The following is a 57,671-nucleotide window of genomic DNA, read 5'->3' on the forward strand; positions in this document are numbered from 1 at the left end:
TCAGCTGTGGCCTGGCGTTCTGCTGTGGATCTCACCCACCGGCCACTGGTACCTCACCGACCCCAGCCCCTGACCGGCCGCCGGGAACCAACCGCGAAATGCGGCAGGCTCACCGATGCGCATCTGGCCACCGCTCCCCGGTGGCCGGGTCGGGAGATGGCACCTTTGTGAGGGCACGGCGGTGCGGTGTTGGGGGTAGTGGGTCGCGATAGCGAACCGCCACCGCACCGCCGTGCCGGTCTGTGGGCTCACCGCCGGAACGCTGCGCGGCCCTGGGCGATGACGAGTGCCGTGACCTCCGGGCGCTCGGCCGACTGGAGGATGTACCGGCCATCCGCGAACCAGTGGAAGGTGCCTCGACGGCACCAGACCGTCAGCTCCGCGGTCACCGAGAGGACCGAGATGCCACCGTCATGAGCCACGTACAGACGCCGGAACCCGTGGCCGCGAAGCGCCGTGGCCAGCCGATGAATCGCCTCACGAGGGCACAGCGGCACGGCGTCCACCGGAAGGTGCCACGCGATCATGACGGCCGCCGGTGGAAGACCGCGGTGACCGTACGGCTCCGCTCAGTGCCGCACCAGCCCCACCGCGTCGCAAGCGCGTCGACGGTGAGCAGCCCGAAGCCGTGCTCGGCGAACCCACCGTTCCCGATTCGAGGCTCAGCCGGACCACCCTGATCAGTCACGGCGTGAGGGCGTTGGCCACCAGTTCGCGGTGTCGCCATGGCCCGTGTGCGAGCGTGTCGGAGACGAACGCGGCGGCGTCGGATGGCGCCTCACAGTATCTGCAATGGGACCAGCAGGTGCGGTTCGTCGAGCCCGGCTGGCGTCAGCGACACGCCCGTGACTCGTTCCGCCAGGGCGAGCAACCCCGGCGCTCGCCGGTCCCCGTGACCATCCAAGGGAAGCCCCAACTCATCGACATCCTGGCGCAGAGCCTGCGGCTCGGTGCCAGTTGCCTCGTGCGGGGCATGCGCCCGAAAAGCCGTCCGCATACGTCCGTCAGCCGCGTGGTAGAACAGCGTATTGCCTCGGGCCGACCAGGCCGCGCAGACGGCAACCGAGCCGGCCGAAAGCCATTCCAAAGCCTGATATGGCCCTAGGCCGCCCCCGCCGAATTCGATCGCCACCACCCACTCTCCGGCCCGGCGAAGCGCGATCTGCTTGCGGGCCAGTACGGCAGGTCCAGTGGTCGCGCGGTCGATTCGTCCGCCCAATGCGTGTGTCACATCTTCCAGATCCTGTGTGCGGGCGAAGATCACAGTTGCTTCGAGAGCCAGCCAGTGCCGGGTGATCCAGGAGTGCCGCTCCACGGGGTTCGCTTCGGCACGAGCCTGGATCCCGTTGGCTCCTGCTGCGGGTGCGGGGTTGCCCAGAGCGTTCAACACCACCCCGCGGAAGGTGGATAGGTCCTGCCGGGCGCACTGGAGCGCCGACCGGGCCTCGTTGACTGCGCCGTAGGCCGATGCCAGCGGGTCAGGACCGCCCAGTTCCCGCACGGCCTCGACCGCCTTCACCGGCGACCAGGCCGGACCGCCGCCCTGTTCTTTGGCCGCATCGGTTAGTGAACGGACCAGCGTGCCCAGATCTCCGGGGTTTTCCCCGCGCAGTGCGGCGGCGATCTCCGGACGTTCCAGCAGCCCGGCCGCCTCAGTGGCGAACTCGGCAGCCGCCCAGGCCGCGCGGCGCAGGAATCTGGATTCGGCATGCCTCAGCGCATAGCTGACCACCGGTTCCTCGTAGGTCAGGCTCATGTGCGCAGGGTTGAACTGCCGAGGCGAAAGGTCGCGCTCCCATTCCTGGATAGGAACGATCGTGAACTCGCCGTCCAGCCAGCCTTGGGTGACCACCTGGCCGGTCACCCGCTCCGCCAGCCTGAACAGCACGGGCAACCGTGGGACGGACTCCCAGACAAGACCGGCCATCTCGCCTTGCAGCCGATCAGGTTCCACACCGTGCCGCCGCTCTGGCCACAACGCCTCGAACGTCGTCAGCACCCGGCCGTCGGCCGCGTACGCGAAAAGACCACTGTTATTGACCGACCAGTACACATTGACCGCCCGGGTGTGCTCTGCGACGCGGCGCAGCACCTCCCCACGACCGCCCTGATATCCATTGATCTCAACCGCGATCACCCAGTCACCCACCCTCCGCACCGCGACCTGGGGTCGCTCAAAGCAATCCCCCAGTTCCGCTAGCCGCGCTGGTCGTGCCTGGTCCATGCGGCCCCCGTACCCGCGGGCCACGTCCTCGGCGTTCCGGGTCGCGACCAGCGTCACGCACGCCGCCTCACCGAAATACCCACCCAAGTCCACCGCTTCGGTCATAACACCGTGATAACAGCTGACCCTGACGGTGCTCGGTGCCTTCGGCCGGTGAGGTCGACGCCTGAGGCAACCAGCGGGCGGCGGCCGGTCGGCCGAACACCCCCTGCGGAGGGAGGCCGACGGCCCGTACGGGGGAGGTGTCCCGGCCGGGCCAGGCGAGATCTTGAATGACACTCCCCGCCGGGGACACAGGAGGACGGCGATGTCTTCAAGGACCACAAAGCCGCAGATCAAGCTGGCGATGGTCGTCGCGCTCACGGCACTCATCGCCGGGGCGCTACTGGCGACCGGAGCGGACGAGCCCGAGTCGACCGCCGGCCATCAGACCACGGGAGCGTCCGATGACCGCCGTTGAGGTATCGGCCGTCGCCGTCCGTGGGACCAGAGGGCCGGTTCCGCGGTGGGCCGACTGGGCCGCGCAGGCAACAATGTGGTGTGCGCTTCCGTCGGGGATCTGGCGCATTCTTTTCGGATTGGGCCTTCCGGCCGGGTTCACCGGATCGCAGGATCCGCAGAACGGCCCGTGGTTCATGCTGCCCTACGTGATCGCTTTGACCGCCGTGGCCGAGGCGTTGGCGTTTCTCAGCATGGGCCTGGTCCGGCCGTGGGGTGAGGTCTGGCCGCGGTGGGTGCCGTTCCTGCGTGGCAGACCGGTTCGCCCGCCGGCGGCGATCATCCCGGCCGCACTCGGTTCGGTCGTGCTGACGCTGCTCTGGACACCGTTGCTTTTCGGGTTTCGGACGGACGCCGATCCTGAGCTGCCGCACGGGGCCAAAGCTGTGATCCTCTTCCTGTGTTACCTGCCTCTGGTCGCTTGGGGTCCGTTGCTCGCGGCGGTGACGGTGGCGTACGCGGTCCGCCGTCGGCGCCATGGCTGACGGGTGATCACGCTCTTGCGGTCGGCCGGTGGGGACACGTCCCGGCGATGACGGATGCCCGACCGATCTCCGGCCCGCCCGACCACTGGCTGCGACTCCCCCCACGCGACTACTGGCACTGACGTCATGGTCGGTCGGCGGCCTGGGTGGGGACCGACTCCCGTAGCACGGTTGCGAGTCCGGCCCAGGTGTCGATCGCTGTCGCCCAGTCGGGAAACGCTCTCGTCAGGGGCTTGATCGCCGATTCCGCCCAGGAAAGGTAGCGATGCTCGACGGTGTCCAGGTGGGGGCCAGTGCGTCGAGGCGGTCGTCGACGAAGTGGGTGACACCGAGGCGCTCGCTCCGGCGCCTTGTAGCGGCGTTTCCCGGACGCGGGGACCATGGGATCCGGTTCCTCGCGGCGACGCGAACCTGCGCTCACATGCCGGCCCCTTCCATGAGATCGCGCATTGCTCACGCTCAGCGTCGGTCACCAACGCTGTTATGGTGATCGACGCTGAGTAAGGAGCGAAAACGACACATGGCATCGAGCACGTTCCGCATCGGGGGTGAGCGCAACGTGCGGCGGCTCGGGTTCGGGGCCATGCATCTGCCGACCGAACCCGGACCGAATCGGAAGACCTCCATCGCGGTGGCCCGGCGCGCCGTCGACCTCGGCGTCACGCTGATCGACACCGCGCACCTGTACGGCTGGGGCGCCAACGAAGAGCTCCTCGCCGAGGCGCTCCATCCCTATCCGGACGACCTGCTCATCGCAACGATCGCCGCCGAACCCCCCGCACGATGCGGCGCTCAATGGGCGGCCGGACTTCCTGCGCTCGCAGGTCGAGCAGGCCCTCCGCCGGCTCCGGGTCGAACGACTCGAACTGCTCCAGCTGCACCGCATCGATCCGGAGGTGCCGCTCGCCGATCAGCTCGGTGCGCTGCGAGAGCTCCAGATCAAGGGCAAGATCGGCCACATCGGGCTCTCCGAGGTCACCGTCGCCGAGCTCGAGCAGGCGCGGCAGGTCGTCGACGTCGCGAGCGTGCAGAACCGCTACAGCGTGCTCGATCGCGAGCACGAGGCCGTGCTCGACGCCTGCGAGGCGGCGGGGATCGCCTTCCTGCCCTGGCGGCCCGTTCACCCTGCGGTATCGGCTGCGACGGGCGAGATCGCCGCCGTGGCCGCCGAACTCGACGCCACCGCCGCGCAGGTCGCGCTCGCGTGGCTGCTCGACCGGTCGCCGGTCGTGCTGCCGATCCCGGGCACCGGCACGATCGGCCATCTCGAAGAGAACGTCGCCGCGGCCGACGTGCGGCTGAGCAGCGATCAGTGGCGGCGGCTCGATCGGGTCCCGCCGCGCTGAAAGTCGGCCACGGGCCACGGTGGGCTTGCTCCCGCTGCGACGCGACCGCTCAGCTCGGACGTGGGCGCAGTCCGTTCAGGGCGGTCTCGACCACGGTGTCGGCGAACTCGGTCGTGAGCGGGCCATCGCGGTTCAGCCACCGGCTCCGCAGCGGCCCCCACAACATCTCCAGTGCCACGTCGAGGTCCATGTCCGGGGCGAGTTGCCCGGCGCGCTGGGCGCTGCGGAGACGTCGGCGCTTGAGTTCCTTGACCGGCTCGTCCAGCCGCTCGGTGAACTCCGCGGCGAGGTCCGCGTCGACGAGCATCTCGATGGCCAGGGCGCGCATCGGCTCGCTGTAGCGAGGGTCGTTCAGTTCGGCGACGGTGGCCTGGAGGACCACCTTGAGGTCGGCTTCGAGGTCGCCGGTATCGGGCAGTTCGGCGGACTGCTCGTCCTGGCCCTCGTTGAGCATCAACAGCGCGTCGAACAGCACCGCCCCCTTCGACGGCCACCAACGATAGATCGTCTGTTTGCCGGCTCCGGCCCTGGCGGCGATGCCCTCGATACTGAGCCGGGCGTACCCGACCTCTCCGGCCAGTTCCAAGGCGGCGGTGAGGATGGCATGGCGGGTGGCCTGGCTCCGCCGCGCGGACTGTGGGGTTCTGCGCTGCGTCGTCATGTGGGAAGTATACGACGATGCGAGACGAGGCGTTCCGTCTTGCATTGCTCGCCCGCACCCATGTACTGTCCATTCGAGACGAAACGTCTCGTCTTATGTATAGGAGAACAGGACTCACCATGACCATCACCCCAGGCACCCCCGCCACCTCCTCGACGACCTCGTCCGCCGGCCGCGTCTGGTTCATCACCGGAGCCAGCCGGGGTCTGGGCCGGGCCTTCACCGAGGCCGCGCTCGCCGCCGGTGACCGCGTGGTCGCCGTGGCGCGCACCCTGACCGCCCTGGAGCAACTGGCCGCCGAGCATGGCGACTGCCTGCTCGCCCTCCCACTGGACGTCACCGACCGGGCGGCGGTACGCACCACCGTCGACGAGGCGGTGCGGCATTTCGGCCGCCTCGACATCGTCGTCAACAACGCCGGCTTCCTCACCATGGGGATGGTCGAGGAGTTCAGCGAGGCCGAAGCCCGTGCGCAGATGGAGACCAACTTCTTCGGGGCCCTGTGGGTCGGCCAGGCCGTGATGCCCCAACTGCGAGCCCAGGGATCCGGGCACATCGTCCAGGTCTCCAGCATCGGCGCGCTGGGCGGCTTCGCCCTCACCGGGATGTACAGCGCCAGCAAGTTCGCACTGGAAGGGATGAGCGAGGCCCTGGCCGCGGAAGCCTCGCGCTTCGGCATCAAGGTGACCATCGTCGAACCCGGCGGCTACTGGACCGACCTCTACACCACCGGGATGGCCGCCACCGAGCCGATGGACGCCTACGCGCCGCTGCGAGCCGAACTGGAGAAGCAGTTCGCCGACGGATCCGTGGACAGCATGCCGCACCTGGCCGCCGAGGCCGTGATGAAGCTCGTGGACAGCGACGACCCGCCGCTGCGGCTGCTGCTGGGCAGCGCCATCTACGACCTGGCCTTCGACATCTCTCGGCAGCGGATGGCCACCTGGGCGGCCTGGGAGGAGACCAGCCGTGCCGCCGAGCAGGCCACCGAAGCACCCGAGGGGTACGGTTCGTGAGGGCCGACCCCGCCCCGGTCCTGGACCGGACGCTCTAGCGCCGCCCCAGATGCCCGTCGTCGTCGTGAGCACGGCGAGCGCCTGAACGAATGTGCTAGACGTCCATCTCCGACGTCCGTTCTGTGCGGCGACGGGTGGAGCTCCAGGTGACCGCGCCGAGTAGCAGGCCCCAGATCAGGAACCACGGGTCCCACAGGAACAGATGCCAGTTGAAGGCCGTCCAGTCCATGTCCGGCGAGGCTTCGAGTACGCCCGTCTTCACCAGCCTCTGCCCGCCGACCAGCAATCCCCCGTACAGGACGAGGACCGTCGCGGCTCCCCACGACAGGGTCAGCAGCATCCATCGCGGGAACCGCCGCCCCCAACTCTGTACGAGGGCCGGCCCGAGCACGGCAGCGACCAGTTTCAGCCCGGCGATGAGCCAGACCATCGCGATCATGAGCGGGTCGCGGGCCCGGGCGAGCCGTTCGAGCTCACCGCCCAAGGTGTCGAGCCCGGCCGTTCCGCCCGCGGCCCAGTAGGCGCTGACCAGCGCGTACAGCAGCCCGAGCACGAAGGCGGCATGGCCGCACCACGCCAAGCGGGCCGGTACGCACGCCCGGTCGCCATCGCTTTCCTTCATCGTTGTTCTAACCGTTCTTGGACGCGGCGAGAAGGAGTTCGGCCAGCGCCCTGGGCGGGCCCTTCTCACCCGCCCGCCGCACGGGTGAGTTGAGTTCGCCGAGCGGGCACGGACCGAGGTCTTGGTGCCGACGGCATGCCGGAGCATAACGCGATGTTGGGGCCCTTCCGTACGGAGCCACCCGTACGGTGCTCTCAGTCACCGTCGGGTGTCCCCGTCTCCAGCAACCGGCCGTCAGAAAGCCGCAGCCAGCGGTCCACCTTGACCTCCGCGAGGAACCGCTCGTCATGGCTCACCACCACGAACGCGCCTTCGTAGGCGTTGAGCGCGTTCTCCAGCTGACCGACGCTGACCAGGTCGAGGTTGTTGGTCGGTTCGTCCAGCAGCAACAGCTGGGGTGCCGGTTCCGCGAACAGGACGCAGGCCAGCGTGGCGCGGAGCCGCTCGCCACCGGACAGCATCCCGACCGTGAGGTGAACGCGGGAACCTCGGAACAGGAAGCGGGCGAGGAGATTCATCCGCTCCGCCTCCGGTATCCCGGGCGCGAACGCGGCCAGGTTCTCCGCCACGGTGCGGTCGAGGTCCAGCAGATCCAGCCGTTGGGACAGGTAGGCGATCCGGCCGTCCGCCCGCTTGGTCCCGCCGCCCTCCGGCTCCAGCTCGCCGTTGATCACGCGCAGCAGGGTGGACTTGCCCGTGCCGTTCGAGCCGGTCAGCGCGATCCGCTCCGGACCCCGGATCACCAGATCGGCGCCCTCCCCCGCGAAGAGAGGCCGCTCACCGTAGCGGACCTGCATCCGTTCGCCGAGGAAGACCGTGCGTCCGGCCGGCACGTTCGTCCCGGGTAGTTCCAGCGCGATCCGCTGTTCGTCGCGCAGGGCGCGGCCCGCCTCGTCGAGCCGGGCCCTGGCGTCGCCGAGCCGCGCGGCGTGCGTCTCGTTCGACTTCCCCGCCGATTCCTGTGCGCGCCGCTTCATCGCCCCGGCGACGATCTTCGGCAGACCCGCGCTTTCGATGTTGCGGGCGGCGTTGCCGGCCCGGCGCGCGGCCCGCTCGCGCGCCTGCTGCATCTCCCGCCGCTCCCGCTTGACCTCCTGCTCGGCGTTGCGGATGTTCTTCTCGGCGACCTCCCGTTCGGCGCGTACCGCCTCCTCGTACCGGGTGAAGTTCCCGCCGTAGGAGCGGACCTCGCCCCGGTCGAGTTCGGCGATGCGGTCCATGCGGTCGAGCAGTACGCGGTCGTGGCTGACCAGCAGCAGGCAGCCGTTCCAGTCCTCGAGGACGCCGTAGAGCGTGCGGCGCGCCTCGAGGTCGAGGTTGTTGGTCGGTTCGTCGAGCAGCAGGACGTCGGGCCGCTTCAGCAGCTGTGCCGCCAGGCCGAGGGAGACGACCTGACCGCCGCTGAGGGTGTGCAGACGCCGGGTAAGGGAGATCTCCCCGAGGCCGAGCCGGTCCAGCTGGGCACGGGTGCGCTCCTCGATGTCCCAGTCGTTGCCGATCGTGGTGAAGTGCTCCTCGCTCGCGTCTCCGGACTCGATGGCGTCCAGTGCCCTGATCACCGGAGCGATTCCCAGGACCTCGGCCACGGTCAGGTCACCGACGAGAGGCAGGCTCTGTGGGAGGTAGCCGAGCACGCCGTTGGCGGACACGCTCCCGCCGCTGGGCCGGCACTCGCCGGCGATCAGCTTGAGGAGGGTGCTCTTACCGGCGCCGTTCGGTGCGACCAGGCCCGTGCGGCCGCCGCCCACCGTGAAGGACAGGTCCTGGAAGACCGGGGTGTCGTCGGGCCAGGAGAAGGAGAGGTTCGAGCAGATGATGAACGCATCGGACATGCGAGAGCCCTCGAATGTGAGGCGGGCGTACCGGGGCCGCCCGGCGGGGAACAGGGATTCATGAAACGACGACAGAGCCACGGCGGCGGCGCTGAAGCGCGCCTGCCGGTGGCCGATCACATCCGGGAATCACCCGGAGATGTCGTCGTCACCCGCCACGTCTGGTCTCCCTTGTTCCGATCACTCGCGACTCACCATGGTAATAGGGGTTCTCCGCAAGGTGCGACGGGAGCCCATGGCGGCGGATCCGCTGCAACGCTCATCTGACCGACGCGCCGGTCCTCCTGGGTCCGACCGCCTGCACGGCCGGCGGCTCGGCGAGAAAGATCCCCGCACCCCCTTACCTTTCGCCCCGCTTCATGCCACACTCAACCATCCCGATGGAAGCGCTTACAGTTTTCCTTCTCAGCAAAGTGGAAGCGCTTACAGTCAGCGTGGAAGGACGAGCGACGACGTGCCGGAAGACCCCCCTAACTCAGCCCCGGCACACGGGCCAACGATCTATGAGGTCGCGCGCCGGGCGGGCGTCTCGATCGCGACGGTCTCGCGGGCGCTTCGCGACACCGGACCGGTCGCGCCGCGCACCCGCGCCAAAGTGCTCGCGGCGGTCGAGGAACTGCGCTTCACCCCGAGCCGCCTCGGCGTCTCGCTCGCCGAGGGCCGGCACGCCGCCAACGGGATCGTGTTCCCCGACCTGTCGGGTCCGTACTACGCCGAGGTCGTGCTCGGCTACGAAGAGGTGGCCTCCGAGCTCGGCCGCTCGGTGATCATCTTGTCGGCGCGCGGCCGATCGAACGTGCGCGACCAGGTCAAGGACCTCGCCGGCCGGGTTGACGGCCTGGTCGTCTTCGGCCACACGGTCGACGACGCGACGGTGCGCGAACTCATGGCGGCGGGGCTCCCGGTGGTGCTGCTCGCCCGCGCCCCTATCGCCGGCGCGGACCTCGTGGCGTCGGAGAACATCGCCACCGCCGGGGTTCTCACCGAGCACCTGCTCGGCCACGGTTACCGCGACCTCACCATGCTCGGTGCCTCCACGGGCGACGACATCGGCGAGCGCTGGGCCGGCGTGACGCGGGCGCTGTCGGCGCACGGGCTCACCGCCGGGCCTCCCGTGCCGTGCGAGTTCACCGTGGACGGCGGGCTCGCGGCCGGGCGCGACCTGCTGCGCCGCCGCACCCGGCCCGAGGCGGTGATCTGCGCCGACGACCAGGTGGCCCTCGGCATGTTGCTCGCCGCCGAGGAACTCGGGCTCGATGTGCCGGGGGACCTCGCGGTGACCGGCTGGGACGACATCATGGCCGCCCGCCACGCCCGCCCCGCGCTGAGCACGGTCCGCCAGCCCATGCGCGAGCTCGGCGCGCGGGCGGCGCGGGCACTCGACGAACTCATCACCGGCGCGCGGGCGACCACGCGTCACCAGACACTCGCCACCGAACTGGTCGTGCGGACCAGCTGCGGCGAGCACCCACCCCAGGAGGATCTATGAGGAAATTCAGCAGACGGGCCGCCATCGGCCTGGTCGCCACCGGACTGGTGCTGAGCGGCTGCGGCCGCGACGCGGGCACCTCGGCCGACAAGGCCAAGGACGTCGGGGCCGGGAAGATCTCCGGCACCGTCACCGTCTGGGCGATGGGCACCGAGGGCGAGCAGCTCGGTGCCTTCGCCAAGGAATTCGAGGCGGCCAACCCCGGCGTCAAGGTGGTCGTCACCCCGATGGGGTTCGACGTCGCCCACGACAAGATCATCTCGGCGATCGCCGGGGGCGCCACCCCCGACATCAGCATGATCGGCAGCACCTGGATGGGCGAGCTGGCCAAGACCGGCGCCGTCGAGCCCACCCCGAGCAATCTCATCGACAAGTCGGCGTTCTTCCCCGGCTCCTGGGAGACCGTCCTGTCCGGCGGCACCGCCTACGGCGTGCCGTGGTACGTCGAGACCCGCGCCTTCTACTACCGCAAGGACCTGGCCGACAAGGCGAAGGTCAAGGCGCCGACCACCTGGGAGGAGACACAGTCCTTCGCCTCGGCGGTCAAGGCGAAGGCCGGCGCCTCCCAGGGCGTCTACCAGAACTTCCGGGTCGGCAGCTGGCAGGAGGTCGTCCCACTGGTCTGGCAGGCGGGCGGAGAGATCGTCGAAGGGAACAAGTGGACCTTCGACACCCCGCAGATGGTGAGCGCACTCACCCAGTTCCAGTCCTTCTACAAGAAGGGCACCGCGCCGAACAAGGTCGCCGAGGGCGCCTTCCCACAGAACTTCATCAAGGGCGAGGCCGCCGCGTTCTACTCCGGCCCCTGGATGATCTACGGCCTGGACAAGGACGGCGGCGCCGGCTTCGACCAGAAGTACGACGTCGCGCCGTACCCCAAGGGCTCGGCGGGCGGCACCTCCCTGATGGGCGGCGGCGACCTCGTCGTATTCAAGAAGTCCAAGAACCGGGACGCCGCGTGGCGCTTCATCCAGTGGCTGAGCGACCCGAAGACGCAGGTGAAGTGGTTCCAGACCACCAAGGGCCTGCCCGCCGTGCAGAGCGCCTGGCAGGACCCGGCGCTCACCTCGGACAAGCGCGTCGCGGTCTTCGGCGAGGTGCTCAAGACCGCCAAGACCCCGCCGCCGTACTCCACCTGGGAGCAGGTCGCCCGGGTGCTGGAGGGCGAGATCCAGAAGGTGGCGTTGCTGAAGACCTCGCCCGCCGAGGCGGCCAAGGTCATGCAGCAGAAGGCCGACGACATCGGCACGGGCCTCTGACGTGCAAGTGAACGCGGGGCGGCGAACCACGGCCGCACGGTCTCGTGGCCGCCTGATGGCCTGGGTCTTCGCCGCCCCGTTCCTGATCCTGTTCGTCCTGATGTACGCCGGGCCGCTGCTCGCCGGCTTCGGGATGAGCTTCACCGACCTGCGCAGCACCGATGTCCAGAATCCGCTGAACGTCAACGGCGTCGGCCTGGACAACTACCAGCGGCTGATGCAGGACGAGGCGATGCGCAAGGCCGCCTGGAACACCTTCTTCTTCGTGGCGACGGGCGTACCGCTGACGATCCTGCTCGGGCTCGGCGCGGCCGTGGCCCTGCATTCGGGGATCAACCGGGCGCGGGTGTTCTTCCGGGTCGGCTACTTCATGCCGCACGTGACCAGCATCATCGGCATCGCGGTCGCCTGGCGGTTCCTGCTCGATCCCGAGTCGGGCCTGCTCAACCAGGGTCTCGGCCTGGTCGGCGTGGACGGCCCGGCATGGCTCGCCGAGGAGAGCACAGCGCTGCCGTCGCTGGTGGTCATGGCGGCATGGCGGGGTTTCGGCTTCGACATGGTGATCTTTCTCGCCGCCCTTCAGGGCATCCCGAGAGATCTCTACGAGGCCGCCGACGTCGACGGTGCGGGGCGATGGGCCACGTTCCGCAAGATCACGGTGCCCATGCTGCGCCCGGCACTGTTGTTCACCGCCGTCTACTCGACCATCGGCTTCATGCAGTTCCTCGAGGAGCCGCTGGTCATGACCCAGGGCGGCCCGCTCGACAGCACCCTGTCCGCCTCGTACGCCATCTACAAGCAGTTCGGCGTGGGCAACTACGGCTACGCCGGAGCCGCGGCGAGCGTGCTGTTCACCGTGATCGTCGCCCTGTCGTTCCTGCAGTTCCGCATGCTCCGGCCGAAGCACCACTGAGGAGGCGGCGATGGTCAGAAAAGCCGTACTGTACGTCCTGCTCACGCTGGGCCTCGGCGTGGTCGTCACCCCGTTCGGCTGGGCCGTGCTCAGCTCGTTCAAACCCGAGCAGGAGATCCGCCAGAGCCCGCCGACGTTCCTGCCGGAGCGGCCGACGCTGGACGGCTACCGGGCGCTACTCGACCAGATGGACCTGTTCATCGTGTTCCTGAACAGCGTCGTGGTGGCGGGGGTCATCGTGGCGGCCAACATCCTGTTCTGCTCGATGGTGGCCTACGCCCTCACCAAGCTGCCATTCCGCGCGCGCAACATCGTGTTCGCACTGGTCATGGTGCAGATGATGGTGCCCGGCATCGTGCTGATGATCCCGCAGTTCGTCGTGGTGGCGAACCTCGGCCTGGTGAACACGATCTTCGGCATCGTCCTGCCCTACCTGGTCATGCCACTCGGGATCTTCCTTATGCGGCAGTTCATGGCGGAGATCCCCGACGAACTGGTGCACGCTGCCCGCATCGACGGCGCCGGCGAGTTCCGGATCTTCTTCCGGATCGTCATGCCGCTGTGCAAGCCGGCACTGGCGACCCTCGGCCTGATCACCTTCCTGACCGCGTGGAACAACTTCCTGTGGCCGGCGGTCGTGGCCCAGACCCAGGACCGCTACACCCTGCCGGTCGCGCTCGCCATCTTCTCCAACCACCAGACCTCCCAATACGGCCTGCTGCTCGCCGGTGCGGTGGTGGTCGTCGCGCCCGTCCTCATCCTCTTCCTCGCCCTGCAGCGCTTCTTCATCGAAGGCATCGCCTCCACAGGCATCAAGTGACCCCCACCCCCTGGAGGACCTCCATGCGATCCGTCCGTTCCCGCGCCCTGGCCGGCGCGCTCACCGCGGCCGTCGGCGCCGCTGTGGCCACCGGCCCGGTCGCGTCCGCCGCCGTCCCCTCATCCCGCCCCTCGTCCTCGGCGGCCACGTCTGCCACCCTCCGCGCGTACGCCACCGACACGTGGCGGTCCATGGACGCCATGACCGATCCCGGCACCGGCCTGCCGGCCGACAAGATCACCGGTGATCTGAAGACCCGGGCCGCGGTCACCTCGCCGACGAACATCGGCGCGTACCTGTGGAGCACCCTGGTCGCCCGCGACCTCGGGTTCATCTCCGCGCGAGAGGCCGCGAGCCGGGTCGGCCGGACGCTCGACTCGGTCGGCCGGCTCGAACGCCACTCCCCGGACGGTCAGTTCTACAACTGGTACGACCCGAAGACGCTCAAGGTGGTCACGATCTGGCCGGAGGACGGCAGCCAGGTCAAGCCGTTCCTGTCCAGCGTCGACAACGGCTGGCTGGCCACCGCGCTCATGATGGTGCAGAACGCCGTCCCACAGGAGAAGGCCCGGGCCGGACGGCTGCTCGCCGGGATGGACTTCAGGTCCTACTACGACCCGAAGGCGGCGACGAACGGCACCGGCCTGCTTCGCGGCGGTTTCTGGCCGAAGGACCCGGCCCCGACCTGCTCGATCAAGGCCGACTACCTCGGCACCGGAACAGAGGTGTACCAGACCTGCCACACCTATGGCTCGCCCGGTGAGACGCGCATCGCCACGTACGTGGGCATCGCGCGCGGGCAGCTTCCGCCCCAGCACTACTTCGGGCTGCTGCGCACCCTCGGCGACGACGGCTGCTCGTTCGGCTGGCAGGAGCAGCGCCCGCAAGGGGAGTTCCAGACCCACCTCGGGATCAGGACCTACGAGGGCACGTACGGATACCGGGGCATGCGGCTGGTCCCGATCTGGGGCGGCAGCATGTTCGAGGAGCTCATGCCGGACCTGTTCGTGCCCGAGCAGAAGTGGGCGGCGCGAAGCTGGGGACGCAACCACCCCGTGTTCGTCGCCGCCCAGGTCGCGCATGGCATGGAGGAGGCGAAGTACGGCTACTGGGGCTTCTCGCCGTCCAACGACCCCCACGGCGGCTACCGCGCGTACGGCGTGGACGCCATCGGGATGCAGTCCGACGGGTACCCCTCCGACGAGGAGGGGACGCTGGTCGACTACGGCTATGAGGGCTGCCGCGAGGCCGCGCCCGAACCGGCGGCCTACGGCGACGGCATCGTCACTCCGCACGCCTCGTTCCTGGCCCTGCCGTACGCGCCGCGCGCCGCCCTCGGCAACCTGGCGGAGCTGCGGCGCGACTTCGACGCCTACGGCCCGGGCGGCTTCTACGACGCGATCGCCGTGCGCAGCGGAAAGGTGTCGAAGTTCTACCTCGCCCTCGACCAGGGAATGATCATGGCCGCGCTGGGCAACGAGCTCTCCCACGGCAACATGCAGCGCTACTTCGCCACCGGCGAGGTCGAGGATCGGCTCCGGCCGGTCCTGGGCCTGGAGGACTGGGACGTCGTTCCGCCCTCCTCCGCCATGCGGGCCCGGCTGAGCCTGGACTGACCATCCCCCACCCGCCGTCCGCCGCCGCGCGGCCCGCCTCGCGCGGCGGCGGACGGTACGGACCCATCATCGACACGAAATCGGGGACATCGACATGACCAACATCTCCGGCGCGACCGCGGACGAGGCACGGCGCGACTGGCAGGCCAGGATCTACAAGGCGTCCGGCACCGCGGCGCCCTCGGCGGGCGTCACGCTCACCGCCCCCGGGGGGCTTCGCGCCACGGCGGGGGTGGCGCAGGTGACCCTGTCATGGGAACCGGTGGAGGGCGCGGCAGGTTACCTCGTGCACCGCTCCGACCACGTCGACGGCCCCTTCGAGCCGATCCGGCAGCCCGACGTGGACGTGCCCGCCGTCCCGGGCACCTCCTACGTCGACACCGGTATGGCCGGCCCGCGGTGGTACGTCGTCACGGCGATCGCCGCCATGGACGTGGTCGGCCCACTGTCGGCCCCCGTCCCGGCCACCCCGCTCGCCGGCCCGCCCGCCACCGAGGAGGCCCCGCGCGAACCCGCGCCGGAGGGCATGCCGGAGGTCGCCGTCCGCGTGCACGCGGGGCGGGTGACCCGCCCGCTCCCCCGGCCGTGGCGGCACATGGTCGGCTCCGAGCATCTGTCCCACCTGCTGAGCGCCGACAAAACCGGAGGACGGCCGATCGGCGCGGAGCTCACCGAGGCACTGCGGATCATGCACGACGAGCTCGGCGTGAGCACCGTCCGCGCGCACGCGATCCTCTGCGACGACCTCGGGGTGTACCGCGAGGTCGACGGTGCTCCAGTGCACGACTTCAGCGGCGTCGACACGGTCTATGACGCGATCATGTCGTTCGGCATGCGGCCGATCGTCGAACTGTCGTTCATGCCGCGGGACCTGGCTCGCGACCCCTCGCAGACGGTGTTCGGCTATGGGGCGATCATCTCCCCGCCGCACGACTACGACCGGTGGGGCGATCTGGTGCAGGCGCTGGTGGCCCACCTGGTGGCGCGGTACGGCCTCGAGGAGGTCCGCGACAACTGGGCCTTCGAGGTCTGGAATGAGGCCAACCTGGAGGTGTTCTGGTCCGGCACGCCGGAGGAGTTCTTCCGGCTGTACGACGTCTCGGCGGCGGCGGTCAAGAGCGTCGACCCGGCGCTACGCGTCGGCGGGCCGTCGTCGGCGGCCAACGGCTGGGTGGACGAGCTGCTCACTCACGTCGCCGCGTCGGGCGCGGCCGTCGACTTCATCTCGACGCACACCTATGGGAACGCCCCGCTGGACTGGCGGCCGGCCCTGGCACGGCACGGCCGCGAGGGCACCCCGATCTGGTGGACCGAGTGGGGGCCGACGCCCACCCACTTCCACGGCATCGGCGACGGCGCGTTCGGCGCGGCGTTCCTGCTGCACGGCATGAGGTCGGCGGCCGGGCGGCTGGACTCACTGTCACACTGGGTCGCCTCCGACCACTTCGAGGAGCTCGGCCGGCCCCAAGCGCTCTTCCACGGCGGGTTCGGCCTGCTGACCGTCGGCAACCTGCGCAAGCCCCGCTTCTGGGCGCTGTCGCTGGCCGACCGGCTCGGTGACGAGGAACTCGAAGCGACCGTGCACGGTGACGTCGCCGGGGTCGAGTCGTGGGCCGCGCGCGGCTCCGGCCGGGTCGGCGTGCTGCTCTGGAATTCCACGCTCAACCAGGCCCAGGCCGACGGGGACCCGCTGCTGGACCGCTACGTCACGGTCACCGTGGAGGACCTGCCGCCCGGCGAGTACGAGCTGCGGCACCACCGTGTGGACGAGTCGCACTCCAACATCCGGACGGCCTGGCGGAGCATGGGCGGCGGCGACGGCTGGCCGACCGGGGAGCAGTGGGCGGAACTGCACGCCGTGGACGCGCTCGAGGAGTTCGCGCCGCCGGACCGGGTGAACGCCCGCGGCGGGCCCGTCGCGATCCGCTTCGCGCTCCCCATGCCGGGAGTGTCCTACCTGGAGTTCAGCCCGATCGCCGGGTCCGCCGAGCGATCCGCCGAATGACCGGCTCCGCGGACACCGAGGCGTGAGCGGTGCTGGCAGCGGAGGCAGCGCGTCGTCTTTCAGGTTCCGCGCCGCTTTCAGCTTCGTGGCGGGACGGCGCGCGTGATCGGTCCGAGCACCGGGCCGAGCGGTGGGCATGCGGGGATCGCTCACGCGGTCAGCACGACGGCGGCGTGAACGTGACGGGCAGGCTGCCGTCCTGGCACGTACGCCGCCCTCGCGAGACCGGTCCGGGTCTCACGAGGGCGGCGCGGTGGACTGATTCCGTCATGTCTTGAGGCAGTACGTCAGCCCCAGGTCCAGCGCCGTCAGGCGGTGCCCTCGGCCTGCCAGATCGTGCTGCCGAGGTCAGTGCCGCGCACGAGTTGGACGCGCCAGGGATCCACGCGCAGGACGTGGTACTCGGGATCCGTCGGTCCGCCCCTCCAGTACCTCACCGGGTCATAACCCACCCCCGGCGGTTCTCCCTTGCGGTACGACTCCCACACCGTTCGCTTGACCTCCGGGTCGTCGACCCACGTGGCGACGCCGTCGATGAACACCGCGTTCTGCCGCGGGTTCCAGTAGGAGAAGGTGGTGTGCGGGTTGTTGGCGAGGTGCGCCACCTTGACCGGGGTCTTGTAGGCGGCGAGCCAGCCGACCGGCCGGTCGCCCGTCATCTCCCAGATCGGCAGCAGAACCCGCGCGCGGGGCCGCCCCTTCTTGTCCACTGTGATCATCGTGGCGTAGCCGATGTCACTGATGTACGCGAAGAACGCGTCCTGTATTTCGCTGAACGATCGCACTTTCGCCGTCATCTCGGTCTCCCTTCGAGGTTCGCCGGTGACCGGCGGCTCACGGCCGCGCCCCGGTGGCCGCCGGTTCCACGCCCGCCTTCGCCGGGTCGGCCGGGACGGAGCCCGGTGTCCCGGCGCGGCGCAGGCCGAACGCGGTGACGATCGCGGCGAGCACGACGGCGGCGACCGGCACGATCAGTGCCGCCTGGAAGGCGTCGAGACGCGCCCCGGGTGAGCGACCGGCTCCGAGGGCGGCCACGTTGACGGCGGTGACGGCCGACAGGCCGAGTGCCGCGCCGAACTGGAACGCGGTGTTCAGCAGGCCGCCGGCCAGGCCCTGCTCCCGCTCGGCGATGCCGTCGGTGGCGGCGATGGTGAGCGGCCCGTAGACCAGGGCGAAGGCGAGACCGAGCAGGATCATGGTCGGGAACATGGCCGCGTACGTCCAGTCGAGCCCGACCGGCAGGAACAGCGCGTAGGCGACGACCGCGATCACCAGCCCACCGAAGATCACCCGGACATTGCCGAACCGTTCCATCAGCCGCGGCGTGAGCGTCGGGGCGAGGACGGCGTCGATGCCGATGGCCAGCAGCGCCAGACCTGTCTGAAGCGTCGTCCACCCGCGCAGTTCCTGCAGGTACAGGGTGGCCAGGAACTGGAAGCCGAAGAACGAGCCCGCGAACAGCATCGCGCCCAGGTTGGCCCGCGCGAGCGGGCCCGAGCGGAGGATTCCCAGGCGTACGAGCGGCTCGGCCGACCGGCGTTCGACCGAGATGAAGGCGGCCAGGAAGGCGAGGGCCGCGCCGAACGCGCCGAGCGTCCAGCCCAGTCCCTCAGCGGGGTGCTCCAGCCGGACCACCGCGTAGGCCAGAAGCAGCATCGCGCCGGTCACAGTGATCGCTCCGGCCATGTCGAACCCGTGGCCGGAGTGCTCCGGGCGGTCCTTCGGGATGAGCGGGACGGCGAGCACGAGGATCACGGCCGACAGGATGACCGGCGCGAAGAACACCCACCGCCAGTCGATCGAGGAGAGCACACCGCCGATGACGAGCCCGAGCGAGAACCCGGCCGACGCCGTCCCCGCGTAGACGAGGAGGGCCTTGTTGCGCTGCGGGCCCTCGGCGAAGCCCGTGGTGATGATGGACAGGCCGGCGGGGGTCATGAAGGCCGCGGCCACCCCCGTCACGAATCGCGCGACCAGGAGCATCCATCCCTCGGTCGCGAATCCGCCCAGCCCGGAGAAGAGGAGGAAAACGGTGAGCCAGAACAGGAACATCCGCCGCCGGCCCAGCAGGTCGGCGGCGCGCCCGCCCAGCAGCATGAATCCGCCGTAGCCGAGCACGTAGGCGCTCACGACCCCGCTCAGCATGCCGGTGGACAGATCGAGGTCGGCCCGGATCGACGGCAGCGCCACGTTCAGCATCGCCACGTCGATCCCCTCGAGGAAGATCGCTCCACAGAGGACGAACAGCATGCTCCAGGCGCGCGCGCCGATGCGGCCGGTGCCGCCGCCGAGTGGCGGGGACTGCGGTGTTGACACGAGTCGACTCTCCTTTTTTCGCGAAGGCGAGGACCCGGCCGGCCGTTACGGTTCTTCAATGGCCTGCCGGTTCCCTCTTGTAACCGAGAGCATCATCCGGCACTATTTGTGACCATGGAAGACGGCACTTTCACGTCCCCCGGTTACTGCACGGATACCGCAGGCGACTACGACGTTCTCCAGTGGGACGCCCGGGAGGACTGCGAGGTACGGCAGATCCTCGACCGCGTCGCGGACAAGTGGTCGCTGCTCGTCATCGCCCTGCTCGACCGGAGATGCCTGCGGTTCACCGAACTGCGCCGCAGCATCGACGGCATCAGCCAGCGCATGCTCAGCAGAACGCTCCGCCACCTGGAACGCGACGGGCTCGTCCACCGGACCGTGCACCCCGTCGTGCCGCCGCGCGTCGACTACGAGCTCACGCCGCTGGGGACGACTCTGCACGCCACCATCCGCTCGCTGGTCACCTGGACCGAGGCGCACCAGAACGAGATCGCGGCCGCCCGTGCCGCCTACGACGCCCGGCAACTCGCCGAGCAGGAAACGGCCGAGCAGGATGCGGCCGAGCGGGACCGCATCGCCAGGAAGGTCGTCACAAGCGGGCGCTGACCAACGGCGCGGTGGCGTCCACGTTCCGGATGCCCATCCGGCACCCGCCTCACGGGGCGGTGCGCGGGACCTCCCATTCGAGGATCCCCGCGGAGAACCCGTCACGGAGCCGCGCGGCGATCCTGATGCCGCGGGTGACCACTGGAGCGAATGTCACCCGGTTCACCGCGTCGACGGCGACGCCGTAACCGGAGGCCGCCGTGACCGGCCGCCATTGTCCACCGTCGAGCCAGAGCAGTTCCCATGACGCCGGTACCCTGCATCGGCCGATTCCCGTGTCGTCGAACCAGTACACGGCGCAGCTCTCGACCCGGACCGGCTCGGCGTACTCGTACTGCACCCACTCGGCGGTTCCGAGGTGGTCCCACCAGGTGAAGCGCGGGATGCCGTGATCCGCGGAACTGCTCGGCCACCTGCCGTCGTAGAGGGCGAGCACGGAGCCCTCGGCATGCGATGCCGACGCCTCGACCTCGGGCAGCGTCCACTCGTGCGCGTCCGGACCGGTCCCCGCGACCGGGAACGACGTGATCCGCAGCCGCGCGGCGCCCATCGGGATCAGCCGCACCTCCTCCCCCGGGCCGTTCGTGCGCGCGGGGCTGTCCTGCAGCACCCGCACGACACCCTGCGGATCGGCGCGCCAGTTATCGATCTTTCGCGCCTTCGCCCGTAGCTCGAGGGGCGCGGTCCGCGGGGTGAACGGGTCGTCCGGTACGTCACCGCGCCGCCGGACGACCCGGAAGCGGTCCGGCTCCGGCCGGTCGAGGGCGTAGTTCCACGGCGATGCCGGGAAGACCTCGTACTCCGGCCACTCGGGCGTGCCGCCGGTCCTCTTCCAGGTCTCCTCGATCGCGAGAGAGAACGTGAGCGGCCCGTGGTCCACGGACACCGAGCCGTGGTTGCGGGTCCAGGTACGCACCGACGTGCGCATCGGCAGGGTCAGCTCGATCCGGTCGCCGTCTCGCCACGTCCGCTCGACGACGAGGTAACCGGAACCGTCCGTCCGCACCGGCACGGCACGCCCGCCGACCCACAGCCGGGGCTTCGCGCACCAGCCCGGGACCCTCAGGTAGAGCGGGAACGCGACGGCCCCGCCGGTGGACACCGACAAGCGCACGGTGTCGTCGAACGGGTAGCCGGTCCGCTGGTCGATCGTCACCTGCCGGTCGCCGGCGACGCGCGCGGTCACCGTCGAGTCGGCGTACATCGACGCCGCGAGCCCTCCGTCATGCGTCGCGAGCCAGAGCTCCTCGACGTAGTAGGGCCAGCCCATGCCGTAGTTGTGCGGGCAGCACCGGTAGTTGTGCACGCCGGGCAGGTAGGCCTCCATGGCGAACCCGTTCTGGAACTGCCCGTAGACCTTGGCGGTCCGGTCCAGCCGGACGCTGTTCGCACTGGTGATGTAGTGCACCGACCGCTGCTCCGGATCGAACGCGGCCGGCATGAGATTGATCGCCAGCTCCTCGCACCTGTCGGTCCACACCGGGTCGCCGGTGAACCGGGTGAGCATTTCGAAGCTGTGCATGAACTCGACGATCCCGCAGGTCTCGAAACCCTGGCGGGGATCACCGAAACCATCGCGGGTGTTCTCGTCGCCGGCGAAGCCGCCACCGGCGAACTGCCCGTACTCCCCCATCACGGTCGCGTAGTTGCGGTAAGTGGCCTCGGCGTACTTGAGGTCCTTGGCGAGCAGGCCGTACTGCAGCGGCTCACGGAAGCCCTGCGCGATGTTGACGTTGTGCCGGGTCGGCAGACCGCTCACGTAGTCGGCCGAGCCGGAGTGCATCTTCTCCACCAGATCGAGCAGCCACGACTCGCCCGTACGGTTGTAGAGCCAGTAGACGCTGTCGATGTTGTCGCCCCACCGGAACGCCCCCCAGCTCCGGTTGAACACCTCCGGCGGCTGGTCGGCCTGGAACCGGAAGTACTTCGTCATGAACGGCACCACGCGTTCGTCGGCGGCGTACTCGTACCACGACCGGAAGGCCGACAGCAGCGGCATGCCCGGCCAGAAGTCCGGACCGTTCTCGAGCGACGTGCGCAGCCTCGCCGGCCCGAACCAGCCGTCGGCCTGCTGTGTGGCGATGATGCCGTCCAGCCACCGCCTGGTCGTCGCGAGCGCACGCTCGTCGCCCGTGACGTACGCGAGGTCGCCGAAGCCGCGCAGCCAGTACGGCAGCTCCTCCCACGCGTTCTTCTCCGGGTGCACCCAACCGCAGGTGTCGTAGTCGAGGAAGTCGGAGACCTGGTCGTAACGGCCGCACAGCCCGTCGAGTTGCAACCGCAGTTGGTGGCCCAGCCACCCCCTGGCCCGGACCGCGCCCGGCGGCAGCTTCAGGAACGGCGTCGGTGCCAACGGCGAGCGGTTCGGGGCGTACAGCCCGCCGGAGGTGCCGGCCACGGGACGCTTGACGAACCGCACGCTCGTGTCCCCGGCCGAATCCGATGCGAAAGCGCGACCGCTCGTCGCCAACGCCGCCGCGGTGACACCTCCGGTGATGAGGAAGCCACGCCGGCCGATCGATGAGTGCTCCATCAGGTCCTCCCGCTCTGGTGTGGGGTGACTCGGTCGAGGGAACGGCGTCAGGTCAGCCGCTGGACCCGGCTCAGGATGCGCTGGGCGATGACGACCAGGGCGAGAAAGACTCCGCTGACGACCTGCTGGAAGGCGGAGGTGAGATTGCCGACCTGGTTGATCAGGTTCTGGATCACGCCGAGGAGCAGGACGCCCGCCATCGTGCCGGTCAGCCCGCCGGCACCCCCGGTCAGCAGGGTGCCGCCGATGACCACGGCCGCGATCGCGTCCAGTTCCAGCCCGATACCGAGGATGGTCACGCCGGACGACAGCCGGGCCGCGTTGAGCGCTCCGGCCAGCCCGGCGAGCAGCCCCGACATGAAGTAGACCAGGACCTTGGTGCGGACGATCGGTACCCCCATGAGCGCCGCCGCGTCCTCGTTGCCCCCGATGGCGAACACGTTCTGCCCGAACCCGGTGCGCTGCAGCAGGGCGATGCCGATGACGCACAGCAGCACGGTGAGGTAGACGGGGTAGGTCAGGCCGAGGAACCCGTCCTGCCCGAGCGAGGCGAAGGCCCGGTCCTCCACCAGGTACGTGGTGGCGCCCTCGTCCGAGATTGCCAGCATGATGCCCCGTACGCCGAGCAGGCCCGCCAGCGTCACGATGAAGGGGGCCATCCGGGACCGCGCTATGAACAGGCCCTGCAGAAGACCGATCGCGCCGCACACCACGAGCGGCAGCCCCAGCGCGCCCACGATCCCGGCGCGGGATCCGTACGCGGCCAGCACTCCGCCGAGCACGAACAGCGACCCGACCGACAGGTCGATGCCACCGCTGATGATCACAAACGTCATTCCGATGGCGACGATCGCGAGGAACGACGAGGAGACGGCGATGCTGGCGGCGTTCTCACCCCCCGCGAACGAGTCGAAAGCGACCGACCCGAACACGATCAGCGCGAACAGCACCATGAGCGCGCCGTGCTGCTGCAGCAGCCGGCTCACCGTTTCCCCGCGTGCCGGGCCGGCGGCCGGGGCGGCCGCCCCCTCCCGGTCGGCCATCACGTTCGAGTGGGTCATCGCGCTCCCCGCTCCCGGGCCGCGTACACCGCGGCAAGAATGATCACGGCCTGAACTATCTGCGTCCACGACTGCGGAAGGTTGTGCTTGATCAGGGTCGCCTGGAGCAGCTGCATCAGCAGCGCCCCCATGACGGTGCCGAGAACGCGGATCCGCCCGCCGCTCAACGGCGTACCGCCGATGACCACCGCGGTGATCGCCGACAACTCCATGAACATTCCGAGCGAGGTCGGGTCGCTGGCCTGGAGCCGGGCGGTGGCGAGCACACCGGCCCCGGCGGCGAGCAGGCCGGAGATGACGTAGACGAGGAGCAGGACCCGTCGCACCGGAAGGCCGGACAGCTCGCTGGCGGTGCGGTTGCCGCCGATCGCGACGACCTGCCTGCCGAAGGTGGTGCGCCGGACGAGGAAGGTGACCACGGCGGTCAGGCCCACCGCGATGAGCACGACGAGGGGCACGCCCATCACCGAGTCGCTGCCGAGCGCGATCAGTGTGGGGTCGGTGAACTCCCTGAGCTGCGGCACGAGCACGTTGGCGAGCCCTCTGATGCCGACGAGCAGCGCGAGCGTGGCGACGATCGGCTGCACGCCGACGTACGCGACCAGTGCGCCTCCGACCGCACCGGCGACGCCGCCGGCGAGCAGTGCCAGAAGCAGGGCGGGAAGAGCCCCGTACCCCAGGTAGAGCACCACGACTGAGGCTGCCAGCGCCATGACCGAGCCGACCGACAGGTCGATGCCCTCGGTGCCGATCACCAGCGCCATCCCGAGCGACACGATGACGATGGGCGCAACCTGCACCAGCTGGGTCCGGAAGTTGCCGGTGTCCACGAAGTGCGGGGTGAACGCCACGTTGAACAGCAGCAGCGCGAGGACCGAGGCGTAGACGCCGTACTCCTGCAGCCAGGCGAGGACCCGCGCCCGATCGATCCCCTGACGCTCGGCCACGGCCTCAGCCATGGGGCTCCTCTCCGGACCTGGCCGCGATGGCGGCCATGATCTGTTCTTCGGTCACGTCGGCGCCGGCCAGCTCCGCCACGACCGCTCCGTCCCTCAGCACGAGGATCCGGTCCGAGGCGGACACGAGCTCCTCGAGGTCCGAGGAGATCAGTAGCACGCCCAGGCCCGCACCGGCCAGCTCCTCGATCAAGGTCTGCACCTCCGCCTTGGCGCCGACGTCGATGCCCCGGGTGGGTTCGTCGAGCAGCAGCGCCTTGGGACTCATGGCCAGCCAGCGGGCCAGCAGTACCTTCTGCTGGTTGCCGCCGGACAGCTCCGACACCCGCTGGTGGGGGGATGCCGCCTTGATCCGCAGCCGTCGCATGAACGTCTCCACGACCCGGTCGATCCGGGCGTCCGACACGACGCCCGCCCGGGCCAGGCGCGGCAGCGCCGCCAGTGCGATGTTCTCCCGCACCGACAGCGTGGGCACGATGCCCTCGGCCTTTCGGTCCTCGGGCAGCATGCTGACGCCGGCCCGGATCGCCCCCGCCGTGGAGCGACGCCGCAGCGGGACGCCGGCCACGATCACCTCGCCCGCGTCCACCGGCATCGCCCCGACGATCGCCTTGGCCGTCTCGGTGCGGCCGGCACCGAGCAACCCCCCGAGACCGACCACCTCACCCCGGCGCACTTCTATCGACACGTCCCGCAGGACATGCCTGCGCGCCAGGCCCCGGGTCTCCACGACCGGCACCGGGGCCGCGCCGTCCGGCGTCCTCGCCGGGCCGGCCGAGCCGACCGCCCGAACCTCGGCGAGATCGCGGCCGAGCATGAGCGAGATGAGCCGGAGCCGGTCGAGGCCGGCGAGCGGCCCTGTGTGCGCGACCTTTCCGTCCCGTAGCACCGTCACCCGGTCGCAGATCTGGTAGAGCTCCTCCAGCCGGTGACTGACGTAGACGGTCGAGATCCCTCGGTCGCGCAGCTCGCCGATGACACCGAACAGCGTCGCGACCTCGCGCGGCTCCAGCGACGACGTGGGCTCGTCCATGATCACTACCCGTGCGTCGACGGAGACGGCGCGGGCCAGCGCCACCATCTGCTGGGCGCCCACGCTGAGCGAGCGCAACGGGCGCCGTACGTCCACGCTCAGGCCGTAGCCGGCCAGAACGTGTTCGGCCTGGGCGTGCAGCCGGGGCAGATCGATGCCGCCGAGACGGCCCCGTGGTTCGTGCCCCAGCAGCAGGTTGCGGGCCACGCTCATCAGCGGGATGAGATTGACCTCCTGATAGATGGTCGAGATCCCGGCCCGCTGCGCCTCCAGCGGCGTGCCGAAGGCGACCGGCCGGCCGTGAAGGCGCAGCCGCCCGCCGTCCGGCCGGTGCACACCGGTGAGGACCTTGACCAGCGTCGACTTCCCCGCGCCGTTCTCGCCGACGAGGGCGTGCACCTCTCCGGGCCCGAGGGACAACGACACCTGGTCGAGGGCGAGGACCCCGGGAAACCGTTTGGAGACCTCCGTCGCCTCCAGCACCGGTTCTGTGCTCTTCGTCATCCTCGGCGGCCCCGTCAGTAGGCCTGGGAGAGGGAGTCCTTGGCATTGGCCGTGGTGTACTCCCGGTCGCTGATGATGACCTTCTCGGGAATCGGCTCGCCGTCGAGGAACTTCTGGGTGGTGGAGAAGGCCAGCGGGCCGAACCGCGGGTTGGACTCGATGACCGACTGCAGCCAGCCGTCGACGATGCCCCGCACCGCGCCCCGGGTGCCGTCGATCGAGACGATCTTGACCTCGCCGGGCTTCTTGCCCGCTCCCTTGAGGGCGGTCACCGCGCCGAGCGCCATCTCGTCGTTCTCCGCGTAGATGCCGTTGATGTCCGGGTTGGACTGAATGAGCTGCTCGGTAACCTGCTGCCCCTTCTCTCGGGCGAATTCCCCGGTCTGCTCGAAGGAGATCTGGATACCCGGCGCCTTCTCCCTGACGCGGTCCTTGAAGCCGTTGGTGCGTTCGGTGGTCACGTTGTTGCCGGGCGCTCCGAGCAGGATCGCCACCTTCCCCTTCCCGCCGAGTGTCTGCGTCATCTGGTCCGCCGCGCGCTTGCCCTGTTCGTAGAAGTCCGACCCGATGAAGGTCAGATAGTCACCGCAGGGCTTCGCGTTGATCTTGCGATCGATGGTGATGATCGGGATCTTCTTGGCCGCCGCCTGCTGCAGCACGGGCTCCCAGCCGTCGGAGTTCAGGGGTGCGATGACGAGCAGCCGGGCGCCCTGGGCCATGAGCTGCTGGACGTCGGTGATCTGCTTGGAGAACTGCGACTGGGCGTTGGTCACCTTGAGCTTGGTGATGCCCAGCCTGGCCGCCTCGTCCTTGATCGACTTGGTTTCGGCGATCCGGAACGGGTTGGCCTCCTTCTCCGACTGGGAGAAGCCGACCGTCGCGGACTTGAGGTCGAACTTCGTGCCGCCGAACCTGTCGAGAGTGCATGTGGCGCCGGCCGGGCCGGTGGGCTGCTGGGCGACCTGCCGGCCCTGGTCGGCACCGGCCGCCGGCTCGGGATCGCTGTCCTCGGACTTGGCGCAGCCGGCGGCCGCGAGCACCGCGGCCAGAGCGAGAGCCATCGCCCGCGGGCGGGGGGCGTGTCGCATCATGGGTTCCTTCCCGGGTGACGCGGGAGAACGAGTCCGTCCCGCGGTGATCCTGCAGTTGGTCGCGTCATGGCGGGCGGAGGGGGCGAGGTCGCCGCCCCCTCCGCCAGTTCCAAGGTCAGGAGGTCCCGCAGGCCACGGCCGGCCCGTGGATCAGCTCCTGGTTGGCCGCCCGCACCCGGGCGGCATCGGGCTTGGTCACCTCGCGGTCGTAGGTCATCAGCCCGTTCAGCTCGGTCTCGACGTCGGTGGTCTGTGTGTAGATCGCCGCGCTGAGCCCGTTACAGCTGCGCAGCTCACGCAGCCGCTGGTTCATGAGTACGTAGCGGTCGGTGAGCGCCTTCGGGTCGGGTTCCACGGCGTAGCCCCAGCCGCCACCCGACCAGGTGTGCCCGATCACCGGCAGCCCGAGACCGCCGTACTCGCCGAGCACCGAGGCCCGGGTGGCGCTTGGCGCTCCCGGAGTGCCGGGGCCGGGATAGATGTGGAAGTCCATCACGTCCCCGTTGCCGCCGTCGACAGCACCGCAGCAGTTGATCCCGCTCATGTTGTTCACGAGCCGTGAGGGGTCCCACTGCTTGACCATGTCCGCGATGCGCGCTTGGTCGTACTGGCCCCAGCCTTCGTTGAACGGCACCCACATCACGATGGAGGGATGGCTTCGGTGCTGGTCGACCAGCGTGCGCAGCTCGGTCTCGAACTGAGTCCGCTCGGCGCTGTCCGGGGTACTGAACATCGATGGCATGTCCTGCCAGACCAGCAGGCCGAGCCGGTCGGCCCAGTAGTACCAGCGGTCGGGCTCGACCTTGACGTGCTTGCGCACCGCGTTGAAGCCGAGCAGCTTGGTCTGCTCGAGGTCGTACCGCAGGGCCGAGTCGGTCGGGGCCGTGTAGATGCCGTCCGGCCAGAAGCCCTGGTCGAGCGGGCCGATCTGGAAGACGGGCTTGCCGTTGAGCGTCATCCGGCGGACGCCGTCCACCTGGCTGACGCCCACTGTGCGCATGCCGAAGTAGCCGCCCACCTTGTCGAGTTTCCGGCCGTCGGCGTCGACGAGCGTGACGTCGAGGTCGTACAGGAACGGTTGTTCCGGCGACCACAGCTTCGGCCGCGGCACGGGGAGCCGCAGCTCCGTGCCCGGTCGGCCGCTGATGGTGCCGACCACGCGATCGCCGTCCCTGGCCCTGACGACGGCGGTCGCGCCGGAGGCGGACTGTGCCTGGACGGTGACCCGCAACGCCGCATCGGCCACGTCCGGCGTCGTTCGCACGCCGGTGACGTGCGTGTCGGCGACCGGCTCGATCCAGACCGACTGCCAGATGCCCGACGCCGGGGTGTAGAAGATGCCGCCCGGGGTCTTGCGCTGCTTGCCGACCGCCTGGCCGCCCAGATCCGTCGGGTCGTACACGCCGACGATGAGCTCCTGGGCGACGCCGGGCTTGAGCGCGTCGGTCACGTCGACGCTGAACCGATCGTAGCCGCCCGTGTGGGTGGTCACCCGCGTGCCGTTGACGTACACGGTGCTCTGCCAGTCGACGGCGTCCAGGTGCAGCAGCAGGCGCTGCCCGCGCTCGCGCCAGCCGTTCGGCACGGTGAACGTACGGCGGTACCACATGCGGTCCTCACCACGGCCTATCCCGGACAGCGCCGACTCGGCCGGGAACGGCACGACGATGCGCTCGGCGAGGTCACGCCCGACCGGGGGCGCCTCCCCGGCCCGCGCTGCCGCGAACTGCCAGGTGCCGTTGAGGCTCTGCCACTTGGGACGGGTCAGCTGGGGACGGGGATAGTCGGGCAGCGGCCGGGCCGGGTCGACCTTGCCGGCCCACCGGGTCTTGATGGAGTAGGTCGATTCGTTGGCCACGGCGACGTGCTTGAACGGCTCGACCGCCGCGCCGTCGTGGGTGGTGAGACCGCCGGCGCCGTCGTAGGAGATCCTGATCCCGCTACCGGCCTGACGCGGGATGGGGTGCTCGAGTTTCAGGGTGAGCACCGATGGGTCGCCGGAAGCGAGCGAGAGAGCGGCGATGGGCCACGCGGTGCCCCCCACGGAGAGTCGGAGATGCTCGCGCGCACCCGCGGGCGGCGGCGTGAGCGCGCTGTCGAAGCCGAGGGCGACGGTGTCGCCGGCCTCTGCCACCGCCGCGGTCGACGGGCCGGCGGGCACGAAGCCGTCCGGCGGGGTGAACGCCGCGGCGGGCACGATCTCCTTGGGCACGCTCGGGCTCTGCCAGCGCAGCCGCAGGTTCGAGCCGCCGTGGTGCTCGAAGTGCTCGATCTTTATGTCGTACTTCTGCCCGGCTTGCAACGCGATCGGCTCGCCGATCTTCTCGATGTCCCAGTTGTCGACCCAGTTGTCGATGATCAGGCGGTCGTTCACCCAGAGCCGGAACCCGTTGTCGCCGATCATCGAGAAGGTGTACGGCTCGGAGAACCGCGGCTGGATCCGGCCCGTCCAGCGCACGGTGACGTTGTCGTTTCGCCCGGTCAACTCCCTGAGCGTGCCTTCGAGGTCGGGGAACTCGATGTTGGGATCGAGCACGGTCGCCTTGAGCTCGTGGAAGTCGAACGCTCCGGGCCCGGAGCTCAGGTGGTAGTCGCCGCGCAGCCCGTGGCGTTCGGTGCCGTCGGCGGTCGTGGGGCTCGTCGGTTTGGTCGCGGCCGTCGCGACGGCGGCCGGGACGACGACACCTTGCATTGCGAGAGTGATGAGCAGGACCAGCAGCACGTGCGGGCTGCGTCGCTTCGCTTTCATCCCAGAAGATCCTCTTCGGGCAGGGGGTGGACGGGATCGCAGGACGGACCGAATCGGAAAGATATGAACCGTTGGCCGACCTCAATCAAGCACCGGATGATCGAAGGAGTCAAGAGATTCCGATCAAATTCGGTCACGAACGATCCGAACCTGTCTCGTGACAGCGAAGTCGCGCGCCCGGGAGCGGGAGGGCCTGCGACTGACTACGATCGCAATTGGCCAGATGGTTTCGTTACGGCGGGTAAGCCGAGTGGGGGGACCTTGAGCGACACCCAGGGATCGGCGGACGGCCGCAAACCGGTGTTCGCCGCGGAACGCCGGCAGCGCATTCTCGAGCTCGTCCGCGCCAACGGCGCGGTCTCGCTGCGGGAACTCGCGCAGTCGGTGCAGTCCTCCGAGGTCACCGTGCGGCGCGACGTGCGGGCACTCGAGTCGGCCGGCCTGCTCAACCGCCACCACGGCGGAGCCTCGCTGCCGGGCGAGCTGTCCCGCGAGCCCACGTACGTGCAGAAGGCCCAGGTGGCCTCGGCGGAGAAGGCGGCCATCGCCGATCTGGCGGCATCGCTGGTCGAGGACGGTGACGCCATCGTGATCGGACCGGGCACGACGACACAGGCGCTGGCGCAGCGGCTGACCAAGCACACCGAGCTCGCCGTCGTCACCAACTCACTGCTCGTGGCGCAGGCCCTGGCCGGCTCCCCGCGCATCGAGGTCGTGCTGACCGGCGGCACGCTGCGCGGCTCGATCCACGCCGTCGTCGGCAGCGCCGCCGAGCACTCGCTCGCCGGGCTGCGGGTGCGCCGGGCCTTCATCTCGGGCAACGGGCTCACCGCCGAACGCGGGCTCTCCACGCCGAACGTGCAGGTGGCCAGCATCGACAGGGCTCTCGCGGCCGCCGCCGAAGAGGTCGTGGTGCTCGCCGACCACACCAAGATCGGTACCGACACGATGGTGCAGACCGTGCCGGCCGAGCAGATCGACCACCTGGTCACCGAGGACGCGGCGCCCCGGGAGGAACTGGACGAGCTGAGCGGCCGAGGCGTACGTCTGCACATCGCCAGGCTCTGAGACCGGTTCTGATCGACCGTGCCCGGAATGGGGCCCCGGCTGTAACAGAATCGTTCCATAATCCGATCACCGTCAGGGCGACCGGTGCGGCGACTCCCAGGAGGCACCTCGTGGCAGAAAGAATCCTCGAAGCCGCCGGAGTGCTCAAGACCTTCCCGGGCGTCCGGGCCCTGGACCATGTCTCCCTGACGTTCGGCCCAGGCGAGGTGCACGCGATCGCCGGGGAGAACGGCGCGGGCAAGTCGACACTGGTCAAGGTGCTGTCCGGCGTGTGCCGGCCGGACGCCGGGGTGCTGCGCTACCAGGGCCTGCGGCTGAACCTCACGGGTCCACTCGACGCCCAGCGGATCGGGATCACGGCCGTCCACCAGGCCACGAACCTCGTCCCGCAGATGAGCATCGCCCGCAACCTCTTCCTCGGTCAGGAACCCCGCAGCCGGTTGGGCCTGATCGACCTCGCCCGCATGCACGCCGAGGCCGAGGAGATCGTCAGCGGGTACGGTCTGCGCGTCGACGTCCGCCGCCCGCTGCGATCGCTTCCCGCGGGTGCGCGGCAACTCGTCGCGCTCGCCCGCGCCTCCGCCACCGGCGCACGGGTCGTCATCATGGACGAGCCGACCTCGGCGCTGGAGCCGCCGGAGATCCGGACACTTTTCGAGACCGTCACGGCCCTGCGCGCGCAGGGCCGGTCGATCATCTATGTCAGCCACCGGCTCGAGGAACTCTACGAGATCTGCGACCTGGTGTCGGTGCTCCGCGACGGCAAGGTGGTGCACACCGGCCCGCTGGCCGGCCTCGACCGTTCCCGGCTGGTGTCGCTCATGCTGGGCCGCAGCCCGGTCCGCGCTCCGGCGCCGGCGCCCACGGGCGTGCCGGCGGGACCCGGGGATCCGCCGCTCCTTCAGGCCATCGGCCTGACCCGCAAGCACGTGCTCGCCGACGTTTCGATCGCACTCCGCGAGGGTGAGGTCCTCGGCCTCGGCGGGCTGCTCGGCGCGGGCCGTACCGAGACGGCGAAGGCGATCGCCGGCGCCCTGCCGCTGGACTCCGGGCAGGTGACGGTGGCCGGTACGCCCCTGCGGCGGTCCATCACCGGCGCCATCCGAGCCGGGGTCAGCATGCTGCCGGAGAACCGGAGGACCGAGGGGATCGTGCCCGCTCTCTCCATTCGCGACAACATCGCGCTCGCCGCGCTGCCCCGCCTGTCGCGTTTCGGAGTGGTGTCCAACACCCGCATCGACCGGGTCGTGGAGACGTTCATGCGACGGCTGCGAATCAAGGCCGTCTCACCGCGCCAGCGGGTGTCGGAACTGTCCGGCGGCAACCAGCAGAAGGTGCTGCTGGCCCGCTGGCTCGCCATGCATCCCAGGGTGCTGCTGCTCGACGAGCCCACCCGCGGGGTGGACATCGGCACCAAGGCCGAGGTGCAGGACCTTCTCGACGAGCTGGCGGTCGACGGGCTCGCCGTCCTGCTGATCTCCTCGGATCTGGACGAGCTGGTGGACGGCTGCGACCGCGTCGTGGTGCTGCGCGACGGCGCCATCGTGACGGAGCTGTCGGGCTCCGAGATCACCGAGGACGGCATCATCTCCGCGATGACCTCGGCCCGATCCGACGGCTGAGCCCGGCGAACCGCTCGCACCGGTCCAGCGCGCCTGACCGCTGACCTGCTCACCTCGCCGGATACCGTGTGCACGCCACCAGCCGGGCCCGGAGCATCACCGGCGACTCCAGCGGCGCGGCGCCTGAAGCGCTCCAAAGGTATTTCGCCCCAGATCTTGTGTCTCCCGGGCTCGTGGGCCAGATTTGATCAACTGTGCCCTCCCACGAGCTCCCGGAGCCCTCCATGCAATGGCGCGCCAGAGGCATGCGCATGCTCGGCGCGCCGGCTGTGACCGTCGCGGTCTTCGCCGCGATGGCCCTCCCGGCCGGCGCCTCCCATGCCGACACCACTCCCACGATCAAGGTGCAGGGAGGTGAGACCCAGCCGATCTTCTCCCGGGCCGACGCCGTCTATCAGACCGTCGACGTCCAGACCACGATCGACAGTGACCGCGACGGCGAACGCGACACGGTCCGGGTGCGGATCCTCCGGCCCAAGGAGACCGAACGGGGCCTCAAGGTCCCGATCATCATGGAGCCGAGCCCCTACTGGGCCGGCACCTTCGATATCCCGCTCCACGGGGTCGATGTCGACGGGGACGGCCTGGACGACAGAACCGGCGAGAGGTATTCCGCGCAGCCCGAAAGCGACCGGCGGTCCGGTAGCAAGATCTCTTCGGAGCTGCTCGGCGGCGTTCCCGGAGCCCGGGCCGCCGCCACGGTCTGGTCCGGCTACTACGACAACTACTTCCTGCCCCGCGGCTACGCCGTGGCCCAGGTGGACAGCATCGGCAGTGGTGGTTCGACCGGTTGCCCGACCATCGGCGACCGCAACGAAACGCTCGGAGTCAAGGCGGCCGTGGACTGGCTGACCGGCGACGCCAAGGGCTGGGACGAGAGCGGCAACCGGATCAAAGCCGACTGGAGCACCGGCAGGGTCGCGCTCCAGGGCATCTCCTACAACGGCACGCTGCCCAACCAGGTGGCGACCACAGGGGTCAAGGGACTCAAGACGATCGTCCCGATCGCCGCCATCTCCTCCTGGTACGACTACTACCGGGCGAACGGCGGCGTCCTCGCTCCGGGTGGTTACCAGGGCGAGGACACCGACGTGATGTCCAAAGTCATCTACACGCGGGCCGACAAGGAGATCTGCAAGCCGATCATCGACGAACTCGCCGCGCGGCAGGACCGTGAGAGCGGCGACTACTCCGAGTACTGGGCCGCGCGTGACTTCCTGGTCAACGCCAAGAACGTCAAGGTCCCGGTGTTCCTTGTGCACGGCCTCAACGACTGGAACGTCAAGACCAAGCAGTTCGCGCAGTGGTGGGAGACGCTTCAGGGGCAGGTCCCGACCAAGCTCTGGCTGCACCAGGCCGGTCATTCCAACCCGTTCAACCTGCGCATCGAGGAATGGCTGCGGCAGCTGCACCGCTGGTACGACCACTGGTTGTACGGCATCGAGAACGGCATCACGCGGGAACCCCGGGTGGACGTCGAGCAGGCCGACTTCAGCTGGAAGACCCAGGACGCCTGGCCGGCGCGCGGCACCAAGAACGTCACGCTGCACCTCAACTCCGGCTCCGGCGGACAGGCGCAACCCGGCCGGCTGTCCACGGCCGCCGCTTCGCGCGACGTCCAGTCCCTGACCGATCAGGGCCGGACCGTGAACGCGAGCACGCTCGTGGACAACGAGACCGAGGCGAGCGAGAACCGGCTGGCCTACCTCACACCCGAGCTCACCAAGGACGTGCGCCTGAACGGCACGCCGTCGGTCTCGGTCAAGGCCTCGCTCAAGGGCACCTCGCCGTACCTCACCGCGCTGCTGGTCGACTACGGAACCGACACCCGGGCCACGAGCGGTACCGCCAGCGACACCTCACAGCAGATCTGCTACGGCTTGGGCATACCCGGTGACACCGGCTGCGCCTTCCGGACCAGGCACGTGACCCAAACCGCGGACTTCAAGATCGTGACTCGGGGCTGGCTGGACGCCCGTAACCGGCATGACATGGCCCGTACCGAGCCGATCACGGAGGGCAAAATGTACTCCTTCGGCTGGGAGATGCAGCCGCAGGACTACGTCTTCAAGAAGGGACACCGGATCGGCGTCGTGTTGATCTCGACCGACTACGACTACACCCTGCGTTACCCGGCCGGCACCCTCATGAAGGTCCAGACCGGGGCCGCCTCGGTGCGGCTCCCCATCGAGGGTGGCGGATCGGCCCTCGACTGACCTACGCGTGCTCGCCGCCGCTCACCGAAAGAGCGGCGGCGAGCACGTCGATCTCGCTACCTGACAGGTGCGCCGCTCGCCTGTTCGGCATGGATAGGGTTGAAGCGGTGCGCCGGGAAGTCTGGTCGGCAGATGCTTCGTCGTCTGCTGGATCAGGAGTTCCCTGTGCGTGTTCCCTCGTTCATATCGCCGCGCCGTCGGCGCGTGGAGACCAGGCCGACAGGCGCACTGGCGGACTTCCTGCGCCAGGAGACCACCGGCGGGCGGTTGCTGCTCATGGCGACCGCGGCGGCCCTGGCGTGGGCGAATCTGGCACCCGGGGCGTACGAGCAGCTGTGGGGTGCCGAGCTCGGGCCTGACCGGCTGCACCTGCGCCTGCCCGTCGCCGCATGGGTGTCCGATGGCCTGCTGGCGGTGTTCTTCTTCGTCGCCGGCGTCGAGGTCAAGCGGGAGCTGACGGTCGGTGAGCTGGCAGGGTGGCGGGCCGCCGCGCTGCCGCTGTTCGCCGCGGGAGGCGGGATGGTGGCGCCCGTTCTCGTGGCCCTGGCCGTCTCACGTGGGCAGGCGGCCGAGGGCGGCGCGTGGGCGATTCCGGTGGCGACCGACATCGCGTTCGCGCTCGGCGTGTTGGCGCTGGCCGGTTCGGCGTTGCCCAGCGGCGTTCGGGTGATGCTGTTGTCGATGGCCGTCATCGACGACCTCGGCGCGATCGCGCTCATCGCCGTCCTCTTCACCCACGGGCTGAACCTGTGGTGGCTGGCCGCGGGGCTGGCGCTGTGCGGCATCCATGGACTGGCGCAACGACACCGCCTCGGTTCGCCGTGGCTGATCATCCCTTTGGTGGTGGCGGCTTGGGTGTGCATTCACGCGAGCGGTGTGCACGCCACCGTCGCGGGGATCGTGCTCGGCCTGCTCACTCCGGTCAGGGCTGCGCGGGGCGAGAAGGAGTCCCCTGCCGAGCGGCTGGAACACCGGCTCCACCCGATCTCGGCCGGTGTCATCGTGCCGCTGTTCGCCTTGGCCGCTGCCGGTGTTCCGCTCAACGCGATCGGCGAGTCCGTTGGTGACGCGGTCGCCCAGGGCGTCTTCGCCGGCCTGCTGGCCGGGAAGGTTCTCGGGGTCTTCGGGGGTGCGTGGCTGGCCGTACGCCTGCGCTTGGCCACGCTGCCCGAGGGCGTCGTCTGGGCCGACGTGCTGCCCATCGCCGTTCTCGGCGGCGTCGGCTACACCGTCAGCCTGCTGATCAGCCGCCTGGCCACCGCCGGCGACCCGGCCGCGGCGGAGGCCGCCTCCACCGCGGTGCTCGCCGCCTCCTTGGCGGCCTCGCTCATCGCCATCGTGTTGCTTCGCATGCGTACCCACCGCCGAGCCGCCGCCGGGGTACCCGCCGGATGACGCGGAGCACCCCACGAGTCGGACTACCGATCCGGCCGGCCTTCGGTCGGCACCCAGATGGGCACCCCGACCAGACTGGCGAACGCGCTCGCCCACGGACTCAGCTCCACGAACTCGTCGCTCGCCGACGGGCCGGGCTCGCCTGGTCGGAGACCGACCGGGGCGCCTCCCGCCTCCTGTTCGCCGGTCCCGTCCTCGCCGGCGTCGCGGTGGTCGGCGGCCGGCCCGATACCTGCCGACGCGTCCTCATCGATCGGATGCTCCTTGCCCATGAGCACCCGATACCCGCAGCGGCCTCCCGGCTCAGGCACGGCAAGGCAAGATATTTCCAAGGGCCATGGCAAGCTGCGGGGCGGCGATCCACACGTCTTCACTCGGAGCGCCGGCGCGAACGGGTGGTGCGGAGGGCGATCGTGAGACGGAGGGCGACGACGGCGGCGCCGGCGGTCGCCGCGACGCACATGGCGATGAAAGTGTCGGGCACCCAGGTCGCCAGGCGGTGCGTGCCCATCCGGCCGACGAGCCGCGCCAAGGCGATCCAGGGCAACGAGCCCGCCAGGGTCCAGGCAGCCGTCACGGTGACACGGCGCGGCAGGGAGGCGGGTACGGCCGGGCGCCGGAGCAGGAGCGCCGAGCGTCCGGCCGCCAGAATCAGCGCCATGGCGAGGGCGGTGACGCTCCAGACGGTCACGTGATAGCCGGACGCGGACGCGCCACCGACCGGCGGCCCGCCGCCCGCGAGCAGCCTGGCGGCGCCGAAGCCGACCTCCATGACCGCCGCGTCGTGGAGGATCCCGTGCAGGTTCTGCTGGAGGACGATGGCGATGTTCCGCTCCGGCAGCAGGAAGAGCATTGCCGAGTAGCCGGGGGTCGCCCCCGTGTGCCAGATGGCGTCGTCGAGCGGCGCGTCCAGGCCGCCGACCCGCCAGCCCAGCCCGTATCCCGTTCCAGTGCCGGTGGGCCGGAGCCTGCCCTCTTCGCGCATGAGCCGTACCGAATCGGGGGTGAGGACGATGCCGCCGCCGGCGGTCCTCCCGGATCGGAGGTGCAGCACTACTTCCGCACCAAGGACGAGATGCTCCTGCATGCTTTCAACCGGGTCAGCACGCATATCCGGAGCAGGATCGACGAGCGGATACGGGCCGGGATCGAGCACCGGCGACCCATCTCGCGGGTCATGGCCGAGGCGATGGCCGAGCTCATCCCCCTGGACGAGACCCGCCGTACCGAGTTCCGGGTGGCCAGGGCGTTCGCCGGACGCGCCCTGGACGCGCCCGCGCTCGCCGAGGTCGACATCGAGACCGCCCGGGGACTGCGCCAAGACATCGCCCAGGCCGTCCACAACGGCAAGGAGTGCGGGGAGGTCGCGGCGGACCTGGACCCGTGGCCCGCCGCCGTCCGCCTCGCCGCCGTGACGGAGGGGCTCGCGATGCAGGTCTACCGCGACCCCGCCGGTGTCAACGGGGTGCCCGCGGCCGAGCTCACGGCGTCGGTCATCGATGCCGAGCTCGCCGCCGTCTTCACCGGCGAGTGCCGCCAGTACGCGGAAGAGTCCGGCGCCTGATCAAGAGCCGGTTCGGGCGTCCGGGGACAACGTCCGGGCTAAGGACGCGAAGCGGCTCACCCGGCGGACCGCTGGTCCGGGCTGCAGACGGCATGCTCTTCCCGGACGCCTCATCTCGCCCGCGTACGGGCGGTCGCAACCCACGACCGCCCCGTACGGCCGTCGGTCCTACTCGAAGCGAGACGGGTCCCCGGCACCGCTGCGGAGGATCTCGGGCTCGCCCTGCGAAAAGTCGACGACCGTCGTCGGCACCGCACCGCACTCGCCGGAGTCGATCACAGCGTCCACCACGTGGTCGAGTCTTTCCTTGATCTCCCAGCCTTGTGTCAGGGGTTCGGTCTCGTCGGGCAGGAGCAGGGTGCTCGACAGCAGCGGCTCGCCCAGTTCGCTGAGCAACGCCTGCGCGACGACGTGATCGGGGATCCGGACGCCGACGGTCTTCTTCCTGGGGTGCAGCAACCGGCGCGGCACCTCCTTCGTCGCGGGCAGGATGAACGTGTAACTGCCGGGAGTCGCCGCCTTGATGGAGCGGAACAGCGAGTTACCGACCTGAACGAACTGGCCGAGCTGGGCGAAGTCCCGGCACACCAAGGTGAAGTGGTGCCCGCTGTCGAGGCGGCGGATCTCCCTGATCCGGTCGATGCCCTCCTTGTTCCCCAGCCGGCACCCGAACGCGAAGCACGAGTCCGTCGGGTACACGATCAGTCCGTCCGCACGGAGCAGGTCGACCACTTGACGCAGTGCCCGAGGCTGAGGGTTGTCCGGATGCACGTCGAAGTACTTTGCCATGCAAGGGAGCTTAGAAGCGGATGCTCCAGTGTCACGCCGTGCCACCCGGCGACACGGTCGGGGCTACGCGGACATTCCGAAGAGCTGGGTCCAATAGGTCGCCCGCCGGCCGCCGCCGACGAAGCCGATGCCGATGTGGGTGAAGTCCGGCTTGAGGATGTTGGCACGGTGCCCGGGGCTGTTCATCCAGCCTTGTACGACCTCGGCCGGGGAGCGCTGGCCGCAGGCGATGTTCTCGCCGATCCCGCGATGCGTACATCCGGCGGCCGCCGCTCGGTCCCAGGGCTCGCCCCCTTCCGGCGATGTGTGGGAGTAGAAGCCACGGGCGACCATGTCCGCGCTGTGCGCCTGCGCGGCCGAGGCCAGGCGCGGATCGGCCGCCAGTGGCCGGAGCCGGGCCTCGGCCCGTTCGGCGTTGGTGAGCGAGATGACCTCGGAGGCGGTCCGTGCCAGGCCCTGTGCCGTGAACGGCCGGGCCCACAGCGCGGTCCAGTAGACGTCCCCGGGGTGGGCGCCGGCCGCGTGGGCGATCCCGAAATCGGAGAATGCCGCGTCGAGTAGCGGACGGCGAGCCTGCTCGTCGTTGACGCAGTACTCCACGAACTCCGCCGGGGTTCGCGGGCCGGACATGAGGTTCTCGGCTATGGACAGATAGGTGTACCCACGGAGGGTGACCTCCTGGAAGATGGACCGCCCATCGGGCCCCTCAGCGGTGAGCACGCCTTGCCGAACCATGGTCGTGACATGGGCCTGGGCCGCCGCCGCGAGCCGCGTGTCCGGCGTCATGGGCGGAACTCCGGCCCTGGCCCGTTGCGAGTTGACGATCCCGGCGGTGGAAACGTGCAGGTGATCAGCGGCAGGACGGGGCGGAGGCACGGCGGGGGGCGTCGCACCGTCGTCGGACACATCGACGCCGAAGTCGCGGGCCACTCCCGCCAGCCCGTCCGCGTACCCCTGGCCGAGCGCGCGCACCTTCCACTCGGCGCCACGGCGGTAGATCTCCGCCAGCAGCAGAACGGTCTCGTGTTCGGGTTGCGGAGGGGTGAACCGAGCGAGCAGCGACCCGCCCGCGCCGGTGATCCGCATCGTGGGCGGGGGAAGGCGCCCGAGTCGTGCGCCCGGGTCGGCCGGGCTGACGACCACGGTGAGCCGGCTCGCCCCCGCCCGCAGCCGTGGCCGGTCCACGACGATGGTGCCGGCCCGCAGGCGCGTGCCCGGAGCCGACGGCTGGTTGTAGAAGACGAAGTCACCGTCGCCGTCGACCTTCCCGTGATCGCCCGTGATCAGCACCGAGAGATCGTACGGCCCCGGCACCTCGATCGAGAGAGTGCCGCCCGGCAGGATCTGGTTGCCCCCGGGAACCAGTTCGCTCATCCGCACCGCCTGTCTGGGAGATGTCCGGGGAGGTCGCGCCGCCCGCATTTGCTGCCCGCACAACGATCCACACGGACGCGACGGTTCCTGGAACATCGGCCGGCCTGGCACGATCGGGCGACCACCGAGCTCAGATCTACGGCCGGCGAAGATGCCGCTCCACGGCTGCGGTCGTGCGCTCGACGTCGCCGGTCGCGAGCAGATCGAGCAGCGCTCCTCGCAGGACCGAAAGGGCCAGGGTCCTTTCGGCGGCGCCCTCATCGCTGTCCCGCCACGCGGGGGGCTGGGCTCTGGCGAGAAGCGCGAGCCAGTCGTCGACGGTCTGCCGGGCAAAACCCGCCGACGAGCCGTCCGGCTGCGTAAGCGAACGCGCGTACGCCTCCAGCCACAGAGTGAGCAACGGCCGGTGCGGTTCGGCGACGAGCCATTCCCAGGTGGCGCGCACCACGGACGCGAGGTCGCCTCCCGCGCTCTCGTGCAGCGAGCGGTCCAGAAAGGCGAACTCGTCGGCGCGGGCCCGGCTGAGCAGAGCGCGGACCAGGCCGTCCTTGCTACCGAAAAGGAACAGCAGGACGCGCGGGCTGGAGCCGATCGCGGCCGCGAGGGGCCGCAGCGACAGGTCCCCGAGGCCATGCTCGACGACGTAGCGGTAGGCCCGCTCCAGCAACTCCTCCTGGCGCGCCGAAGGGGCTCGCGCTGATTCGCTCACAGCGCTACTCTGCCACTGAAACGAGTGTTTCAGTAACTCCGCACGGCAAGGCGGGAGGAGCGAGAGTGAACGATCCCGAGATCACAATCCGTCGGTTGGGCCGGCCCGGCGACCTCGGCTGGGTGGTGATGGCCCATGGGGAGGTGTACGCCGCGGAGTTCGGCTGGGACACGAGCATGGAGGCGTTCGTCGCTCGGATCGTCGCCGACTACGCCGCCGGGCACGACCCGGCGCGAGAGGCGGCGTGGATCGCGGAGATGGACGGGCGCCGGGTCGGGTGCGTGTTCTGCGTGGCGGCCGACGAGAGCACCGCCCAGTTGCGGATCCTGCTCGTCGACCCTCTGGCACGGGGACACCGCATCGGCGGCCTTCTCGTCGACGAGTGCCTCGGCTTCGCCCGCTCGGCCGGTTACGCGCGGATGAAGCTCTGGACGAACCATCCCCTCGCCGCCGCCCGCGCCATCTACCTCTCCAGGGGATTCGCGCTCATCGAGGAGGAGCCGCACCACAGCTTCGGCGTGGACCTGGTCGGGCAGGTGTACGAGCTGGACCTGCGGTCCAGCGGCCAGGGGTCGGCGGGTACGGCCGTTTCCGCGACCGGCCGGCCCTGAGGCCGGTGCGCGCAAGGCGTACGCGCTCGGTCGCCGATCCGGGTCTCGTGTCCGGGGCGGGGGCATGCGGCTCACCGCGGGGTTCCGCGAGGCACCGGTCCGGATCCGGATCACCTCGACCACGCCGTCGCCCCCGACGGCGATCGCGTCGCCGTCGGGCGCGAAAGCGAGCACACGGGCGCCTGGTCCGCAGCGCGGGCTCGAGGGTGGCTACCGCTCCTCTGCCGCCCCGAGGTACATCAACCGAGGCATCGTGGGGTGGAAGGCGATCGCGGTGACCCTGTCGTAGGAGTTGTGGGCCACGGTGACCTTTCTCTGGCTGGAGTCGTACCGGTAGATGTCGGTGCCGTACGCCTGGAACGAGGTTCCGAACACGAAGTAGACGACGCCGGGGTCGGTCGGGTCGGCGGCCATCTCCGGCCCGTTGGGGAGCGTGACCCCGTTGCCATGGTCCACGACCGGGGTGAAGTGACGGCCGCCGTCGACCGACTTGTAGATGTGCCGGCCCTCGGACGGCACGCCCGCGTTCGACTCCGCCATGTTCAGGCCCATCGCGTACACGACGTTCGGCGCGGCCGGAGAGATCACGACGCTGAACACGTTGACGTTGTCACCCTTCCCCAGCCCGGTGGACGCGATCCACGTGCGTCCGCCGTCGAAGGTGACACGGGCACCGGTCTGCATCCCGCCCAGCACCACATGGTCGACGTCGGACGGATCGAACGCCGCCTTATAGATGTAGGTCAGCGGCCCCGCGGGTACCCCGGGCACCCCGATGGGCTTCCAGCTGTGCCCTCCGTCGCCCGAGTCGTAGAGCTGCCCGTCGCCGCCGGAGACCCGCAGGTGGTCGCCGTCGCCCTGATCCGTACCGAGCCCGGCCAGGTCGGCGGCCGGCGAGGTGAGCGGGGTGGCGCTGGCCGGGGTGGCGAGCGTGAGGTTGCCGTCGCGGTCCCAGGCGTACGCCCGGCCGCCGCGGGCCGCGGCCAACCCCAGGAACCAGCCGCTCACCTTGCTCACCGGCGTCCAGGTACAGCCCGCGTCACCCGAGCTCAACAGCACGTTGTTCGACAGGGCGAGCAGTGCGCCGGGCTTATCGAGGGCCACCAGCCCGGTGGTGTAGACGACGGGGCGCAGCGCCTGGCTGGTCGGCGCGACCGTCCTGCCCTCGTTCCGCGTGAACGTCACCGATCCGTCGCCGGTGACGCTTCCGCACCGCGGCGCGCTCCAGCCACCGCCGTCGGTCTCTGCCTCGGCGACAGCGGGTGTTGCAGCGGACAGGACCGCGATCGCGAGTCCGAGGGTGATCATCTTCTTCAATGCCGACTCCTGGCTGGCTGTGCTTGTGGGACGTCAACCTGTCCCCCGGTACGTCCTACCGAAGAATTGATCGTTCAAGCTAGGTTCAGGGGTGGCAGATTTGTGCCATTGCAGGTATCCGACAGTCGGGAGGCGGATGATGATGGGTGACAACGTGCTTTTGGCCGTCGGGGTCTCCGCCGTGGACGAGCGGGTGTACCGTGACCTGCTGCGCCGACCTCGCGCCACACTGCCGGAGCTCGCCGCGCATACGGGGCGTACAACGGTCTCCCTACGCCGCACGTTCGCCCGGCTTGAGGAGCTCGGTTTGGTCAGCCGTCTGGCGGGCCGACCGGTCCGGTTCCTGGCCACCCGGCCGGACGTCGCGGTGGCCGCCCTCATTTCGCACCGGGAGGAGGCGCTGGCCCAGGCGCGGCTCGGCGCTCTCGCGCTGCTCGCCGAGGTGCCGCCGCCAGAGCACCGAGCCCCCGAGGAACTGGTCGAGGTTGTGCAAGGCCGAGCGGCCGTGGCGCAACGGTTCATACAGATGCAACAGACCGCAACCGACGAGTTGCTGGTGCTGGATCAGCCACCTTACGTCCAGGACCCCGGCCAGCAGAACATCGGCGAGCTGGAGCGGCTCGTGCGTGGTGTCCGAGTACGCGGGATCTACGCCGTCTCGGCCCTGGAGATTCCCGGCAAGCTGCGCCTCGCCCAGGAATCGGTAGCCGCCGGCGAAGAGGCCCGGATCAGCCCGGACGTACCCATGAAGCTGGCCATCGCCGACCGGAAGAGTGCGATCCTGCCACTGACCACCGAAGCGTCGGCCCTCGCCGACAGCGCGGTCATCGTGCACTCCTCGACGCTGCTCGACGCGCTGGTCACTCTTTTCGAGGTCCTCTGGCGATCGGCGCTGCCGTTGCCGACCAAGTCTTTCGAAGCCGCCTCCGTCGGTCCGGCGAACCCACCGGATGCGGAGCTGTTCACGCTGCTCGCGGCCGGACTCAAGGACGAGGCGATAGCCCGCCAGCTAGGCGTGAGCCTGCGGACGGTGCACCGGCGGGTCAGCGAACTGATGGGCGGACTCGGCGCGCGTACCCGGTTCCAGGCCGGGCTACTCGCCGCCCGCCGCAGCTGGGGCCCGGTCGACATCGACTAGACCTGTGCTGGACCGCCTGCCCGAACTGACCCGGGCCGAACTCGTCGCGGCCTCCTACGAGTGACCGGATCTCGAGCCTGAAGGCGTGAGAGGCTGTGCTCGTTTCGGTACGGCATCGCGCCGGCGGACGCCGGAATCGCCCGATGTGATGGTGGGATAGGGGCGTGATGGTGCGGATAGGGATCGGGTTGCCGAACGGCGGATCGCGCGTCGACGCCGCCGATCTCGTCCGGCTGGCCGTTGGCGCCGAGAACGTCGGGGCCGACTCCGTATGGGTCGCGGACCGGTGGCTGCGGCCGCACGCGCCCGTGTCGATGCCAGGCGTGCCCACGCCGGTGACGATGCCGGCCGACTACTACAGCAGCGTGTACGACCCGATCGAGGTGCTCACCTTCATCGCGGCGCGCACCGACCGGATCCTGCTCGGCACCAGCGCCATCAACGTCCTGTACCACCCGCCGGTCCTGCTCGCCCGCCGCCTCGCCACCCTCGACCAGTTGTCGGGCGGCCGCCTGATCGCGGGAGTGACCTCGGGATGGATGGCCGAGGAGTTCGCCGTGGCCGGAGTGCCACGCGAGCGCATGGGAGCCGGGTTCGACGACCATCTGGCCGCCATGCGCGCCGTGTGGGGCCCCGACCCGGTCGCCCACCCGGGGCCCGGCTACACCATCCCGGTGTCCGACATCGGGCCGAAGCCGTACGGATCCGACGGGATCCCCTTGCTCATCGGATACAACACGACGGCCGGGATCCGCCGCGCCGCCCGTATCGGCGACGGCCTTCACCCCTACCGCAATGACCTGAACGAACTCGCCGCCGATCTGGTCCGGTGGCGGGAGAGCCTCGCCGAGCACGGCCGCGATCCGGCACGACTGCCGGTCGTGCTGCGCGCGGCGGCGATGCCGGGCGGCGACGGCACCGGTGACGAGCGGGCCGCGTTCATCGGCCCGGTGGCTCGCTGGGACGACGACCTGGCCCGGATCGAGTCGCTCGGCATCGACCATGTCCTGTTGCAGTTCGAACCGGGCTTCGGCGTCGACTCCACCCTGGAGATCCTGGCCGGGCTGGTCGCGCGGAGGGACCAGGTCCGGGATCGCTGAACACCGCCGGGACCGACCGCCATCGCGCTCTGGGCGTCCTGACGCCCTTGCGTCGAGATTACTCGTGGACGTATATTCGCAGGCGAGTATCTGGTAGGAGGTGACATTGATGGCCGGAAAGCGCAAGGTCGACAACCTCTTGGCGCTCGCCGTGCTCGCCACGGTCCAGCAGCGGCCGATGCACCGCTACGAGATGGCGTCGGTGATGCGCGCCCGCGGCAAAGACCAGGACATGAACGTCAAGTGGGGTTCGCTCTACACCGTCGTGCAGAACATGGAGAAGCACGGCTTCCTCGAGACCATCGGGAGCACCCGCCAGGGTGCGCGCCCAGAGCGCACGATCTACCAGATCACCGAGGCGGGCAGGCGGGAACTGGTGGAGTGGACACGCGAGTTGATCTCCGCCCCGCAACCGGAACACCTGAAGTTCGCGGCCGGCCTTTCGGTGCTCGCCGCGCTGCCGCCGCAGGAGGCCATCGAGCTGTTCCAGACCAGGCTCGACCGACTCGAGGAGTCGATCGGCACCCGGCGGGCGGCGATCGACGAGTACACCCGCGACGTCCCCCGGTTGTTCCTCATCGAGGAGGAGTACAGCCTGGCGATGCTCGAGGCCGAGGCGGCCTGGGTCCGTTCGATGCTCGACGAGCTGACGTCCGGTACCTATCCGGACCTCGCCGGATGGCAGGCCTGGCATACGACCGGCGAGATCCCGACGGAAATAGCCGAACTCGCCGAGAGGGGAGCGACGCCGGACTGAGTCGAGGCAAGTTCCAGACGAGGCAAGTTCCAGACGAGGTCCCGGTGGTGGTGCGGCAACACCGCCACCGGGACCCTCCCTCGAACCGACGCCCGCGAGACGAACTCGGCCACGAGGTGGCAACCAGCAGGATAGCCGGGTTCTCCGCGCGGCACGGTTCGCGTTCACCGCGAATCAGCACGTCGGCCGCCAGCGCCGACGCACGCCCATCAGGAGAGAACCATGTCCAAAGTACGTACCGCACTGGTCATCGGCGGCGGGATCGCCGGGCCCGTCGCCGCGACCGCGCTGCTCAAGGCGGGCATCGAGGCGACCGTCCACGAGGCCTACCCCGCCGAGTCGAACGGCATCGGCGGGACGCTCGCCCTCGCACCGAACGGCTTGGCCGCACTGGGCATCGTCGGCGCCGACGATGCCGTCCGCTCCATCGCCGTCCCCATACGGCGCATGACCATGTCGATCGGCGCGAAGAAGCCGAGCGAGATGCCCGGCGTCCCCAACCTGCCGCCGCTGCAGGTGGTCGAACGCGGCGACCTCCACCGGGCACTGCGCGAGCGGGCGACCGCGGCGGGTGTGCGGTTCGCGTACGGCAAGCGCCTGGTGGCCGTCGACGAGAACCCGACCGGCATCACCGCGCGGTTCGCCGACGGTTCCACCGCCGGCGCCGACGTCCTGATCGGGGCCGACGGTGTCCGCTCCATCGTGCGGACCCTGATCGACCCGGATGCGCCCGGCCCCGGCTACACCGGCCTGCTCGGCTTCGAGGGCTACGCCGACACCGCCGCCGACCTCGACGTGGAGCCCGGCACCATGACCTTCGCCTTCGGAAAACGCGCCTATTACTTGTACGGGCCGCGGCCCGGCGGCGGGATCATGTGGGGCGCCAACCTGCCCTCGCGGAAGTACATGACGCTGAACGAGGCACGGGCGATCCCCACCGAGGACTGGCTGCGCACGCTGCGTGAGACCTACGCGGGCGACGTCCCCGGTGGCGAACTGGCCAGGCGCATGACCGCGGAGACGCTGCAGGTCGTCGGGGCGCTGCACATCATGCCGCCGGTGCCGCGCTGGTACCGCGGCCGGATGGTACTGGTCGGCGACGCGGTCCACGCGCCGTCCAACAGCACCGGGCAGGGCGCTTCGCTGGCCATCGAGAGCGCGGTCGAACTGGCGCGCTGCCTGCGCGACCTCCCCGATCCTTCGTCGGCGTTCGCCGCGTACGAGGGGCTGCGCCGGGCCAGGGTGGAGAAGATCACCGCGCGTGGCGCCAAGATCAACCACACCAAGACCCCGGGCCCCGTGGCGCGCAAGGCCATGTCGGTCATGATGCCGATCATGTTGAAGGCCATGAACATCGAGAAGACCTTGGGCCGGGAACAGCGTCACGTCATCGGCTGGGACGCTCCGGTGACGGCGGCGCCGGTCGCCGCCCACTAGCGCCGAGCCATGACGCCATCCCGGTCGGCCGGGCCGGGCGGCGCGGGCTCGGGTCCACAGCGTGATCCGTACGGATCACCTGCCGGGTCGGTCGCGCCGGCCCTCAGCGGTGATTCGCCACAGGACGTGGCGTCGCAGGGGGTGACCTTCGTCCAGCGCGGGATGGTCGAAGTCGTCCGCGGGGTCATGAGTCATGCCGATGCGCTCCATCACCTTCTGGGAGCGCAGATTGGAGTGGCTTGCGAACGAGACGACCTCGGCGAGCGCGAGGTCGTCGAAGGCGAAGGCGAGCGCGCGGCGGGCGGCCTCACCGGCGTAGCCGTGCCCCCAGCTCGATCGCGTCAGCCGCCAGCCGATCTCCACCGCCGGGGTGAAGTGCGCCTCGAACCGCGGCACCGAAAGGCCGGTGAACCCGATGAACCGCCCGGTCTCAGCGATCTCCAAAGCCCAGAGTCCGAACCCGCGCTGCTCGAAACCACTCTCTATCGAGTCGACCAGCGCGTCACTCTGCTCCGCCGAGAGCGTGTCCGGGAAGTGCTCCATGACCTCGGGGTCGGCGTTCATGGCCGCGAAGGGCTCCCGGTCGCCGTGTCGCCAGCGCCGGAGCACCAGCCGATCGGTCGTCAACAACGGTTTCTCGAGCACCGGGCGATCGTAGCGACCCGAACACGGAGGCTCGACACCTCGTCCGGCCGTACACGGCTTGCGCCATTCGGCAGGGCCGTGGTGTCAGCCGGCCGGATGGCTCCGCGCTCCATGGAGGTTGCGCAGCAGGCCGATCTCGGCGACGTTCTTGGTCAGTTCGACACTGACCCATCCCGCGATGTCGGCCAGCGTCTGGTCCTGACCCCACGGCAATCCGGCGGTCCGGCCGGCGGAGTCGAGGTCGGCGTCGGTGAGCTCCAGCAGGCCCGCGCGCCAGCCGTCCCGCAGGCCGCCCAGCCAGTCGACCGTGGCCGCGGCACCGCCCGGCCAGGTGATCGCTTCCCGCTCGGGCGCTCCGGACCCGAAGCAGTGCCCGAGAGTGGTGGTCCACCAGAAGCCGATGTGCCAGGTCACCCATCCGATGGTGACGGCCGGTACCGGGTCGGGTTCCGGCACTTCCCAGTCGGCGATCCAGCGGCCCTGGCCGTCCGGCCGGACCGTCCAGCAGTGCGACGCCGGTTCCCAGAGGCAGACCCGATCGTCGAGGTCCTTCACGTGGTACTCGAACAGCGACCAGGCGATGTCGAGTTGCCGGATCAGCAGATCAACGCGGGCGACGGTCATCCGGGGAGCCTGTCATCGCCTCAGGCCGCATCGCCACCGGTTTTCCGCCGTGCCGCTCCTTCCCGCGTTCGCGCCGGGAGCCCGGCGAGACGACCGCCGGACGATTTTCCGGCGCCCGAAGGCCGACTGTAGGGTGACGGCCTTGGCGGAGCCGATACCAGCGCGGCGGACGACCTGGAGAGGGCCGAGACCTTGATTCATGTCCATGACGCGGCGCCTCAGCCGGAGGACGAGGGGCCGGCGGCGGCGCGCGAGCAGATCAGTGGGCTTCTCCAGCCCGGTGAGACCTTCGAATGCCTCATCACGGGTGAGCTCGATCCCTATCTGCGCAAGCCGTCCACTCGCCTGCTGCCCAAGGTGCCGCGCGAAAAGCTGACACCGGCGCAGAAGCTCGCCGCCGTCCCTCTCATGATCATCGGCCTGCCCGAAGCCCTCGTAGAGCTCGCGGTGGAAGCGGTCAAATGGCCGTTTCAGCGACTGAGCCGGTTCGTGCACGGTAGGACGATGGAGGGCGGCTGGAACAGCGACGCGGGCAGATTCGCCCTCGGCGTGTTCGGTGCCCACTGGACGCTGCGCCGGCTGCGCGACGGCCGCCTGCTGTTCGCGGTGACCGGTCACCGGCTGTTCGTCGCCGTGACCGGGGACGACAAGTCGCCTCGCTCGGACCTCACCGTGGTCAATGTCGTGCCTCGCGGACGTATCGCGGCCCGCGACGCGTCCCACCATCCGCAGCGGCAACGGCGGCGCATTGATCTCCTCTTTCCCGACGGGTCATGGGTGGCCCTGAGGCTGCCTTCGGCAACGGCGGTCGGTGAACTGCGCGCAGCGCTGAACGCGCCGACCGCGAGCGGCTTCACCCGGGCCTGAAAGAAGAGCGACGCGGTCGGGCGAGATCGGATTCAGATCCGGGAAGGATCTGAAGCGGACGGACCACCGGGTCTCGTCACGAACGTCCCGCGACGACAGGCTTCGGGGAGACACATGTCATGACGATCGAAGCCGACGAGCTCCGCCGCACCGACGCGTACTGGCGGGCGGCGAACTACCTGTCCGCGGGCCAGATCTATCTGCGGGACAACCCGCTACTGCATGAGCCGCTGCGACCTGAGCACATCAAGCCGCGGCTGCTCGGGCACTGGGGCACCTCGCCCGGCCTGAACTTCTGCTACGTGCACCTCAACCGGGTCATCAGGTCCGCCGACCTGAACATGATCTACATCATCGGGCCGGGCCACGGCGGGCCCGCGGCGGTCGCCAACGCCTGGCTGGAGGGCACCTACAGCGAGGTGTACCCGCACGTGACCCGGGACGCCGCCGGGATGGCGCGGCTGTTCCTGCAGTTCTCCTATCCGGGCGGGATCCCGAGCCACGTGGCGCCCGAGACGCCCGGCTCGATCCACGAGGGCGGTGAGCTCGGATACTCCCTCGCGCACGCCTACGGGGCGGCGTTCGACAACCCGGACCTCGTGGTGGCCTGCATCATCGGCGACGGCGAGGCCGAAACGGGCCCGCTGGCCACCAGCTGGCATTCCAACAAGTTCCTCGACCCGGTCGGCGACGGCGCGGTGCTGCCGATCCTGCATCTCAACGGCTACAAGATCGCCAACCCGACCGTACCGGCCCGCATCCCCGAGGCCGAACTCCTCTCCCTTCTCGAGGGGTACGGTCACAGCCCGATCGTCGTCGCAGGTGACGACCCGCCCACGATGCACCGTGCGATGGCCGCCGCGCTCGACCGGGCGATCGCCGAGATCGCCGCCATCCAGCACCGGGCCCGGCGCGATGGAGTGACCGGACGGCCGCGCTGGCCGATGATCGTGCTGCGTACGCCGAAGGGCTGGACCGGGCCGAAAGAGGTCGACGGGCGTCCGGTCGAAGGGACCTGGCGGGCCCATCAGGTGCCCCTCCCCGGGGTACGGGACAACCCCGACCACCTCGCGCAGCTTGAAGCGTGGCTGCGTTCGTACCGGCCCGAGGAGCTCTTCGACGCCGACGGGCGGCCGAACGCCGACCTGCTCGCGCTGCCGCCGGCCGGGCAACGACGGATGAGCGCGAACCCGCATGCCAACGGCGGCCTGCTGCTACGGGAGCTGACGCTGCCGGACTTCCGCCGTTACGCCGTCCCGGTCGACCGGCCGGGTACGACGTTCACCGAGCCCACCCGTGTGCTCGGCACATTCCTGCGTGACGTGATCAAGGCCAACCCCGACACATTCCGCCTCATGGGGCCGGACGAGACGGCCTCCAACCGGCTGCAGGCCGTCTTCGAGGCCACCGCACGCGTCTGGCAGGCCGACCGGCTCCCCACCGACGAGCACCTGGCCCCGCGCGGCCGGGTGATGGAGGTGCTCAGCGAGCACCTGTGCCAGGGATGGCTGGAGGGCTACCTGCTGACCGGGCGGCACGGCCTGTTCAACTGCTACGAGGCGTTCATCCACATCGTCGACGCGATGTTCAACCAGCACGCCAAGTGGCTCGAGGCCTCCCGGAAGATCCCGTGGCGGCTTCCGGTGGCGTCCTTCAACTACCTGCTCTCCTCGCACGTGTGGCGGCAGGACCACAACGGCTTCACCCATCAGGACCCGGGCTTCCTCGACGTGGTGATGAACAAGAAGCCGGAGATCATCCGCGTCTACCTGCCTCCGGACGCCAACACCCTGCTCTCGGTGGCCGACCATTGCCTGCGATCGCGCGACTACGTCAACGTCGTCATCGCGGGCAAGCAGCCCGCGCTGAACTGGCTGCCCATGGAGCAGGCGATCCCGCACTGCGCCCGCGGCATCGGCGTCTGGGAATGGGCCGGCACCGACGACGGCGCGGATCCCGACGTGGTCCTGGCCTGCGCCGGTGACATCCCGACCCTGGAGACCCTCGCCGCCGCCGACCTGCTCCGCCGGCATCTCCCCGACCTGCGAGTCAGGGTCGTCAACGTCGTGGACCTGATGCGGCTGCAGCCCGACACCGAGCATCCGCACGGCCTGAGCGACCGTCGGTTCGACATGCTCTTCACCACCGACAAGCCCATCATCTTCGCCTTCCACGGCTACCCCTACCTCATCCACCGGCTCACCTACCGGCGGAACGGCCATGAGAACATCCACGTCCGCGGCTACAAGGAGGAGGGCACGACCACCACACCCTTCGACATGGTGATGCTCAACGACCTCGACCGCTTCCACCTCGTCATGGACGTCATCGAGCGGCTTCCGCAGCTCGGCCCGCGCGCCACGTACGTACACCAGCTGATGGCCGACGCCAGGTTGCGCGCCCGTGCCCACACCCGCGAGCACGGTGCGGACGCCCCCGAGGTGGCGGAGTGGACATGGCCGCACTGACCCGGATCCTGACCGTCAACGCCGGCTCCAGCAGCCTCAAGCTGAGCCTGCTCGAAGGCGACTCGCTCGTCGCCCGGCCCGCCGATCTCGGCGAGCTGCGCGGCCTGCCCGCCCCGGACGCCGTCGGGCACCGGATCGTCCACGGCGGTACGGAGTTCACCGTGCCCGTCCGCATCGACGACGACGTCGAACGGCGGCTGCGGTCGCTCACCGGCCTGGCGCCACTGCACCAGCCCAAGTCGATCGACGGCATCGACGCAGTCCGCCAGATCCTGCCGGGGATCCCCGAAGTGGCCTGCTTCGACACCGCCTTCCACGCCGGCCTACCCGCCGCCGCGGCCACCTATGCCATTCCCGCCGCCTGGCGGGACGAGTACGGGCTCCGCCGGTACGGGTTCCACGGCCTGTCCCACGCCTATGCCACCAGGCGAACCGGCGAACTGCTCGGCGCCGAACCCGAGGCGCTCCGCCTCGTCGTGTGCCATCTCGGGGCCGGGGCGTCCTTGTGCGCGGTGGCGCACGGGCGGTCCGTCGACACCACCATGGGCTTCACCCCGCTGGAAGGCCTGGTCATGGCCACCCGCTCCGGCAGCGTCGATCCCGGACTCCTGCTGTGGCTGCTGGAGCACGAGGGGATGCCGGCCGCCGCCCTCGCCGAGACGTTGGAACACCGGTCCGGTCTGCTCGGCCTGGCCGGCACCGCCGACATGCGCGAGCTGCTCGGCAGCGACGCACCAGAGGCCCGGCTCGCCGTGGACGTCTACCTGCACCGGCTGAGCGCGCAGATCGCCGCGATGACGGCGTCCCTCGGCGGGCTCGACGCTCTGGTCTTCACCGGCGGCGTCGGCGAGAACGCCTCGCCGATACGGCACCGCGCGGCGGAAAGGCTCGCCTTCCTCGGCGTGCGGATCGACGCGGACCGCAACGATCGCGCCCGGACCGATGCCGACATCAGCGCGCCCGGCGCCGTCGTCCGGACCCTGGTCGTCACCGCCCGCGAAGACCTCGAGATCGCGGCCGGGACCCGGAGAGTTCTCGAAGATCCTGCCTCCTGGCTCTGAAGCCGCCGGACGCCTTCCCGCCGTCGCCGTCAGGGGCCCGAGGACCAAGGTCCCGCGTAGCCGGGCCACTCGCACCTCACGGCCATGTCCCGGACGGATGAAGGTGGAAGTCGACAATGAGGAGGTCGGTCATGCCGGTCATACCCGGACCCAGGTACGTACTCATCGGTTTCAGCGGATCACCGAATTCATACGCCGCGCTGAATCGCGCGGCCGCCGAGGCCCAGAAGCGTCACGCTCGCCTGGACGTGGTCAGGGTCATTCCGGCGACGGGGGGCCGGCTGCGCACACCGGCCGCCTGGCTACGCCTGCGCAACGACGTCGCACGGGTGCTCCCGCGCACGCAGCACCTCACCACCCGCCTGCGCATCGCTCGCGGAGACGTCGCCACCGAACTGAACCGGCTGGCCCGACGTGCGGACGTGCTCTTCCTCGGCGCACGCCAGACCTCCGCGGCCGCGAATCCGCTCGGCGGCGCGACCGTGCACGCCCTCCTCTCCTCCTCACCCTGCCATGTGGTCATCTGCGAAGGGCAGAGCAGGCAGGACGCCTGAACGATGCCGAGACCGTACGAGGACCACTGTCTCCTTCACGGTCGCGGATCGCGACTCTGGAACAGCCGCATGCGGTGGACGGGCCGAGAGAATCGCCCTCCGATCAGAGTTCTCTTCTGATCACGTCGGCGGAACTCCGGCGCACGCCGCCCGGCATCCCGCCGCCCGGCATCCCGCCGGCCACACCCAGGCGCATGATCATTTGAGGGTGGGCGCCGCCGCAGAATCGAGAGCGGATGAACTCCCGCAACTCGGGGACCTCCAGCGCCTGGGTGTGGAAGGCGGCCGATACGTTCGCCTCCGCCGCGCGCAGCAGTACGCATTGCAGGGCTTGACCGCAGCGCAGCCAGTCGGCTCGCGTGTCCTCACGGGTCACCAGCAGCGCCACCACGCCGACGGCCCTGCCCGCACCGCCCCCGGGCCGGCCCCAGCCCTTACCTCGCGCGTAATCACGTGTCGCGAAGTCGGGACCGATCTGCTCTGGTTCCCGCGGATAGGCGTCGTCCCGTACGCCGTCCGATCGCAAGCGCCCAGGGGGCGGGCTCCAGCGGGCCAGTTCCGCGACATAGTCCGGGCTCTGCCGCTGGATCTGCTCCGCGGCCTTGGTCAACGCGGCCAGCGCCGTCCGGGTCCCCGAGTCCGTCACGACACGAAGTGCCGAGCCTTCGTTGGAGGCGACGACGCCCAGCCGCCGTGGCAGGCCCACTGGCAGCCGGGCGGACGAGAACCCACCGCGGTGGGTACGGCGCCGCCTGATCTGAGCGTAGGCCCGGCTCTCCTCCTCGAGGGCCGGTTGAGGTGGCCCGACGCTCACCTCGGCCACCAGCGCCGGCCGCTCCGGATCAGCGAACGTCCGCACCAGCGGCACGTGCCCCAGCTGCCGGACGGCCAGGCGCAGGGTGTAGAGCGCCGCTCCGCAGCTGATGAACATCTCCCTACCGTCCGGATCGGCGACGTCCAGCCGACGATCGGTGTCCGCGTGCAGCATGACGGTCAGGTCCCGCGTCTCGAACCACCATGGCTGGGTGTTGTGGACGGACGGCGCCCACACCGCGGCGTCGACGAGCGACCGCACGATCTTCTGCCGCTCCAGAGCGTCCGTGGTGTTCATACCGTCTCCTCGCCGATCCGGGCCTCCAGACTTCCAACCGACCAGCGGGCGCTCGGATGCCGACAGAGACGAAGGTCCCGACGATCAGGGACCTCCGACCGGCCCGAACCTCGCCGCCGACTTCAGAAAGCCCAGCGACAGCCGGGCGAGCGGCCCGCCGGTTCCGGTGGTGGCCGGGAACCGGCGGACCTCGCCGACACGGGTCAGTTCCGGAAGGGGCCCGTCACGCAGTAGGTGATGCCGCCGGAAGAGGAGCCCGACGTGCCGCGCTGGGAGGAGAAGTAGAGCCGGTCGCCGGCGGGGTTGAACGCCGGACCGGTGATCTCTGAGGAGCCCTGGCCGTTGATCCGCAGGAATACCGAGATCTTGTCGTCCGGCGTGATCATGCAGATCTCCATGTTGCCGCCGTCCTCCGCGACGTAGAGATCGCCCGAGCCGGCACCGGTGATGTTGTCCACCCCGGTCAGCGGGGCCGGGCCGGGGTTGACAAGGTTGTCGTCGTAGGCGAGCTCGTAGGTGCTGTCGGCCAGGTTCACCCGCCAGGCGCGGTTGTCGCCCTTGGTGGTGAACCAGACGGTGTCGTCGGCGTTGTAGCAGCCCTCACCGCCGTTGAACCGCTTGGCACCGGAGACCTGCTGTCGCGTCGCGGTGGGAGATCCGTCCGGGTCGGGAACGTTGGCCCAGGTGAAGGAACCGGAGGTGGCGGTACCGGCCCTGAGGACTTGCAGCGTGCCCGACGACAGGTCGCCCCACGTGGACGGGACGAAGCGGTAGAAGCAGCCGTCGCTCTTGTCCTCGGTGAGGTAGAACACCCGGCGGACCGGGTCGGCCGCCGCCGCCTCGTGTGTGAACCGGCCCATGGCCGGCCGGGCGACCGCGGTGCCGCCGAAGGGGTAGGTCTCCCAGACCCGGCCGGTGTCGGTCTCCTCGCAGGACAGCCAGGTGTTCCAGGGAGTCGCGCCGCCCGCGCAGTTGCGGGCCGTACCGCTGAGGATGCGGAAGGCCGAGGTGACGGCGCCGCCGGAGGTGAAACGGATCGCGGAGGCGCCACCTGCTGCGCCGTCCAGCTCGGCGTTGGACACGTAGATCCAGCCGCTCCCGTCGGCGAAGCACGCCCCACCGTCGGGTGCGCCGTGCCAGGTGTAGGACGTGCCGGGGACGGTCTGCCCTGATCGGGCGACGATCTGGCTGGTGAAGCCGGCCGGCAACAGGATGCCGTTGGCGTCGGCGGTGCGGAGTGGTCCGTACGGGCTGGGAGCGTTCTGCGCGGGCGCGGCGAGGGCGGCGTTCTGCCAGAGGCTTCCGGAGAAGGCCACGGCTCCCGCGCCTACGGCGGAGGCCCGGAGGAAGGTACGGCGTTCCATCGGCGATGTCTCCTGACGGGGGTAGGAGGACGATCCGTCGCCGCAACTTCGCCAACGCCGAGGAAGACGGGCGGACCTCCGGCCGCTCGCCCGGTGAACGCTGGATGGCCACGCGCTGACGGCGCCCCGCCGTCCGCCGAATGCGCGCGTGCCGCGCGTCACCGATGCCACGAAAGAGGAATCGACGGACGTCGGTCCGCTCCAGGCTCCGACGCGTTCGAGGGCTGGGAGAAACTGGTCGTAGAAGCTGACCTTGAGCTCAAGTGCCCGTTCCTCCACCTCCTTGAAGGAGTCGGTCGATGCCTCGCGGGCGAGAAGTTCAGTCATCCGCGTGGCCAGGCGGTCGGAGTGGGTGGCGGACATACGGACACGGTCGCGAGCGAGTGCGCCTTCGCGTCGTGGACGTGGTGCGGGTAGTAGAAGCGTGAAAGGTTCTCACCATTGCGCGTCAGTGAAGGCCCCATCCGCTCCCACAACCGCCCGTACTCGACGGAGACCAGTACCTCATTAGGCCGCCCCCATCACGTCGACCGTTCAGGCCGCCCGCCGAAGCGCCCCGGTCGCACCCTCCCGCGAATGAGGCGCCCCCGCCCCGAACTGCTTGACCGAAAACGCGGTGGAATGTCGGCAGGGGCCCGTACGGTGTGGCGCCATGAGTGATCATCTCCGGGCGCTGCCCGACGAGGACAGCATGGTCGTCCCGAAGCACTGGGGTCGCCGGATCCATCCCCGGCGCGGCGGGATCCCCGGGCCTAAGATCAAGCCGGACACGGCCGCGGAGAAGTCGATCGCGCAGTTCGTCGAGGCGGCCCAGAAGGACGTCGAACGCGTCCTCGGCGCCCCGAAGACCGACCCGGAGCTTGTCGCCGCGGCACGCGCCCACCTGGGGGGCGACCCGGATCCGCGCGGCGCGGCCGTCCTGGCGCTGATCGCGAGAGGCCGGAGGGTCTGGCCCGGGTTCTACGAGGATCTGGTGGACGCGTGGGCCTTCGCGCACGGTGTCGTGTTCGCCGCGTGCGCGCAGACCGAGATGGCCGGCCTGGACGCGCAGACCGATCAAGGGCCGGGCGGTGGAACGTGGACGCGGACGGTACGGCCCGTCCGGCCGGACGAGCGCCGTTGCGCGGGCGTCTCTAAGGCGGATCGGCGCGTCCGTTCGTTCCTGGCCGCCGCGACCGACGATGAGTACGCCGAGGCGGTCGAACGGCTCGGCGAGCGCCGCACCCTGTTCGCCCAGCGGGTCCTGACGGCCTACCTGGTCCCGACGCGCCAGGACTGGGTGACCAAGCTCTGTGAGGATCCGGACGGCGTGCCGCGCAACTTCCTGCTGCCCTCGCTCGGCTCCCCCGAGCAGCTCGAACTGCTCGGACCCGGCTGGACGCGGCTGACCCTTCCCGACTGCTTCTACCCGGAGCTCCTCCGCGCGTTCGCGGAGGGCGTCGGACCGGCCGTCGCGCCGCTCATGGTGAACGCGCTGGATCGGATGATGGACTCCGCGCCGCGCCGTAAGGGGCTGCTGGACGTGCTGGGCGCCCTGCCGTCCGACGAGGCGTTCCGCGCGCTGGTCGAACGGCGCGCCAACAAGCACATCAGCGCCGAGCTGATGAAGGCGATGAGTCGGTTCCCGGTACGGGCGCTGCGCGAACTGGCCGCCGCCGGGGCGACCGACCTGCTCGACGAGCACGTGAAGGGGAGCCGTGAGCTGGCCGAGGCCGCCCTGCCGGTGCTTCCCGACGCGGCCCGCGAGGCGGTCGAACGGGTCGTGGGAAGCACGGCCGGGGTGGCGGTGGCGGCCCCGGAGGAGCTGCCCGCCCTCCTGGTCGATCCGCCGTGGGCCCGCCCGCGGAAGAAGCCGAAGCCCGTCGCCGTCGAAGGGCTGACCGTCCCGGACCGGCGCGCTGTCCGCTGGGGGCCGTGCAGGTACGGTTTCGCCGGGCAGAGCGAGCGGGACGACTGGGCGAGAGAACATGTGATGTATCCGTCCGACCTGGTGGGAAACGGCGACGGCAATCACGTCGGGCGACCTCCGGTGTGCGAACGGAGCCCGCGGTGGGAGAGGTACGCCGAGAACTTCGCGGCCGGGCGGCTGTCCGGCAGGTTCCAGCTCGGCGTGCTCATGTTGGGCCCGGACGAGCTGACCAGGCCGCTGCTGGCCGGCTGGACCCTGGACGACCCGTACAACAGCACCGACCGTCCGGAGCGATGGTGCCCCATCCTCGCCGCCCGGTACGAGCTGGACGCC

General features: G+C 69.9%; 49 protein-coding genes and 1 pseudogene (1 of these 50 running past the window's edge). 26 read left to right on the forward strand and 24 right to left on the reverse strand.

The genetic code is table 11. The features are described from left to right. Positions 1–248: 248 nt before the first annotated feature. The 3 genes from HKK74_RS33940 to HKK74_RS33950 form a co-directional block, all read right to left on the reverse strand. Positions 249–527 (reverse strand): hypothetical protein, encoded by a 279-nt coding sequence (locus HKK74_RS33940; protein ID WP_187247505.1) that lies wholly within the window; start codon positions 525–527, stop codon positions 249–251. Then, complete coding sequence (locus HKK74_RS33945; RefSeq protein WP_187247506.1) at positions 524–688, reverse strand: ATP-binding protein; 165 nt, start codon at positions 686–688, stop codon at positions 524–526. The genes HKK74_RS33940 and HKK74_RS33945 overlap by 4 nt, the downstream gene beginning before the upstream one ends. A 90-nt stretch (positions 689–778) precedes the next feature. Continuing rightward, positions 779–2,329, reverse strand: coding sequence for a DUF6461 domain-containing protein (locus HKK74_RS33950; RefSeq protein WP_187247507.1), 1,551 nt, complete (start codon positions 2,327–2,329; stop codon positions 779–781). Positions 2,330–2,531: 202 nt separating this feature from the next. On the opposite strand from HKK74_RS33950, the gene HKK74_RS33955 reads away from it, so the two are divergent. From HKK74_RS33955 to HKK74_RS33965, 3 genes and pseudogenes are all read left to right on the forward strand, one after another. Continuing rightward, complete coding sequence (locus HKK74_RS33955; RefSeq protein WP_187247508.1) at positions 2,532–2,684, forward strand: hypothetical protein; 153 nt, start codon at positions 2,532–2,534, stop codon at positions 2,682–2,684. A 118-nt stretch (positions 2,685–2,802) separates the two neighbouring features. Further along, positions 2,803–3,207: a hypothetical protein gene (locus tag HKK74_RS33960; protein WP_246492263.1), complete on the forward strand. Its 405-nt coding sequence runs from the start codon at positions 2,803–2,805 to the stop codon at positions 3,205–3,207. 583 nt (positions 3,208–3,790) lie between these two features. Continuing rightward, a pseudogene (locus HKK74_RS33965) lies at positions 3,791–4,553 on the forward strand (aldo/keto reductase). Positions 4,554–4,602: 49 nt separating this feature from the next. Here HKK74_RS33965 and HKK74_RS33970 read toward each other — a convergent pair. After that, positions 4,603–5,214: a TetR/AcrR family transcriptional regulator gene (locus tag HKK74_RS33970; protein ID WP_187247509.1), complete on the reverse strand. Its 612-nt coding sequence runs from the start codon at positions 5,212–5,214 to the stop codon at positions 4,603–4,605. Between the two features lie 119 nt (positions 5,215–5,333). Between HKK74_RS33970 and HKK74_RS33975 the strand changes: the two genes are divergently transcribed. Next, positions 5,334–6,230: an SDR family oxidoreductase gene (locus HKK74_RS33975; protein WP_187247510.1), complete on the forward strand. Its 897-nt coding sequence runs from the start codon at positions 5,334–5,336 to the stop codon at positions 6,228–6,230. Between the two features lie 94 nt (positions 6,231–6,324). On the opposite strand, the gene HKK74_RS33980 is transcribed toward HKK74_RS33975, so the two are convergent. Next, positions 6,325–6,852 carry a DUF3995 domain-containing protein gene (locus tag HKK74_RS33980; protein ID WP_187247511.1) on the reverse strand — a complete coding sequence of 176 codons (528 nt, stop codon included), beginning with the start codon at positions 6,850–6,852 and terminating at the stop codon, positions 6,325–6,327. A gap of 194 nt (positions 6,853–7,046) precedes the next feature. Further along, positions 7,047–8,684, reverse strand: coding sequence for a ribosomal protection-like ABC-F family protein (abc-f, locus tag HKK74_RS33985; RefSeq protein WP_187247512.1), 1,638 nt, complete (start codon positions 8,682–8,684; stop codon positions 7,047–7,049). A gap of 454 nt (positions 8,685–9,138) precedes the next feature. Between abc-f and HKK74_RS33990 the strand changes: the two genes are divergently transcribed. From HKK74_RS33990 to HKK74_RS34015, 6 genes are all read left to right on the forward strand, one after another. After that, complete coding sequence (locus HKK74_RS33990) at positions 9,139–10,173, forward strand: LacI family DNA-binding transcriptional regulator (RefSeq protein ID WP_187247513.1); 1,035 nt, start codon at positions 9,139–9,141, stop codon at positions 10,171–10,173. Continuing rightward, a complete protein-coding gene (locus tag HKK74_RS33995) occupies positions 10,170–11,432 on the forward strand; it encodes an extracellular solute-binding protein (protein ID WP_187247514.1) in 1,263 nt (420 codons plus the stop codon). The genes HKK74_RS33990 and HKK74_RS33995 overlap by 4 nt, the downstream gene beginning before the upstream one ends. Positions 11,433–11,487: 55 nt before the next feature. Then, positions 11,488–12,345, forward strand: a complete 858-nt coding sequence (locus HKK74_RS34000) for a carbohydrate ABC transporter permease (RefSeq protein ID WP_187247515.1) — start codon at positions 11,488–11,490, stop codon at positions 12,343–12,345. A 10-nt stretch (positions 12,346–12,355) separates the two neighbouring features. Next, positions 12,356–13,165, forward strand: coding sequence for a carbohydrate ABC transporter permease (locus HKK74_RS34005; protein WP_187247516.1), 810 nt, complete (start codon positions 12,356–12,358; stop codon positions 13,163–13,165). Positions 13,166–13,188: 23 nt separating this feature from the next. Further along, a complete protein-coding gene (locus HKK74_RS34010) occupies positions 13,189–14,781 on the forward strand; it encodes a glucoamylase family protein (protein ID WP_187247517.1) in 1,593 nt (530 codons plus the stop codon). A gap of 94 nt (positions 14,782–14,875) precedes the next feature. Next, on the forward strand, positions 14,876–16,786 hold the full coding sequence (locus HKK74_RS34015) for a GH39 family glycosyl hydrolase (protein ID WP_187247518.1): 1,911 nt from the start codon (positions 14,876–14,878) through the stop codon (positions 16,784–16,786). Positions 16,787–17,094: 308 nt separating this feature from the next. On the opposite strand, the gene HKK74_RS34020 is transcribed toward HKK74_RS34015, so the two are convergent. Next, the gene (locus HKK74_RS34020) at positions 17,095–17,583 is read right to left on the reverse strand and encodes a pyridoxamine 5'-phosphate oxidase family protein (RefSeq protein WP_187247519.1); all 489 of its coding nucleotides are present in this window, start codon (positions 17,581–17,583) and stop codon (positions 17,095–17,097) included. Positions 17,584–17,620: 37 nt separating this feature from the next. Then, entirely contained in the window at positions 17,621–19,102 is a 1,482-nt protein-coding gene (locus HKK74_RS34025) for an MFS transporter (RefSeq protein WP_312882059.1), read from the reverse strand. Positions 19,103–19,216: 114 nt separating this feature from the next. Between HKK74_RS34025 and HKK74_RS34030 the strand changes: the two genes are divergently transcribed. Continuing rightward, on the forward strand, positions 19,217–19,711 hold the full coding sequence (locus HKK74_RS34030) for a winged helix-turn-helix transcriptional regulator (RefSeq protein WP_187247520.1): 495 nt from the start codon (positions 19,217–19,219) through the stop codon (positions 19,709–19,711). 49 nt (positions 19,712–19,760) lie between these two features. Here the strand turns inward: HKK74_RS34030 and HKK74_RS34035 are convergent, their stop codons facing one another. The 6 genes from HKK74_RS34035 to HKK74_RS34060 form a co-directional block, all read right to left on the reverse strand. Continuing rightward, on the reverse strand, positions 19,761–22,244 hold the full coding sequence (locus HKK74_RS34035; protein ID WP_187247521.1) for a beta-L-arabinofuranosidase domain-containing protein: 2,484 nt from the start codon (positions 22,242–22,244) through the stop codon (positions 19,761–19,763). 47 nt (positions 22,245–22,291) lie between these two features. Next, entirely contained in the window at positions 22,292–23,305 is a 1,014-nt protein-coding gene (locus HKK74_RS34040) for an ABC transporter permease (protein WP_187247522.1), read from the reverse strand. After that, entirely contained in the window at positions 23,302–24,264 is a 963-nt protein-coding gene (locus HKK74_RS34045) for an ABC transporter permease (RefSeq protein ID WP_187247523.1), read from the reverse strand. Before HKK74_RS34045 ends, HKK74_RS34040 begins: the two co-directional genes overlap by 4 nt. Then, complete coding sequence (locus HKK74_RS34050; RefSeq protein WP_187247524.1) at positions 24,257–25,798, reverse strand: sugar ABC transporter ATP-binding protein; 1,542 nt, start codon at positions 25,796–25,798, stop codon at positions 24,257–24,259. Before HKK74_RS34050 ends, HKK74_RS34045 begins: the two co-directional genes overlap by 8 nt. A 14-nt stretch (positions 25,799–25,812) precedes the next feature. After that, positions 25,813–26,886: an ABC transporter substrate-binding protein gene (locus tag HKK74_RS34055; protein ID WP_187247555.1), complete on the reverse strand. Its 1,074-nt coding sequence runs from the start codon at positions 26,884–26,886 to the stop codon at positions 25,813–25,815. A 118-nt stretch (positions 26,887–27,004) separates the two neighbouring features. Then, the gene (locus HKK74_RS34060; protein WP_187247525.1) at positions 27,005–29,638 is read right to left on the reverse strand and encodes a PA14 domain-containing protein; all 2,634 of its coding nucleotides are present in this window, start codon (positions 29,636–29,638) and stop codon (positions 27,005–27,007) included. A 261-nt stretch (positions 29,639–29,899) separates the two neighbouring features. On the opposite strand from HKK74_RS34060, the gene HKK74_RS34065 reads away from it, so the two are divergent. The 4 genes from HKK74_RS34065 to nhaA all read left to right on the forward strand — a co-directional run bounded on the left by HKK74_RS34065 (position 29,900) and on the right by nhaA (position 35,939). Next, the gene (locus tag HKK74_RS34065) at positions 29,900–30,706 is read left to right on the forward strand and encodes a DeoR/GlpR family DNA-binding transcription regulator (RefSeq protein ID WP_246492265.1); all 807 of its coding nucleotides are present in this window, start codon (positions 29,900–29,902) and stop codon (positions 30,704–30,706) included. 110 nt (positions 30,707–30,816) lie between these two features. Further along, a complete protein-coding gene (locus HKK74_RS34070; protein WP_187247527.1) occupies positions 30,817–32,328 on the forward strand; it encodes a sugar ABC transporter ATP-binding protein in 1,512 nt (503 codons plus the stop codon). A gap of 224 nt (positions 32,329–32,552) precedes the next feature. Continuing rightward, on the forward strand, positions 32,553–34,544 hold the full coding sequence (locus tag HKK74_RS34075) for a Xaa-Pro dipeptidyl-peptidase (protein WP_187247528.1): 1,992 nt from the start codon (positions 32,553–32,555) through the stop codon (positions 34,542–34,544). Between the two features lie 204 nt (positions 34,545–34,748). Then, complete coding sequence (gene nhaA, locus HKK74_RS34080; protein WP_312882061.1) at positions 34,749–35,939, forward strand: Na+/H+ antiporter NhaA; 1,191 nt, start codon at positions 34,749–34,751, stop codon at positions 35,937–35,939. 23 nt (positions 35,940–35,962) lie between these two features. Here the strand turns inward: nhaA and HKK74_RS34085 are convergent, their stop codons facing one another. Both HKK74_RS34085 and HKK74_RS34090 read right to left on the reverse strand, forming a co-directional pair. Next, a complete protein-coding gene (locus HKK74_RS34085; protein ID WP_187247530.1) occupies positions 35,963–36,250 on the reverse strand; it encodes a hypothetical protein in 288 nt (95 codons plus the stop codon). A 59-nt stretch (positions 36,251–36,309) separates the two neighbouring features. Then, positions 36,310–36,993 carry a serine hydrolase gene (locus HKK74_RS34090; RefSeq protein WP_312882062.1) on the reverse strand — a complete coding sequence of 228 codons (684 nt, stop codon included), beginning with the start codon at positions 36,991–36,993 and terminating at the stop codon, positions 36,310–36,312. Between HKK74_RS34090 and HKK74_RS34095 the strand changes: the two genes are divergently transcribed. Continuing rightward, positions 36,985–37,503, forward strand: coding sequence for a TetR family transcriptional regulator C-terminal domain-containing protein (locus HKK74_RS34095; protein ID WP_312882063.1), 519 nt, complete (start codon positions 36,985–36,987; stop codon positions 37,501–37,503). The two genes, HKK74_RS34090 and HKK74_RS34095, sit on opposite strands and share 9 nt — an antisense overlap. A gap of 168 nt (positions 37,504–37,671) precedes the next feature. On the opposite strand, the gene HKK74_RS34100 is transcribed toward HKK74_RS34095, so the two are convergent. From HKK74_RS34100 to HKK74_RS34110, 3 genes are all read right to left on the reverse strand, one after another. After that, on the reverse strand, positions 37,672–38,292 hold the full coding sequence (locus tag HKK74_RS34100) for an L-threonylcarbamoyladenylate synthase (protein WP_187247533.1): 621 nt from the start codon (positions 38,290–38,292) through the stop codon (positions 37,672–37,674). Between the two features lie 63 nt (positions 38,293–38,355). Beyond that, the gene (locus tag HKK74_RS34105) at positions 38,356–39,666 is read right to left on the reverse strand and encodes a CAP domain-containing protein (protein ID WP_187247534.1); all 1,311 of its coding nucleotides are present in this window, start codon (positions 39,664–39,666) and stop codon (positions 38,356–38,358) included. A gap of 136 nt (positions 39,667–39,802) precedes the next feature. After that, positions 39,803–40,375, reverse strand: coding sequence for a TetR/AcrR family transcriptional regulator (locus tag HKK74_RS34110; RefSeq protein WP_187247535.1), 573 nt, complete (start codon positions 40,373–40,375; stop codon positions 39,803–39,805). Between the two features lie 65 nt (positions 40,376–40,440). Here HKK74_RS34110 and HKK74_RS34115 point away from each other — a divergent pair, with 65 nt between their 5' ends. After that, complete coding sequence (locus HKK74_RS34115) at positions 40,441–40,986, forward strand: GNAT family N-acetyltransferase (protein WP_312882064.1); 546 nt, start codon at positions 40,441–40,443, stop codon at positions 40,984–40,986. A gap of 210 nt (positions 40,987–41,196) precedes the next feature. Here the strand turns inward: HKK74_RS34115 and HKK74_RS34120 are convergent, their stop codons facing one another. Next, positions 41,197–42,303, reverse strand: a complete 1,107-nt coding sequence (locus tag HKK74_RS34120; RefSeq protein ID WP_187247536.1) for a WD40/YVTN/BNR-like repeat-containing protein — start codon at positions 42,301–42,303, stop codon at positions 41,197–41,199. Positions 42,304–42,439: 136 nt separating this feature from the next. Between HKK74_RS34120 and HKK74_RS34125 the strand changes: the two genes are divergently transcribed. The 4 genes from HKK74_RS34125 to HKK74_RS34140 all read left to right on the forward strand — a co-directional run bounded on the left by HKK74_RS34125 (position 42,440) and on the right by HKK74_RS34140 (position 46,735). Then, positions 42,440–43,441: a TrmB family transcriptional regulator gene (locus HKK74_RS34125; protein WP_222723088.1), complete on the forward strand. Its 1,002-nt coding sequence runs from the start codon at positions 42,440–42,442 to the stop codon at positions 43,439–43,441. Positions 43,442–43,608: 167 nt separating this feature from the next. Further along, complete coding sequence (locus HKK74_RS34130) at positions 43,609–44,541, forward strand: TIGR03619 family F420-dependent LLM class oxidoreductase (protein ID WP_246492270.1); 933 nt, start codon at positions 43,609–43,611, stop codon at positions 44,539–44,541. Between the two features lie 109 nt (positions 44,542–44,650). Continuing rightward, positions 44,651–45,298 carry a PadR family transcriptional regulator gene (locus tag HKK74_RS34135; protein ID WP_187247538.1) on the forward strand — a complete coding sequence of 216 codons (648 nt, stop codon included), beginning with the start codon at positions 44,651–44,653 and terminating at the stop codon, positions 45,296–45,298. Positions 45,299–45,520: 222 nt separating this feature from the next. Further along, positions 45,521–46,735, forward strand: coding sequence for an FAD-dependent oxidoreductase (locus HKK74_RS34140; protein WP_187247539.1), 1,215 nt, complete (start codon positions 45,521–45,523; stop codon positions 46,733–46,735). Between the two features lie 75 nt (positions 46,736–46,810). On the opposite strand, the gene HKK74_RS34145 is transcribed toward HKK74_RS34140, so the two are convergent. Both HKK74_RS34145 and HKK74_RS34150 read right to left on the reverse strand, forming a co-directional pair. Continuing rightward, complete coding sequence (locus HKK74_RS34145; RefSeq protein WP_187247540.1) at positions 46,811–47,380, reverse strand: GNAT family N-acetyltransferase; 570 nt, start codon at positions 47,378–47,380, stop codon at positions 46,811–46,813. 84 nt (positions 47,381–47,464) lie between these two features. Then, a complete protein-coding gene (locus tag HKK74_RS34150) occupies positions 47,465–48,004 on the reverse strand; it encodes a DinB family protein (RefSeq protein ID WP_187247541.1) in 540 nt (179 codons plus the stop codon). A 192-nt stretch (positions 48,005–48,196) separates the two neighbouring features. Between HKK74_RS34150 and HKK74_RS34155 the strand changes: the two genes are divergently transcribed. The 4 genes from HKK74_RS34155 to HKK74_RS34170 all read left to right on the forward strand — a co-directional run bounded on the left by HKK74_RS34155 (position 48,197) and on the right by HKK74_RS34170 (position 52,954). Next, positions 48,197–48,871: a hypothetical protein gene (locus HKK74_RS34155; protein WP_187247542.1), complete on the forward strand. Its 675-nt coding sequence runs from the start codon at positions 48,197–48,199 to the stop codon at positions 48,869–48,871. A gap of 119 nt (positions 48,872–48,990) precedes the next feature. Next, entirely contained in the window at positions 48,991–51,339 is a 2,349-nt protein-coding gene (locus HKK74_RS34160) for a phosphoketolase family protein (RefSeq protein ID WP_187247543.1), read from the forward strand. Then, the gene (locus HKK74_RS34165; protein WP_187247544.1) at positions 51,327–52,400 is read left to right on the forward strand and encodes an acetate/propionate family kinase; all 1,074 of its coding nucleotides are present in this window, start codon (positions 51,327–51,329) and stop codon (positions 52,398–52,400) included. Before HKK74_RS34160 ends, HKK74_RS34165 begins: the two co-directional genes overlap by 13 nt. A 131-nt stretch (positions 52,401–52,531) precedes the next feature. Further along, the gene (locus HKK74_RS34170; protein WP_187247545.1) at positions 52,532–52,954 is read left to right on the forward strand and encodes a universal stress protein; all 423 of its coding nucleotides are present in this window, start codon (positions 52,532–52,534) and stop codon (positions 52,952–52,954) included. Positions 52,955–53,057: 103 nt separating this feature from the next. Here HKK74_RS34170 and HKK74_RS34175 read toward each other — a convergent pair whose 3' ends face one another. Beyond that, a complete protein-coding gene (locus HKK74_RS34175; RefSeq protein ID WP_187247546.1) occupies positions 53,058–54,065 on the reverse strand; it encodes an Acg family FMN-binding oxidoreductase in 1,008 nt (335 codons plus the stop codon). A gap of 203 nt (positions 54,066–54,268) precedes the next feature. Then, complete coding sequence (locus tag HKK74_RS34180) at positions 54,269–55,429, reverse strand: alkaline phosphatase PhoX (RefSeq protein ID WP_187247547.1); 1,161 nt, start codon at positions 55,427–55,429, stop codon at positions 54,269–54,271. Positions 55,430–56,081: 652 nt separating this feature from the next. Between HKK74_RS34180 and HKK74_RS34185 the strand changes: the two genes are divergently transcribed. Beyond that, on the forward strand, positions 56,082–57,671 hold the beginning of the coding sequence (locus tag HKK74_RS34185; protein WP_187247548.1) for a DUF4132 domain-containing protein. The gene runs 1,788 nt beyond the window's last position; only the first 1,590 of its 3,378 coding nucleotides appear in the window; its start codon is at positions 56,082–56,084; its stop codon lies off the right edge, out of view.

Source organism: Actinomadura alba, from assembly GCF_014323705.1.
In the GTDB taxonomy this organism is placed as follows: domain Bacteria; phylum Actinomycetota; class Actinomycetes; order Streptosporangiales; family Streptosporangiaceae; genus Actinomadura_C; species Actinomadura_C alba.

Bases quoted from the DNA above. Each gene is read 5' to 3' on its own strand.
- HKK74_RS33940 (WP_187247505.1), bottom strand. From the start codon at position 527: ATGATCGCGTGGCACCTTCCGGTGGACGCCGTGCCGCTGTGCCCTCGT.
- HKK74_RS33950 (WP_187247507.1), bottom strand. From the start codon at position 2,329: ATGACCGAAGCGGTGGACTTGGGTGGGTATTTCGGTGAGGCGGCGTGC.
- HKK74_RS33955 (WP_187247508.1), top strand. From the start codon at position 2,532: ATGTCTTCAAGGACCACAAAGCCGCAGATCAAGCTGGCGATGGTCGTC.
- HKK74_RS33970 (WP_187247509.1), bottom strand. From the start codon at position 5,214: ATGACGACGCAGCGCAGAACCCCACAGTCCGCGCGGCGGAGCCAGGCC.
- HKK74_RS33975 (WP_187247510.1), top strand. From the start codon at position 5,334: ATGACCATCACCCCAGGCACCCCCGCCACCTCCTCGACGACCTCGTCC.
- HKK74_RS33980 (WP_187247511.1), bottom strand. From the start codon at position 6,852: ATGAAGGAAAGCGATGGCGACCGGGCGTGCGTACCGGCCCGCTTGGCG.
- abc-f (WP_187247512.1), bottom strand. From the start codon at position 8,684: ATGTCCGATGCGTTCATCATCTGCTCGAACCTCTCCTTCTCCTGGCCC.
- HKK74_RS33995 (WP_187247514.1), top strand. From the start codon at position 10,170: ATGAGGAAATTCAGCAGACGGGCCGCCATCGGCCTGGTCGCCACCGGA.
- HKK74_RS34000 (WP_187247515.1), top strand. From the start codon at position 11,488: ATGGCCTGGGTCTTCGCCGCCCCGTTCCTGATCCTGTTCGTCCTGATG.
- HKK74_RS34005 (WP_187247516.1), top strand. From the start codon at position 12,356: ATGGTCAGAAAAGCCGTACTGTACGTCCTGCTCACGCTGGGCCTCGGC.
- HKK74_RS34010 (WP_187247517.1), top strand. From the start codon at position 13,189: ATGCGATCCGTCCGTTCCCGCGCCCTGGCCGGCGCGCTCACCGCGGCC.
- HKK74_RS34015 (WP_187247518.1), top strand. From the start codon at position 14,876: ATGACCAACATCTCCGGCGCGACCGCGGACGAGGCACGGCGCGACTGG.
- HKK74_RS34020 (WP_187247519.1), bottom strand. From the start codon at position 17,583: ATGACGGCGAAAGTGCGATCGTTCAGCGAAATACAGGACGCGTTCTTC.
- HKK74_RS34030 (WP_187247520.1), top strand. From the start codon at position 19,217: ATGGAAGACGGCACTTTCACGTCCCCCGGTTACTGCACGGATACCGCA.
- HKK74_RS34035 (WP_187247521.1), bottom strand. From the start codon at position 22,244: ATGGAGCACTCATCGATCGGCCGGCGTGGCTTCCTCATCACCGGAGGT.
- HKK74_RS34040 (WP_187247522.1), bottom strand. From the start codon at position 23,305: ATGACCCACTCGAACGTGATGGCCGACCGGGAGGGGGCGGCCGCCCCG.
- HKK74_RS34045 (WP_187247523.1), bottom strand. From the start codon at position 24,264: ATGGCTGAGGCCGTGGCCGAGCGTCAGGGGATCGATCGGGCGCGGGTC.
- HKK74_RS34050 (WP_187247524.1), bottom strand. From the start codon at position 25,798: ATGACGAAGAGCACAGAACCGGTGCTGGAGGCGACGGAGGTCTCCAAA.
- HKK74_RS34055 (WP_187247555.1), bottom strand. From the start codon at position 26,886: ATGCGACACGCCCCCCGCCCGCGGGCGATGGCTCTCGCTCTGGCCGCG.
- HKK74_RS34060 (WP_187247525.1), bottom strand. From the start codon at position 29,638: ATGAAAGCGAAGCGACGCAGCCCGCACGTGCTGCTGGTCCTGCTCATC.
- HKK74_RS34075 (WP_187247528.1), top strand. From the start codon at position 32,553: ATGCAATGGCGCGCCAGAGGCATGCGCATGCTCGGCGCGCCGGCTGTG.
- HKK74_RS34100 (WP_187247533.1), bottom strand. From the start codon at position 38,292: ATGGCAAAGTACTTCGACGTGCATCCGGACAACCCTCAGCCTCGGGCA.
- HKK74_RS34105 (WP_187247534.1), bottom strand. From the start codon at position 39,666: ATGAGCGAACTGGTTCCCGGGGGCAACCAGATCCTGCCGGGCGGCACT.
- HKK74_RS34125 (WP_222723088.1), top strand. From the start codon at position 42,440: ATGATGATGGGTGACAACGTGCTTTTGGCCGTCGGGGTCTCCGCCGTG.
- HKK74_RS34130 (WP_246492270.1), top strand. From the start codon at position 43,609: ATGGTGCGGATAGGGATCGGGTTGCCGAACGGCGGATCGCGCGTCGAC.
- HKK74_RS34135 (WP_187247538.1), top strand. From the start codon at position 44,651: ATGGCCGGAAAGCGCAAGGTCGACAACCTCTTGGCGCTCGCCGTGCTC.
- HKK74_RS34140 (WP_187247539.1), top strand. From the start codon at position 45,521: ATGTCCAAAGTACGTACCGCACTGGTCATCGGCGGCGGGATCGCCGGG.
- HKK74_RS34150 (WP_187247541.1), bottom strand. From the start codon at position 48,004: ATGACCGTCGCCCGCGTTGATCTGCTGATCCGGCAACTCGACATCGCC.
- HKK74_RS34160 (WP_187247543.1), top strand. From the start codon at position 48,991: ATGACGATCGAAGCCGACGAGCTCCGCCGCACCGACGCGTACTGGCGG.
- HKK74_RS34165 (WP_187247544.1), top strand. From the start codon at position 51,327: ATGGCCGCACTGACCCGGATCCTGACCGTCAACGCCGGCTCCAGCAGC.
- HKK74_RS34170 (WP_187247545.1), top strand. From the start codon at position 52,532: ATGCCGGTCATACCCGGACCCAGGTACGTACTCATCGGTTTCAGCGGA.
- HKK74_RS34175 (WP_187247546.1), bottom strand. From the start codon at position 54,065: ATGAACACCACGGACGCTCTGGAGCGGCAGAAGATCGTGCGGTCGCTC.
- HKK74_RS34180 (WP_187247547.1), bottom strand. From the start codon at position 55,429: ATGGAACGCCGTACCTTCCTCCGGGCCTCCGCCGTAGGCGCGGGAGCC.